Annotated in this window: 55 protein-coding genes, 1 tRNA gene and 5 pseudogenes (2 of these 61 cut by a window edge); 29 read left to right on the top strand and 32 right to left on the bottom strand. The window is 67.2% G+C overall.

Features of this window, described 5'->3' with window-relative positions:
- Both BN118_RS02970 and BN118_RS02975 read right to left on the bottom strand, forming a co-directional pair.
- Positions 1-309, bottom strand: partial view of an N-acetylmuramoyl-L-alanine amidase gene (locus BN118_RS02970; RefSeq protein ID WP_019247543.1) — the 5' end (the start) only. The gene continues 1077 nt to the left of window position 1, outside the view; only the first 309 of its 1386 coding nucleotides appear in the window; it begins with the start codon at positions 307-309; its stop codon lies beyond the left edge, outside the window.
- Positions 240-776 carry a bifunctional alanine racemase/tRNA (adenosine(37)-N6)-threonylcarbamoyltransferase complex ATPase subunit type 1 TsaE gene (locus BN118_RS02975; RefSeq protein ID WP_010929706.1) on the bottom strand — a complete coding sequence of 179 codons (537 nt, stop codon included), beginning with the start codon at positions 774-776 and terminating at the stop codon, positions 240-242. Before BN118_RS02975 ends, BN118_RS02970 begins: the two co-directional genes overlap by 70 nt.
- 151 nt (positions 777-927) lie before the next feature.
- On the opposite strand from BN118_RS02975, the gene fumC reads away from it, so the two are divergent.
- Positions 928-2319, top strand: coding sequence for a class II fumarate hydratase (gene fumC, locus BN118_RS02980; protein WP_010929707.1), 1392 nt, complete (start codon positions 928-930; stop codon positions 2317-2319).
- A 16-nt stretch (positions 2320-2335) separates the two neighbouring features.
- Here fumC and BN118_RS02985 read toward each other — a convergent pair whose 3' ends face one another.
- Entirely contained in the window at positions 2336-3316 is a 981-nt protein-coding gene (locus BN118_RS02985) for an AEC family transporter (protein ID WP_010929708.1), read from the bottom strand.
- A gap of 135 nt (positions 3317-3451) precedes the next feature.
- On the opposite strand from BN118_RS02985, the gene BN118_RS02990 reads away from it, so the two are divergent.
- Positions 3452-4435, top strand: a complete 984-nt coding sequence (locus BN118_RS02990) for a tripartite tricarboxylate transporter substrate binding protein BugE (RefSeq protein ID WP_003814324.1) — start codon at positions 3452-3454, stop codon at positions 4433-4435.
- 64 nt (positions 4436-4499) lie between these two features.
- Here the strand turns inward: BN118_RS02990 and BN118_RS02995 are convergent, their stop codons facing one another.
- Complete coding sequence (locus tag BN118_RS02995; RefSeq protein WP_014905503.1) at positions 4500-5399, bottom strand: LysR family transcriptional regulator; 900 nt, start codon at positions 5397-5399, stop codon at positions 4500-4502.
- 106 nt (positions 5400-5505) lie between these two features.
- Here BN118_RS02995 and ggt point away from each other — a divergent pair, with 106 nt between their 5' ends.
- Positions 5506-7260, top strand: a complete 1755-nt coding sequence (gene ggt / locus BN118_RS03000; protein ID WP_014905504.1) for a gamma-glutamyltransferase — start codon at positions 5506-5508, stop codon at positions 7258-7260.
- A 7-nt stretch (positions 7261-7267) separates the two neighbouring features.
- On the opposite strand, the gene BN118_RS03005 is transcribed toward ggt, so the two are convergent.
- The 3 genes and pseudogenes from BN118_RS03005 to BN118_RS03015 all read right to left on the bottom strand — a co-directional run.
- Complete coding sequence (locus BN118_RS03005) at positions 7268-8392, bottom strand: CaiB/BaiF CoA transferase family protein (RefSeq protein WP_010929710.1); 1125 nt, start codon at positions 8390-8392, stop codon at positions 7268-7270.
- A 13-nt stretch (positions 8393-8405) separates the two neighbouring features.
- Entirely contained in the window at positions 8406-9386 is a 981-nt protein-coding gene (locus tag BN118_RS03010; RefSeq protein ID WP_010929711.1) for a Bug family tripartite tricarboxylate transporter substrate binding protein, read from the bottom strand.
- A 35-nt stretch (positions 9387-9421) separates the two neighbouring features.
- A pseudogene (locus BN118_RS03015) lies at positions 9422-10018 on the bottom strand (acyl-CoA dehydrogenase family protein); the annotation flags it as partial.
- Between the two features lie 98 nt (positions 10019-10116).
- On the opposite strand from BN118_RS03015, the gene BN118_RS03020 reads away from it, so the two are divergent.
- Positions 10117-11067: an IS481-like element IS481 family transposase gene (locus BN118_RS03020; RefSeq protein ID WP_010929956.1), complete on the top strand. Its 951-nt coding sequence runs from the start codon at positions 10117-10119 to the stop codon at positions 11065-11067.
- Here BN118_RS03020 and BN118_RS21010 read toward each other — a convergent pair.
- From BN118_RS21010 to BN118_RS19810, 10 genes and pseudogenes are all read right to left on the bottom strand, one after another.
- Positions 11047-11178, bottom strand: coding sequence for a hypothetical protein (locus BN118_RS21010; protein WP_023853312.1), 132 nt, complete (start codon positions 11176-11178; stop codon positions 11047-11049). The genes BN118_RS03020 and BN118_RS21010 overlap by 21 nt on opposite strands.
- Positions 11179-11471: 293 nt before the next feature.
- Positions 11472-12116, bottom strand: a complete 645-nt coding sequence (ureG, locus tag BN118_RS03025; protein WP_014905505.1) for an urease accessory protein UreG — start codon at positions 12114-12116, stop codon at positions 11472-11474.
- 24 nt (positions 12117-12140) lie between these two features.
- A pseudogene (locus BN118_RS03030) lies at positions 12141-12842 on the bottom strand (urease accessory protein UreF).
- Positions 12826-13443 carry an urease accessory protein UreE gene (gene ureE / locus BN118_RS03035; protein WP_014905506.1) on the bottom strand — a complete coding sequence of 206 codons (618 nt, stop codon included), beginning with the start codon at positions 13441-13443 and terminating at the stop codon, positions 12826-12828. The pseudogene BN118_RS03030 and the gene ureE overlap by 17 nt, the downstream one beginning before the upstream one ends.
- Before the next feature lie 2 nt (positions 13444-13445).
- On the bottom strand, positions 13446-15161 hold the full coding sequence (ureC, locus tag BN118_RS03040) for an urease subunit alpha (RefSeq protein ID WP_014905507.1): 1716 nt from the start codon (positions 15159-15161) through the stop codon (positions 13446-13448).
- The gene (locus BN118_RS03045) at positions 15158-15466 is read right to left on the bottom strand and encodes an urease subunit beta (protein ID WP_010931338.1); all 309 of its coding nucleotides are present in this window, start codon (positions 15464-15466) and stop codon (positions 15158-15160) included. The genes ureC and BN118_RS03045 overlap by 4 nt, the downstream gene beginning before the upstream one ends.
- A 16-nt stretch (positions 15467-15482) precedes the next feature.
- The gene (locus tag BN118_RS03050) at positions 15483-16100 is read right to left on the bottom strand and encodes a HupE/UreJ family protein (protein ID WP_003814828.1); all 618 of its coding nucleotides are present in this window, start codon (positions 16098-16100) and stop codon (positions 15483-15485) included.
- Positions 16101-16144: 44 nt separating this feature from the next.
- Positions 16145-16447, bottom strand: coding sequence for an urease subunit gamma (locus tag BN118_RS03055; protein WP_010931340.1), 303 nt, complete (start codon positions 16445-16447; stop codon positions 16145-16147).
- A gap of 100 nt (positions 16448-16547) precedes the next feature.
- Positions 16548-17402 (bottom strand): urease accessory protein UreD, encoded by an 855-nt coding sequence (locus tag BN118_RS03060; RefSeq protein ID WP_003814832.1) that lies wholly within the window; start codon positions 17400-17402, stop codon positions 16548-16550.
- Between the two features lie 187 nt (positions 17403-17589).
- Positions 17590-17814 (bottom strand): hypothetical protein, encoded by a 225-nt coding sequence (locus BN118_RS19810; RefSeq protein ID WP_124740609.1) that lies wholly within the window; start codon positions 17812-17814, stop codon positions 17590-17592.
- A 169-nt stretch (positions 17815-17983) separates the two neighbouring features.
- On the opposite strand from BN118_RS19810, the gene BN118_RS03065 reads away from it, so the two are divergent.
- The gene (locus BN118_RS03065) at positions 17984-18256 is read left to right on the top strand and encodes a MerR family DNA-binding transcriptional regulator (RefSeq protein ID WP_010929281.1); all 273 of its coding nucleotides are present in this window, start codon (positions 17984-17986) and stop codon (positions 18254-18256) included.
- A 16-nt stretch (positions 18257-18272) separates the two neighbouring features.
- A pseudogene (gene fdx, locus BN118_RS03070) lies at positions 18273-18612 on the top strand (ISC system 2Fe-2S type ferredoxin).
- Between the two features lie 61 nt (positions 18613-18673).
- Here fdx and BN118_RS03075 read toward each other — a convergent pair.
- The 6 genes and pseudogenes from BN118_RS03075 to BN118_RS20660 all read right to left on the bottom strand — a co-directional run.
- A complete protein-coding gene (locus BN118_RS03075; protein ID WP_010929282.1) occupies positions 18674-19081 on the bottom strand; it encodes a GFA family protein in 408 nt (135 codons plus the stop codon).
- Between the two features lie 172 nt (positions 19082-19253).
- Positions 19254-19344, bottom strand: a tRNA-Ser gene (locus BN118_RS03080).
- A gap of 106 nt (positions 19345-19450) precedes the next feature.
- Positions 19451-20245, bottom strand: a complete 795-nt coding sequence (locus BN118_RS03085; RefSeq protein WP_010931341.1) for a GntR family transcriptional regulator — start codon at positions 20243-20245, stop codon at positions 19451-19453.
- Positions 20246-20288: 43 nt separating this feature from the next.
- Positions 20289-21239, bottom strand: coding sequence for an IS481-like element IS481 family transposase (locus BN118_RS03090; protein WP_005013747.1), 951 nt, complete (start codon positions 21237-21239; stop codon positions 20289-20291).
- Between the two features lie 105 nt (positions 21240-21344).
- On the bottom strand, positions 21345-22106 hold the full coding sequence (locus tag BN118_RS03095; RefSeq protein ID WP_227915034.1) for a LysR substrate-binding domain-containing protein: 762 nt from the start codon (positions 22104-22106) through the stop codon (positions 21345-21347).
- Positions 22107-22173: 67 nt separating this feature from the next.
- Positions 22174-22218: pseudogene (locus tag BN118_RS20660) on the bottom strand (hypothetical protein); the annotation flags it as partial.
- Between the two features lie 177 nt (positions 22219-22395).
- Between BN118_RS20660 and BN118_RS03100 the strand changes: the two are divergent.
- Together BN118_RS03100 and BN118_RS03105 are read left to right on the top strand one after the other, a co-directional pair.
- Positions 22396-23442: a TRAP transporter substrate-binding protein gene (locus BN118_RS03100; RefSeq protein ID WP_014905508.1), complete on the top strand. Its 1047-nt coding sequence runs from the start codon at positions 22396-22398 to the stop codon at positions 23440-23442.
- A gap of 98 nt (positions 23443-23540) precedes the next feature.
- Positions 23541-24491 (top strand): IS481-like element IS481 family transposase, encoded by a 951-nt coding sequence (locus BN118_RS03105; protein ID WP_005013747.1) that lies wholly within the window; start codon positions 23541-23543, stop codon positions 24489-24491.
- A gap of 230 nt (positions 24492-24721) precedes the next feature.
- Here the strand turns inward: BN118_RS03105 and yidC are convergent, their stop codons facing one another.
- The 4 genes from yidC to rpmH form a co-directional block, all read right to left on the bottom strand.
- Positions 24722-26443, bottom strand: coding sequence for a membrane protein insertase YidC (gene yidC, locus BN118_RS03110; protein ID WP_014905509.1), 1722 nt, complete (start codon positions 26441-26443; stop codon positions 24722-24724).
- Positions 26444-26491: 48 nt separating this feature from the next.
- Entirely contained in the window at positions 26492-26764 is a 273-nt protein-coding gene (gene yidD / locus BN118_RS03115; RefSeq protein WP_003816027.1) for a membrane protein insertion efficiency factor YidD, read from the bottom strand.
- Complete coding sequence (locus tag BN118_RS03120) at positions 26761-27132, bottom strand: ribonuclease P protein component (RefSeq protein ID WP_003816026.1); 372 nt, start codon at positions 27130-27132, stop codon at positions 26761-26763. Before BN118_RS03120 ends, yidD begins: the two co-directional genes overlap by 4 nt.
- A 95-nt stretch (positions 27133-27227) precedes the next feature.
- A complete protein-coding gene (gene rpmH / locus BN118_RS03125; RefSeq protein ID WP_003816025.1) occupies positions 27228-27362 on the bottom strand; it encodes a 50S ribosomal protein L34 in 135 nt (44 codons plus the stop codon).
- 405 nt (positions 27363-27767) lie between these two features.
- Here rpmH and dnaA point away from each other — a divergent pair, with 405 nt between their 5' ends.
- The 3 genes from dnaA to gyrB all read left to right on the top strand — a co-directional run bounded on the left by dnaA (position 27768) and on the right by gyrB (position 32837).
- Positions 27768-29177 (top strand): chromosomal replication initiator protein DnaA, encoded by a 1410-nt coding sequence (gene dnaA, locus BN118_RS03130; protein WP_010929554.1) that lies wholly within the window; start codon positions 27768-27770, stop codon positions 29175-29177.
- Between the two features lie 2 nt (positions 29178-29179).
- Positions 29180-30289, top strand: coding sequence for a DNA polymerase III subunit beta (dnaN, locus tag BN118_RS03135; RefSeq protein WP_010929839.1), 1110 nt, complete (start codon positions 29180-29182; stop codon positions 30287-30289).
- Positions 30290-30383: 94 nt separating this feature from the next.
- The gene (gene gyrB / locus BN118_RS03140; protein ID WP_010929838.1) at positions 30384-32837 is read left to right on the top strand and encodes a DNA topoisomerase (ATP-hydrolyzing) subunit B; all 2454 of its coding nucleotides are present in this window, start codon (positions 30384-30386) and stop codon (positions 32835-32837) included.
- A gap of 118 nt (positions 32838-32955) precedes the next feature.
- Here the strand turns inward: gyrB and BN118_RS03145 are convergent, their stop codons facing one another.
- Entirely contained in the window at positions 32956-33747 is a 792-nt protein-coding gene (locus tag BN118_RS03145) for an IclR family transcriptional regulator (protein ID WP_015040793.1), read from the bottom strand.
- A 119-nt stretch (positions 33748-33866) separates the two neighbouring features.
- On the opposite strand from BN118_RS03145, the gene BN118_RS03150 reads away from it, so the two are divergent.
- Complete coding sequence (locus BN118_RS03150) at positions 33867-35294, top strand: amidase (RefSeq protein ID WP_010929836.1); 1428 nt, start codon at positions 33867-33869, stop codon at positions 35292-35294.
- Positions 35295-35332: 38 nt separating this feature from the next.
- Positions 35333-36304 (top strand): Bug family tripartite tricarboxylate transporter substrate binding protein, encoded by a 972-nt coding sequence (locus tag BN118_RS03155; RefSeq protein ID WP_010929835.1) that lies wholly within the window; start codon positions 35333-35335, stop codon positions 36302-36304.
- A gap of 18 nt (positions 36305-36322) precedes the next feature.
- On the opposite strand, the pseudogene BN118_RS19385 reads toward BN118_RS03155, so the two are convergent.
- Positions 36323-36568, bottom strand: a pseudogene (locus BN118_RS19385) (acylphosphatase); the annotation flags it as partial.
- A 154-nt stretch (positions 36569-36722) separates the two neighbouring features.
- Here BN118_RS19385 and BN118_RS03165 point away from each other — a divergent pair.
- The 5 genes from BN118_RS03165 to BN118_RS03185 all read left to right on the top strand — a co-directional run bounded on the left by BN118_RS03165 (position 36723) and on the right by BN118_RS03185 (position 42159).
- Complete coding sequence (locus BN118_RS03165; protein ID WP_010929834.1) at positions 36723-37886, top strand: alpha-hydroxy acid oxidase; 1164 nt, start codon at positions 36723-36725, stop codon at positions 37884-37886.
- Positions 37887-37973: 87 nt separating this feature from the next.
- Complete coding sequence (locus BN118_RS03170) at positions 37974-38819, top strand: AraC family transcriptional regulator (RefSeq protein ID WP_014905511.1); 846 nt, start codon at positions 37974-37976, stop codon at positions 38817-38819.
- 33 nt (positions 38820-38852) lie between these two features.
- A complete protein-coding gene (locus BN118_RS03175) occupies positions 38853-40652 on the top strand; it encodes a M14 family metallopeptidase (RefSeq protein ID WP_014905512.1) in 1800 nt (599 codons plus the stop codon).
- Positions 40653-40672: 20 nt separating this feature from the next.
- Positions 40673-41110: an acetyltransferase gene (locus BN118_RS03180; RefSeq protein WP_003816007.1), complete on the top strand. Its 438-nt coding sequence runs from the start codon at positions 40673-40675 to the stop codon at positions 41108-41110.
- A gap of 98 nt (positions 41111-41208) precedes the next feature.
- Entirely contained in the window at positions 41209-42159 is a 951-nt protein-coding gene (locus BN118_RS03185) for an IS481-like element IS481 family transposase (protein WP_005012067.1), read from the top strand.
- Here BN118_RS03185 and BN118_RS03190 read toward each other — a convergent pair.
- The 3 genes from BN118_RS03190 to BN118_RS03200 all read right to left on the bottom strand — a co-directional run bounded on the left by BN118_RS03190 (position 42156) and on the right by BN118_RS03200 (position 45601).
- Positions 42156-43307 carry an aromatic ring-hydroxylating oxygenase subunit alpha gene (locus BN118_RS03190; protein ID WP_010931139.1) on the bottom strand — a complete coding sequence of 384 codons (1152 nt, stop codon included), beginning with the start codon at positions 43305-43307 and terminating at the stop codon, positions 42156-42158. The genes BN118_RS03185 and BN118_RS03190 overlap by 4 nt on opposite strands.
- 147 nt (positions 43308-43454) lie before the next feature.
- The gene (locus tag BN118_RS03195) at positions 43455-44465 is read right to left on the bottom strand and encodes an acyltransferase (protein ID WP_014905513.1); all 1011 of its coding nucleotides are present in this window, start codon (positions 44463-44465) and stop codon (positions 43455-43457) included.
- Positions 44466-44635: 170 nt separating this feature from the next.
- Positions 44636-45601: a Bug family tripartite tricarboxylate transporter substrate binding protein gene (locus BN118_RS03200; protein ID WP_010931138.1), complete on the bottom strand. Its 966-nt coding sequence runs from the start codon at positions 45599-45601 to the stop codon at positions 44636-44638.
- Positions 45602-45775: 174 nt separating this feature from the next.
- Between BN118_RS03200 and BN118_RS03205 the strand changes: the two genes are divergently transcribed.
- The 11 genes from BN118_RS03205 to BN118_RS03255 all read left to right on the top strand — a co-directional run.
- Positions 45776-46606: an IclR family transcriptional regulator gene (locus BN118_RS03205; RefSeq protein WP_033446289.1), complete on the top strand. Its 831-nt coding sequence runs from the start codon at positions 45776-45778 to the stop codon at positions 46604-46606.
- An 86-nt stretch (positions 46607-46692) separates the two neighbouring features.
- Positions 46693-46959 carry an exodeoxyribonuclease VII small subunit gene (locus tag BN118_RS03210; protein ID WP_003813109.1) on the top strand — a complete coding sequence of 89 codons (267 nt, stop codon included), beginning with the start codon at positions 46693-46695 and terminating at the stop codon, positions 46957-46959.
- Between the two features lie 4 nt (positions 46960-46963).
- Positions 46964-47875, top strand: coding sequence for a polyprenyl synthetase family protein (locus BN118_RS03215; protein ID WP_014905514.1), 912 nt, complete (start codon positions 46964-46966; stop codon positions 47873-47875).
- 49 nt (positions 47876-47924) lie between these two features.
- Positions 47925-49787 (top strand): 1-deoxy-D-xylulose-5-phosphate synthase, encoded by a 1863-nt coding sequence (dxs, locus tag BN118_RS03220; RefSeq protein ID WP_010931136.1) that lies wholly within the window; start codon positions 47925-47927, stop codon positions 49785-49787.
- A gap of 156 nt (positions 49788-49943) precedes the next feature.
- A complete protein-coding gene (gene folE2 / locus BN118_RS03225; protein WP_003813103.1) occupies positions 49944-50741 on the top strand; it encodes a GTP cyclohydrolase FolE2 in 798 nt (265 codons plus the stop codon).
- A 219-nt stretch (positions 50742-50960) separates the two neighbouring features.
- Positions 50961-51341, top strand: a complete 381-nt coding sequence (gene rpsF, locus BN118_RS03230) for a 30S ribosomal protein S6 (protein WP_010926331.1) — start codon at positions 50961-50963, stop codon at positions 51339-51341.
- Positions 51342-51388: 47 nt separating this feature from the next.
- Positions 51389-51712: a primosomal replication protein N gene (priB, locus tag BN118_RS03235; RefSeq protein WP_003813095.1), complete on the top strand. Its 324-nt coding sequence runs from the start codon at positions 51389-51391 to the stop codon at positions 51710-51712.
- 92 nt (positions 51713-51804) lie between these two features.
- Positions 51805-52077 (top strand): 30S ribosomal protein S18, encoded by a 273-nt coding sequence (gene rpsR, locus BN118_RS03240; RefSeq protein WP_003813094.1) that lies wholly within the window; start codon positions 51805-51807, stop codon positions 52075-52077.
- Between the two features lie 15 nt (positions 52078-52092).
- Positions 52093-52548 carry a 50S ribosomal protein L9 gene (gene rplI / locus BN118_RS03245; protein ID WP_010931135.1) on the top strand — a complete coding sequence of 152 codons (456 nt, stop codon included), beginning with the start codon at positions 52093-52095 and terminating at the stop codon, positions 52546-52548.
- A gap of 116 nt (positions 52549-52664) precedes the next feature.
- On the top strand, positions 52665-53501 hold the full coding sequence (locus BN118_RS03250; protein WP_003813091.1) for a BUD32 family EKC/KEOPS complex subunit: 837 nt from the start codon (positions 52665-52667) through the stop codon (positions 53499-53501).
- A protein-coding gene (locus tag BN118_RS03255) for a replicative DNA helicase (protein ID WP_003813089.1) crosses the window boundary here: on the top strand, positions 53498-54262 show its 5' portion. The gene runs 609 nt beyond the window's last position; the window shows 765 of its 1374 coding nt (coding positions 1-765); it begins with the start codon at positions 53498-53500; its stop codon lies off the right edge, out of view. The genes BN118_RS03250 and BN118_RS03255 overlap by 4 nt, the downstream gene beginning before the upstream one ends.

The raw sequence follows: 54262 nt of genomic DNA on the forward strand, positions 1-54262 counted from the left end.
GTCGTGCCGCACCTTGGACACGAGGTCGTTGAGGGCGGCATTGACCGACAGGCCTTCGATGTCGACCACCAGGCGGTGGGGGTTCTCCAGCGTGAAGTGTTCCGCCTTGAGCTCGCTGTCGAGCTCGAGCGTGACGCGCGTGTACTCATCGGCCGGCCAGGTGCGCACGGCCAGGATGGTGGCCGCATGCGCCAGGCGGGGAACGACAGGGAGGACGAGCAGGGTCGCGGCGACGCTGATCAGGCGTCGGCGGGCGGCGGCGCGGGGAGAGAGCGCGCCGTGGGCGGGGGGACAATCGCGTTCAACCATGTTTGTCCTCGGGCGGTATGGGCGGTCAGGCTGGCGTCCCGTCCCTGGTCCGCGTAAGCCAGGGAGATCAGCAGGTCCGGAGGGGGCAGCAAGCCTGCCGCGCGCTCCGGCCATTCGATCAAAACTACCGCGTCGTCACGCAGTAAATCTCGGAAACCGGCGTCCAGCCATTCGCGCGAATCGCTAAACCTATAAAAATCAAGGTGATAGAAGTATAAGTTAGAAACTTTATAGGATTCAAGCAGCGCGTAGCTGGGACTCTTGATCCGGCCCTGGATGCCGCATTCACGCAACAGTGCGCGCGTGAAGGCCGTCTTGCCGGCGCCCAGGTCGCCTTGCAGGTGGATCTGTCCCCCCGGCTGGCCGCCGCGCCGCCCGTCGACCAGCGGCGCAAGCTGGCGCGCCAGGTTTTCGGTGGCGGCTTCGTCGGGCAGGTGCAGGCAGAGGGTGGTCGGTGGGGCGGACATGGCGGGTCTCGAGTGGTAAAACGCAAGGCGTGGAGCGGATTATAGGAAGCGTGCTTTCTGCTACGCTTGCCGACAGGATTGATTCTCGTTCACCTGTTGCCGGATGCGTCCGGCAACCCGACCAATTCGCCGCAAACGGAGCTGTACCGCCATGAAAACCCGCACCGAAAAAGACACTTTCGGCCCGATCGAGGTGCCCGAGCAGCACCTGTGGGGCGCGCAGACCCAGCGCTCGCTGCATTTCTTCGCGATCTCGACCGAGAAGATGCCGGTGCCGCTGGTCGCCGCCATGGCACGCCTGAAGCGCGCCGCCGCCAAGGTCAACGCCGAGCTGGGCGAGCTGGATCCGCAGGTCGCAGACGCCATCATGCGGGCCGCCGATGAGGTGATCGCCGGCAAGTGGCCCGACGAGTTTCCGCTGTCGGTCTGGCAGACCGGCTCGGGCACGCAGAGCAACATGAACATGAACGAGGTGCTGGCCAACCGCGCCTCCGAGCTGCTGGGCGGCGAGCGCGGCGAAGGCCGCAAGGTGCACCCCAACGACCACGTGAACCGGGGCCAGTCGTCCAACGATACCTTTCCGACCGCCATGCACGTGGCCGCCGCGGTCGAGGTCGAGCACCGCGTGCTGCCCGCCCTGAAGGCGTTGCGCGGCACGCTGGCCGCCAAGAGCGCGGCGTTCTACGACATCGTCAAGATCGGTCGCACCCATTTGCAGGACGCCACCCCGTTGACGCTGGGCCAGGAGATCTCCGGCTACGTGGCGCAGCTGGACCTGGCCGAGCAGCAGATCCGCGCGACGCTGGCCGGCCTGCACCAGCTGGCCATCGGCGGCACGGCGGTGGGCACCGGCCTGAACGCGCATCCGCAGTTCAGCGCCAAGGTATCGGCCGAACTGGCCCATGACACGGGCAGCGCGTTCGTGTCGGCGCCCAACAAGTTCCAGGCGCTGGCTTCGCACGAGGCGCTGCTGTTCGCGCACGGCGCCTTGAAGACGCTGGCCGCCGGCCTGATGAAGATCGCCAACGATGTGCGCTGGCTGGCCAGCGGCCCGCGCTCGGGGCTGGGCGAAATCAGCATTCCCGAGAACGAGCCGGGCAGCTCCATCATGCCGGGCAAGGTCAACCCGACCCAGTGCGAAGCCGTCACGATGCTGGCCGCGCAGGTCATGGGCAACGACGTGGCCATCAATGTCGGCGGGGCCAGCGGCAACTTCGAGCTGAACGTCTTCAAGCCGCTGGTGATCCACAATTTCCTGCAGTCGGTGCGCCTGCTGGCCGACGGCATGGTCAGCTTCGACAAGCACTGCGCGGCCGGCATCGAGCCCAACCGCGAGCGCATCACCGAGCTGGTCGAGCGTTCGCTGATGCTGGTGACTGCGCTCAACCCGCACATCGGCTACGACAAGGCCGCGCAGATCGCCAAGAAGGCGCACAAGGAAAACCTGTCGCTGAAAGAGGCGGCGCTGGCGCTGGGGCACCTGACCGAGGCGCAGTTCGCCGAGTGGGTGGTGCCGGGCGACATGACCAACGCGCGCCGCTAGAGCGGCGCCGGGCGCGTCAGTTGGGCGCGCCCAGCCCCGCGGCCGCGGTCAGCCAGAGCGGGATGGTCGCGGCCGAGGCCAGCGTGCCCAGCGAGATCAGCACCGCGACCATGCGGCCGTCGCCGCCCATGCGCATGGCCAGCACATACGCCGCCGAGGCGGTGGGCAGGGCGGAAAACAGCACCAGCATGCGCGTCTCCAGCGCCGGCAGCCCCAGCGCCCAGGCGATGCCCAGCGCCGCCGACGGCATGGCGGCCAGCTTGACCGCCAGCATCCAGCCGATCAGCCGGCCATGGCCCTTGCCGCCTTCCCAGGCGAGGCTGGCGCCCACGCACATGATGCCCAGCGCCAGGGCCGCCGCGCCCAGCCGCGCCATCACGGTGTCGATGGGCCCGGGCAGGCTCAGCCCGGCGAGGTTGCAGGCCAGGCTCAGCAGGGTCGAGACCAGCAGCGGGTTGCGCGCCAGCTCGCGCAGCAGGCCGTTGCCGCTGTGGCGCGCCAGGCCGTACACGGCGGCGACATTGGCCATGGGCACGGCAAAGCCCACGATCAGCGCCATGATGGTCTGGCCGGGGCCGCCGGCCAGGCTGGCGGCCAGGGCCAGGCCGATATAGGTATTGAAGCGGTAGCCGCATTGCGCCGCCGAGGCCAGCGCCACCGGCGCGGGCCTGAGCACGGGGCCGGCCAGCCAGGCCAGCGCCACGCCGCAGGCCATCAGGGCCGCGGTGGCCTGCAGCAGCTGCATGGCATGGCCGGCGCTGATGGGGGTGCGCAGGATGGACTGGAACAGCAGCGCGGGGAACAGCACGAAATACACCATGCGCTCGGTGCCGGCGAAGAATTCGCGGGAGAATCCCAGTTTGTGGCGCAGGGCCCAGCCCAGGGCGACGAGCATGAAATCGGGCAAAACCAGCAGGGCAACCGACATGGAACCTGGAAGGAAAATTGACAGGAGCGGCGCTTCCGCGTCGCGGCGCAAGCTGCTATTCTCCGACATTCTGGCAGCGCCTTGGCCATAAGCAATCCTTTGAAGGCGCGCGCCAACACTCAAAAAGGCCGCCGCACACCGGTACGCCCACCGCACAGCCGGCCCGTTACGCACGGCGCCGAAATCCCTGGAGGAAACAAACTCATGAATAAAGTACGCACCCTGGTTCAGGCCATTGCCGTGGCCACCGGCCTTGTCGCCGCCGCTGGCGCGCAGGCCGCCGATGCCTATCCCAGCAAGGCCATTCGCGTGATCGTTCCGTTTGCCCCGGGCGGCTCGACCGACATCATCGCCCGCCTGGTGACGCAGCGCATGAGCCAGGAGCTGGGCCAGCCCATGGTGGTGGAAAACAAGGGCGGCGCCGGCGGCGCCATCGGCGCGTCCGAAGCCGCGCGGGCCGAGCCCGACGGCTACACGCTGTCGATCGCCACCGTGTCGACCATGGCCGTCAACCCGGCCTGCCGACCCAAGGACCTGCCGTACGACCCGATCAAGGATTTCCAGCCGGTCACCAACTTCGCCAACACGGCCAACGTCGTGGCGGTCAATCCCAAGTTTCCCGCCAAGGATTTCAAGGGCTTCCTGGAAGAGCTCAAGAAGAACCCCGGCAAGTACTCGTATGGCAGCTCGGGCACCTGCGGCGTGCTGCACCTGATGGGCGAGTCGTTCAAGATGGCCACGGGCACCGATATCGTGCACGTGCCCTACAAGGGTTCGGGCCCGGCCGTGGCCGATGCCGTGGGCGGCCAGATCGAACTGATCTTCGACAACCTGCCGTCGTCCATGCCGCAGATCCAGGCCGGCAAGCTGCGCGCCATGGCCATCGCGTGGCCGACCCGCATCGACGCCATCAAGGACGTCCCCACGTTCGCCGATGCCGGTTTCCCGGTGCTGAACCAGCCGGTGTGGTACGGCCTGCTGGCGCCCAAGGGCACGCCGATGGATGTCGTGAACAAGCTGCGCGATGCCGCCGTGGTGGCCCTGAAGGACCCGAAGGTCATCAAGGCCCTGGACGACCAGGGCTCGGCGCCGTCGGGCAACACGCCCGAAGAGTTCGCCAAGGAAATCAAGGAGCAGTACGACTGGGCGCAGGACGTGGTCAAGAAGCAGAACATCAAGCTGGACTGATGGCTGCCTGACACCGTGCACGCCGAAAGCGCCCCGCGGGGCGCTTTTTTCTTGCGCGCGTTGTTTATTCCGGTTGCGGCGCGGGCTGCGCCTGCAGCACCGAGCAGGCCTGGCGCAGGCGCTCGATGAAGTCGTGGTGCAGGGTCGAGAGCGCGTCCTGGCTGCGGGTCATGACGCTGATGGGCACGCGCAGCGCCGGCTCCAGGCGCCGCAGCGCCATGCCGGGACGCAGCATGGCGCGCGCGGTGATGGCGTCGACCACGGCGTCGCCGCAACCGGCCTCGGCCAGCGCGCAGGCCACGTAGTGGGTCTGTACCTGGATTGCCACGCGGGGGGCCAGCCCTTGCGCGTCCAGCGCCATTTGCAGCAGCGAGCCCGAGGCATCGCGGGCGTCGAGCACGATGAGGGTTTCGCCGCCGAGTTCCTGCAGGCGCGTCGTGCCGGCGCCGGGGCGGCGGCTCAGGTGCACCAGTTCGGTATGGCCCAGGCTGGTGCGCGTCAGGCCGGGGTGGTTGTTGGCGTCGAAGGTAATGGCCAGGTCGAGCTCGTGCGCCAGCAGGCCCTGCACCAGCTCGGCGCTGTGGTGGGTGTGGATGTCGAAGGTGATGCCGGGCTGGGCGTCGCGGCTGGCGCGCACCACGCCGGGCAGCAGGCCCAGGCCGAGAGCCGGCGCGCAGCCCAGCCGCAGGTGGCCGTGGGGGCGGTCGCGCAGGCTGGCGGCCAGCCTGCGCACGCTGCCGAGGTCCTGGTTCAGGCGCGCCACCTCGGGCGCCAGGATTTCGGCTTCGCGCGTGGCCACCAGGCGCCCCTTGACCCGCTCGAACAGCTTGAACCCGAGCTGGGCCTCGGCGTGCGCCAGCAGCTTGCTGGCCGCGGGCTGAGAAATATGCAGGGCCGCCGCCGCCTCGGTCAGCGACCCGGTACAGCGGATGGCCTCGAAGATCTCGATGTGGCGCAGGCGCATGGCTCAAACCCGGGATGGAAAATGCGATTCTATGCCGAGGCGGGTTCGCCGCTGCCGGACAGCCTGTTTATCATGTGCCGTTGGACCAGCCTGAGGAGGGGAGACCATGCCATTGCGGACGCTGTTGGCGGCGCTGTGCGCCGCCGCCATTTGCCAGGCGCCGGCCTGGGCGCGCGAGGCGCCGGGCGTGGCGCGCGAGGACGTCAATCCGGAGATCGCCAGCGCGCGCAGCGAGCGCGCGCAAGCGCACGCCCAGCGCTACATGATCGCCACCGCCAACCCGCTGGCCAGCGAGGCCGGCTACCGTATCCTGCGGGCCGGCGGCAGCGCCACCGACGCCATCATCGCCGCGCAACTGGTGCTGAACCTGGTCGAGCCGCAATCCTCGGGCATAGGCGGCGGCGCCTTCATGGTGCACTACGACCGCGGCGCCGGCGAGCTGCGCGTCTACGACAGCCGCGAGACCGCGCCCGCGGCTGCGCGGCCCGACCGCTTCCTGCGCGAGGGCAAGCCGCTGTCGTATGCCGAATCGGTCAACAACGGCCGCGCGGTCGGCACGCCGGGCCTGTTGCGCGGCCTGGAGCTGGCGCATCGCCAGCACGGCAAGCTGCCATGGCAGGCCCTGTTCGAGCCGGCCATCGCGATGGCCGAGCAGGGGTTCGCCGTGTCGCCGCGCCTGCACGAGTCCATCGCCGGCGACAAGGCGCTGGCGGCGCAGCCCGCGGCGGCGCGCTACTTCTACGGCCCCGACGGGCAGGCCTGGCCGGTCGGCCACCGGCTGCGGAATCCCGAGTTCGCGGCCACGCTGCGCAGCATCGCGCGCGAGGGGGCCGATGCCTTCTACCGCGGGCCGATCGCGCGCGACATCGTGGCGGCGGTGCGTGCCCATCCCACGCCGGGCGACCTGGCCGAGGCCGACTTGGCCGGCTACCGGGCCGTGGTGCGCGAGCCTGTGTGTGGCCTGTACCGGGGCTACCGCCTGTGCGGCGCGCCGCCGCCGAGCAGCGGCCCGCTGGCGGTGCTGCAGATGCTGGGCGAACTGGAACAGTACCCGCTGGCGCGCATGCGTCCCGGCAGTGTCGAGGCCGTGCATTATTTTTCCGAGGCCGGGCGGCTGGCCTTCGCCGACCGAGACTTCTACGTGGCCGATCCGGCCTTTGTCGATGTTCCGGTGCGGGCGCTGCTCGATCCCGCCTACCTGCGCCAGCGCGGCGCGCTGATCCGCCCCGACCGCAGCATGAAGACGGCCCTGCCGGGCGATCCGCAGGGGCTGCTGGCCGAACGCGCGCGCGACGACGCCATCGAGGTGCCCTCGACCAGCCACCTGGTGGCGGTGGATGCCGCGGGCAACGTGGTTTCCATGACGTCCACCATCGAGGCCGCGTTCGGCAGCAAGATCTTCGTGCGCGGTTTCCTGCTCAACAACGAGATGACGGACTTCTCGTCCTCCTACCGCGATCCGGAAGGGCGGCTGGTCGCCAACCGGGTCGAGCCGGGCAAGCGGCCGCGCAGCTCGATGGCGCCCATGATCGTGTTTCGCGCCGGCAAGCCCGTGCTGGCGCTGGGTTCGCCCGGCGGCAGCGCCATCATCAACTACGTGGCCAAGACGCTGGTCGGCGTGCTCGATTGGAAGCTGGACGTGCAGCAGGCGATCGCGCTGCCCAACCTGGGCAGCCGCAACAAGGAAACCGAGCTCGAGCGCGGCACGGCGCTGGAAGCGCTGGCCCCGGCGCTGCGGCGCATGGGCCATGAGGTGCGCATCACCGATTTTCCCAGCGGAATCCAGGGCATCGTGATCGGGCCGCACGACCTGGCCGGCGGCGCCGATCCGCGCCGCGAAGGCCTGGCGCTGGGCGACTGAGGGCGGTTCAGGCCCCGGCCGGTTCCTGCAAGGCCGGCGGCACGCTGCGCAGGCGCGCGGGGGTGCGCGACAGCTTGATGGGCGAGGCGATGCCCCGGTAGTCGCCGGCTTCCAGCAGCATGCCGCGGTGGCGGGCGTGCGGATGGTCGAGCGCCTGCGCCACGTCCAGCACGGCCGCGGCCGGCACGCCCAGCCGCAGCAGGCGCTCGGCCAGCGAGGCCGCTTCGTGCGGCCGCAGCAGTTCGGTCAGCGCGGCGCACAGGGCGTCGCGATGCGCCAGGCGCTCGGCGTTGCTGGCAAAGCGCGCGTCCTGCGCCAGTTGCGGGGCGCCCAGCGCGTCGGCCAGCGCCGCGAACTGGCGGTTGTTGCCCACCGCCAGGAAGATCGGCCCGGCGCCGGTGGGCAGGGTTTTATACGGCGCGATGTTCGGATGCGCGTTGCCGGTGCGCGTGGGCACCCGGCCGCTGTAGAAGTAGTTCGGCGCGTGCGGATGCAGCAGCGACAGCGCGCAGTCGTACAGCGTGATGTCCAGGAACTGGCCCAGGCCGCTGCGCTGGCGCTCCTGCAGGGCCAGCAGCACGGCGACGGCCGCGTTCAGGCCGGTCACCATGTCCACGACCGGCAGGCCCACCCGCGTGGCCGGGCCGTCGGCCTCGCCGTTGACGCTCATCAGCCCGCACATGGCCTGGGCGCAGGCGTCATAGCCCGGCAGGCCGCCCAGCGGGCCGTCGGCGCCGAAGCCGCTGACGCGGCAATGCACCAGGCGCGGAAAGGCCTGGCTCAGCGTGTCGTAGCCCAGCCCCCACTTCTCCAGCGTGCCGGGCTTGAAATTCTCCACCAGCACGTCGGCGTCGGCCAGCAGGCCGCGCAGCAGCTCCTGGCCGGCAGGCTGCGACAGGTCCAGCGCCATGCCACGCTTGTTGCGGTTGACGCCGATGAAGTAGGAGGCGGTCTGGCCGGAGAACGGCGGCCCCCAGCCGCGCGTCTCGTCGCCGCCGGGCGGTTCGATCTTCAGCACGTCGGCGCCGTGGTCGGCGAGGATCTGGGTGCAGTACGGGCCGCCCAGCACGCGCGACAGGTCGATGACGCGGCAGCCTTGCAGGGCGCCGGGGGGCAATGCGGCAACAGCCATGGTGGATACGCCTTTAGTCCAGGGAAATCTGCGCGGCGCGGATCAGCTCGCCCCACTTGTCGACTTCCTCGTTGATGAAGCCGGCCAGGGCCTGCGGCGTGCGCTCGGGCGCCGGCACGATGCCTTGCTTGCGCAGCGTGTCGCGCACTTCGGGCGCGTCCAGCGCGGCGATGAAGGCGGCGTTCAGTTTCTGCACGATGGCGTCGGGCGTGCCCTTGGGCGCCACGATGCCGAAGAATACGCTGACGTCGTAGCCGGCCAGCCCCTGTTCGGCAATCGTGGGCAGCTCGGGCAGGGCCTGCGAGCGCTGCGCGCTGGCCAGGCCGATGGCCTTCAGCTTGCCGGCCTGTATGTGCGGCAACGCGGTAAGGATGTCGGTGAACGACATCGAAACCTGCCCGCCCAGCAGGTCGTTCAGGGCCGGGCCGGTGCCCTTGTAGGACACGTGCAGGATGCGCGTGCCGGCCATGCGGTTGAACAGCACGCCGGCCAGGTGCGAGGAGGCGCCGTTGCCCGAGGACGCGTAGCTCAGCTTGTCGGGATTGGCCTTGGCGTAGGCGATCAGTTCCTGCACGTTGTTGGCCGGCACCGAGGGATGCACCACCAGGATGTTGGGCAGGTGGCCGATGCGCACGATGGGCGCGAAGCTGGTGCGCGGGTCGTAGTTCTGTTTCTTGTACAGGCTGATGTTGATGGCCAGCGGGCCCGAGGTGCCGAACAGCAGCGTATAGCCGTCGGGCTTGGCGTGGGCCACCAGTTCGGCGCCGATATTGCCGCCCGCGCCGCCGCGGTTTTCCACCACCACGGTCTGGTCGAGTTGCGTTTTCAGGCCTTCGGCCAGCCGGCGCGCCATGGCGTCGGTGGGGCCGCCGGGCGGGAAGGGAACGACCAGGGTGACTGGCCGGTCGGGGTAGTCGGCCAGCGCCGGCGCGGCGGCGCCGCCCAGCAAGGCCAGGCCGGCGGCCAGGACGAGGCTGCGAATCAGCTGTTGCATGGTATGTCTCCGTCGTTGTTATGTGGGAACCGCCGCTATAGCGCGGTCTGCAGCACGGCGCGGCACGCCGCGTCGTCGTCGGCGGGCAGCGCGCAAGGGTCGCGGGGAGCGAGCCGGTGGCGCAGCGCCAGGTCGGCCAGCGCGGCGCGCGAGGCCAGTCGGGGATCGCGCGCCGCTTCCCAGCGCAGCGCGGCGATGGCGACGACGTGGTACAGGGCCGAGGCCGCCTGGCGCGCCAGGTCGTCGCGTTCATGGGCGGCCGCGTGCGCGGCCAGCGCATAGGCGCCGTCGAAGGCGCGCGCCTTCGACGGCGCCAGCTCGGGCGGGCACGGCGCGCCGGCGGCCAGCAAGGCCTGCACATGGCGCTGCAGCGCCGGCAGGGCGTCGGCCTTGCGGATGGCGCGCAGTACGTCCAGCGCCACGATGTTGCTGGTGCCTTCCCAGATCGAGCCGAGATGCGCATCGCGCATCAGGCGCGGCTCGACCCATTCTTCGATATAGCCGCAGCCGCCGCGGACCTCCATCGCGTCGCCGGTCACCTGGCGCGCGTCGCGGCAGGCGCGGAACTTGATCAGCGGCGTGAGGATGCGCGGCAGCGCCGCCTCGCCCTCGCCGCGGTCGGCGGCGGCTAGCTGTGAAGATTCAATAGGTTGTATGCATGGTTCATCCGAACCGGATTTGAGAAACTGGAAATCGCCAACCCCCCAGTTCACTCAAGGAGCCCGGCCGGATGAACACCCATAAGCATGCCCGATTGACCTTCCTACGTCGACTCGAAATGGTCCAGCAATTGATCGCCCATCAAGTTTGTGTGCCTGAAGCGGCCCGCGCCTATGGGGTCACCGCGCCGACTGTGCGCAAATGGCTGGGCCGCTTCCTGGCTCAGGGCCAGGCGGGCTTGGCCGATGCGTCCTCGCGCCCGACGGTCTCGCCCCGAGCGATTGCGCCGGCCAAGGCGCTGGCTATCGTGGAGCTGCGCCGCAAGCGGCTGACCCAAGCGCGCATCGCCCAGGCGCTGGGCGTGTCAGCCAGCACCGTCAGCCGCGTCCTGGCCCGCGCCGGTCTGTCGCACCTGGCCGACCTGGAGCCGGCCGAGCCGGTGGTGCGCTACGAGCATCAGGCCCCCGGCGATCTGCTGCACATCGACATCAAGAAGCTGGGACGTATCCAGCGCCCTGGCCACCGGGTCACGGGCAACCGACGCGATACCGTTGAGGGGGCCGGCTGGGACTTCGTCTTCGTGGCCATCGATGACCACGCCCGCGTGGCCTTCACCGACATCCACCCCGACGAGCGCTTCCCCAGCGCCGTCCAGTTCCTCAAGGACGCAGTGGCCTACTACCAGCGCCTGGGCGTGACCATCCAGCGCTTGCTCACCGACAATGGCTCGGCCTTTCGCAGCCGCGCCTTCGCCGCGCTGTGCCATGAGCTGGGCATCAAGCACCGCTTTACCCGACCTTACCGCCCACAGACCAATGGCAAGGCCGAACGCTTCATCCAGTCGGCCTTGCGTGAGTGGGCTTACGCTCACACCTACCAGAACTCCCAACACCGAGCCGATGCCATGAAATCCTGGCTACACCACTACAACTGGCATCGACCCCACCAAGGCATCGGGCGCGCTGTACCCATCTCCAGACTCAACCTGGACAAATACAACCTATTGACAGTTCACACCTAGCGGCTGCTGCGTCGACGGGTTGACGACGACCTGCGTCCGGCGGCCTTCGACGCCGCGCCACTGGCCGGCGACATAGAGCTCCAGCCGAGCGGGATATCCCAGATTTTCCATGACCCAAAACCCTTGTTAGCGAGCTGCCATGGAGAGAGCTATAGTCCTATATAGAACTAGAGTCAACGCGGGATTTTACGTCGACTTTGAAACCATATATTTCCTTTTAGCCAGTTTCCGGATGAATTTCCGCCGTTTTTCGGCTACGTCCGACGAAAACTATGGTCCTCTATATATAACGGCAGGCGCGCCGGCCCGCACCGAGCAAGCGCGTGCGCGGGAATCTTCGGCAAGCAAGGGCTGGCGCGGCCGGAACGCGCACAGCGGTCCGGCCGGCACGGGACGCGGCAGGCTCAGCCGCGGAACAAGCCTTCCGTCTTCAGGAAGGCAATCACCTGGTCCAATCCATCGCCGGTCTTCAGGTTGCACATCACAAAGGGCTTGTCGCCGCGCATGCGGCGGGTATCGGTCTCCATCACCGCGAGGTCCGCGCCCACGTACGGCGCCAGGTCCGTCTTGTTGATGATGAACAGGTCGGACTTGGTGATGCCAGGCCCGCCCTTGCGCGGAATCTTCTCTCCGCTGGCGACGTCGATGATGTAAAGCGTCAGGTCCGAGAGTTCGGGGCTGAAGGTCGCGGCCAGGTTGTCGCCGCCGGACTCGACGAACACGATATCGGCATCGGGAAACTGCTCCAGCATCTGGTCGATGGCGATCAGGTTGATGGATGCGTCCTCGCGGATCGCCGTGTGCGGACAGCCGCCGGTCTCCACCCCCAGGATGCGCTCGGGCGGCAAGGCCCCCGACAGCGTCAGCAGGCGCTGGTCTTCCTTGGTGTAGATGTCGTTGGTGATCGCGATCAGGTCGAACTGCGGGTACATCGCCTTGCACACCATTTCGAGCAAGGTGGTTTTGCCGGACCCCACCGGGCCGCCCACGCCGACGCGCAGGGGTGGCAGGGCCTTGGTACGGGTGGTCAATGAAGAGATGTCATGCATGGCGTCTACACCAATCAGGCAAGGTCAGGAACGGAAAAGACGGGAGAACTGGGTTTCATGGCGCGCCGAGACCATGGCGTACTGCGGCGCGAACGTATCGAGCCGCGGCGGCGTTGCGCCGGCGCGCGCCCGGGCGTCGGCCAGCACGGCCGGCAGCCCCGCGCGCAGCCGCTCGAGCATGCGCTGGCCCGCCATCTGTCCGAGCGGCACGCCCTTGATGGCCGCGGCCACCTGGTTCTCCAGCCACGAAAATACATAGGCGCCCAGCCCGGCCTCGCGCGGCAGCGCCCACATCGCGCAGGCGCAGGCATGCACGGCGGGCAGCGTGGCCGGCCGCAGCGCCGCCACGGCCGCCCTCGTCGCCGCCGTGCCCCAGCCGAGCTCCTGGGCCAGTCTGGCCAGCGAGCGCCCCATCTGCTCGGTTTCCTGGCGCAGCTCGCGGGTCTCGCGCGAAGCGTGGAACCACTGGTTCCAGCCATGCGCCGCCGCGTCGTCGCCGGCGCGCCAGGCCTCGAACAGCAGGCACCACAGCGGCGCCTCGGCGCGCGCCATCACCGTGACGAGCTGGCTTTCTATCCACGCCAGGGTGCTGGCCTCGTCGTGCACCAATCCCAGCTCGATGGCCGCCTCCAGGCCCTACGAATAGCTGAAGCCGCCGATCGGCAGCGCCGGCGAAGACAGATGCAACAGCGCGGCCAGCTGTCCGGCGTCAAGACTCGGCGTCATGCTCGCCGTGCTTGCCGCCGTGGCCATGACCGGAATGAACGTGGCCGTGTCCGCCGGCATGGAAGTGCGCATGGGGGTGTGCCTCGTGTGCGTGGTAAGCCGCCTGCGCCAGCGCGTAGTCGTCGCCGAAACTCTCGTCGTGGCCATGGCGATGGCCGCCGCCGTAGGCGCCCACGTCCGGCTCGAACACCGCGCGCAGGCGCGTCGCGGTCACGCCGCCCAGCTGGGCCAGCATGTCGATCAGCACGGCGTCGTACTCAAACTGCAGATGCCGCTCGGCGATCTCCAGCAGCACGTGGCGGTTGCCCAGGTGATAGGCCGCCCGCGCCAGCTGCCAGGGCGTGGCGGCCGTCACGCGGGCCACGTCTTCCAGCGCGGCCCGCACCACCACGTATGTACCGTCCTCGGCAACCAGGACATCGCCGTCGCGCAAGGTCTGGCCGCGTTCGATCGCCATGCCGAGCTCGCCGCGGCCCTCGTCCAGGTCCAGGCGCTGGCGGCTGCGGCGGCGTTCGGCCAGGGTCAGCGTCACGCCGGGCGCCTGGCTCAGGTCCAGGCCGCCGGCGGCGCCGCGTTTGATGAAAGTGTTGGCGATTTTCATGATCAGAACAGGAAATAGCGTTGCGCCATGGGCAGCTCGGCAAGCGCCTCGCATCTGAGCAATTGCCCATCGGCATAGACTTGGTAGGTCTGCGGGTCGACCGAGATCGCCGGCAGCCAGTTGTTGCGCACCATGTCGTGCTTGGTCACGCCGCGGCATCCGCGCACCGCCTCCAGGCGCTTGTTCAGCCCCAGTTCGCTGACCGCCGGATTGCTCAGGCTGACCTGCGAGACGAAGGCCACCGAGGTGCGCAGCGCCTTGCCGTGGCTGCCCCACATGGGGCGGATCTGCACCGGCTGCGGCGTCGAGATCGAGGCGCCCATGTCGCCGATGCTGGCGCTGACGGCCATGCCGCTCTTGAGCACCATGTTGACCTTGACGCCGAAAAAGGCGGGCTTCCACAGCACCAGGTCGGCCAGCTTGCCCACTTCCACCGAGCCCACCAGGTGCGCGATGCCATGCGCCACGGCCGGGTTGATGGTGTACTTGGCGATGTAGCGCTTGATGCGCTCATTGTCCGAGCGCTCGCTGTCGCCTTGCAGCGGGCCGCGCTGCAGCTTCATCTTGTGCGCGGTCTGCCAGGTGCGCAGGACGATCTCGCCCACGCGCCCCATGGCCTGCGAGTCCGAGCTCATGATGGAGAACGCCCCCAGGTCGTGCAGGATGTCCTCGGCCGCGATGGTCTCGCGCCGGATCCGGCTTTCGGCGAAAGCCAGGTCCTCGGCGATGGATGGATCCAGGTGATGGCACACCATGACCATGTCCAGGTGCTCGTCGATCGTGTTGCGCGTGAACGGCATGGTCGGGTTGGTCGAGGCCGGCAGCACGTTGGGCATGCCGGCGGCCCGGATGATGTCCGGCGCGTGGCCGCCGCCGGCGCCTTCCGTATGGAAGGAATGGATGGTGCGGCCCTTGAACGCGGCGAACGTGTCCTCCACGAAGCCCGACTCGTTGAGCGTGTCGCTGTGGATCGCGACCTGGATGTCGGTTTCCTCGGCCACGTTCAGGCAGGTATCGATGGAAGCCGGCGTGCTGGCCCAGTCCTCGTGGATCTTCAGGCCCATGGCGCCGGCCCGCACCTGCTCCAGCAGCGCGCCGTGCGAGCTCGAACTGCCCTTGCCGAACAGGCCCACGTTCACCGGAAAGGCGTCCAGCGCCTGCAGCATGGCGGCCATGTGCCAGGGGCCCGAGGTGCTGGTGGTGGCCAGCGATCCGGTGGCCGGCCCGGTGCCGCCGCCTATCATGGTGGTCGTGCCGGTGGCCAGGGCCTCCTCGATCTGCTGCGGACAGATGAAGCGGATATGCGTATCGATGGCGCCGGCCGTCACGATCAGCCCCTCGCCGGCCACCACCTCGGTCGAAGCGCCGATGATGATGGTCACGCCCGGCTGGGTGTCCGGGTTGCCCGCCTTGCCGATGCCGCTGATCAGCCCGTCCTTGATGCCGATGTCGGCCTTGACGATGCCGGTCACCGCGTCGATGATCAGCGCGTTGGTGATCACCGTGTCGACGCAATCGGTGGCCAGGCGCTGGCTCTGCCCCATGCCGTCGCGGATGACCTTGCCGCCGCCGAACTTCACCTCCTCGCCGAAGATGGTGTGGTCCTTCTCGACCTCGGCCAGCAGCAGCGTGTCGGCCAGGCGCACCCGGTCGCCGACGCCGCCGACCACGGTCGGCCCGTAAATCTCGGCATATGCCGAACGCGAAATCCTGGTCATTTCAGCGCCCCCATCACCTTGCCCTGGAAACCGAAGATGCGGCGCTCGCCGCCGACCGCCACCAGCTCGACGGTGCGGCGCATGCCCGGCTCGAAACGCACCGCGTTGCCGGCCGGAATGTTCAGCCGGTAGCCGGTTGCCAGCTCGCGGTCGAAGACCAGGGCGTTGTTCGCCTCGGCGAAGTGATAGTGCGAACCCACCTGGATCGGCCGGTCGTCCTCGTTGACCACGGCGATCGTCAAGGTCGGCCGGCCCACGTTGAGCTCGATCTGGCCCGGTTCGGTCAGTATTTCTCCCGGAATCATGATGACACCTCCCTGGTCAGACCCGAGCGCCGACGAACAGCAGCGCGCCGTAACCGGCGATGCCCACGCCCAGCGCCCGCGACAGCCACAGGTTCCAGTGCTTGAGGCGAAACCCCGCGAACAGGCCGGCCAGGTGCAGCCCCAGGGTGGCGAGCATGAAACCCGCCACGAAGCCCAGCGCGCCTTCGCTGCCGGGCAGCTCCATCCCGTGGGCCAGGCCGTGGAACAGGGCGAATCCCCCCACCAGCGCGAAACCCGCCCAGCCCTGCACGGCCTTGCGGCTGGCCACCAGCAGGCCCAGCACCAGCAGCGAGACCATGATGACCGGCTCGACGGCAGGCAGGCGCACGCCGGCCATGCCCATCATCGCGCCGGCGAACAGCAGCGCGAGAAACATGACCGGCAGCCACACCGCCTGGCGCGCCGTATGGTGCGTCAGCGCGCTCCACATGCCGACCGCCAGCATCGCCAGCAGGTGGTCGAACCCGGTCAGCGGATGCCAGAAGCCCGCCGCGAACATGCTGCCCGGCAGCTCGTGGCCGAGATGGCCCGGATGCGCCAGGGCGGCGCCCGAGAACAGCATCAGGGCGGCCGCACCCGAGCCCAGCATCGCGCGCTTAGACATTGCTTTCATGCGAATCTCCCAATTCATGAATGACGAAAATCCCGACCCGGTGCTCAGACAACCGGGTTGTGGACGGTAATCAGCTTGGTGCCATCGGGAAACGTGACTTCCACCTGGATGTTGGAAATCATCTCCGGCACCCCTTCCATGATCTCATCGCGCCCCAGGATCCGCGTGCCTTCGCTCATGAGCTCGGCGACCGTCTTGCCGTCGCGCGCGCCTTCCATCAACGCGGCCGTGATCAGCGCCACCGTCTCCGGATAGTTCAGCTTCAGGCCGCGCGCGCGCCGGCGCTCGGCCAGCAGGGCCGCGGTGAAAATGAGCAGCTTGTCTTTTTCCCGTGGAGTCAGTTCCATGGCGGTTCTTCCTTTGTGTATGCATACCAGGGGCGGTTCATGCCCGGCCGGCGCGCGAGCGAGCGCCGCATGGCTGGTCCGCGGCCCCTCGCGCGGCGTATCAGGTGGCCCAGAGCCGGGGCACGACGGCGGGCGTATCGAGCACGCGCGGGCGCAAATAGGCCCAGGCATCGGTCATCACGGCCCTGACATCCTCCATGTGCACGCCCAGGCAGCGCACCAGGCACAGCGACTGCGTCGCGTCGTACGGCATCGTGGTGGCCGCGCCGCGCAGCGTGTCGCTCCAGGGCATCAGGCCGGCCAGCTCCTCGTTCTGCTCCGCGTCCAGGCGGGGGCCGAAGGACCACAGCGCGGCATGGACCGGAAAGCCCGCCAGGCCCGAGACCTGGCGCCGGACGTCGTCCTGCGCGCCGACCAGCCCCTGGTCCACCCACAGCAGCCGGCCGTCCACGTACAGCTCGGTGGCGGTATGCAGGCGGCCCTGGCTCCAATGGCCGGACTGGTTCACCCGCCCGAGCTGGATCAGGTCCCAGCCGATGGCGGCCGCGCCCGACTCAAGCTGGATCCGATTGCGCGCCAGGGCATCGGCCTCTTCGAAGAAAATGCTCTCGAGGGGCAGCCAATCGAGCCGGCCTCCCGCTGCCACGCGCAAATGCACGTCCTGCGAGGCCTGGCGGCCGTTCGACTTGTACCAGCGCGTGGCGCCGGGCGTGGTAAGCGCCGCGCGGGCGCCGCCGGCCACGTCGACGCGGATCTCGAGCGCGTCCCCGCCCGCGATGCCCGAAGGGGGATGAAGAATGGCGACGTGGCAGACTTGCGGCCCTTCCGGATACAGCGCCCGCTGCACCAGCATGGGCCCGTAGTGCGCGCGCTCGCGCAGCACGGTGCGGCCCGCGTGGCCGGGCGCGAAGCCCAGCGTCAAGCCCGCGCGCCACTGATCCAGGGTCTCAGACATGGCAGCCGTCCGCGCCAGCCGCGCCCGCAGGCTGTGCCGCCGCGGGCTCGGTCATTAATGCAGAAAACAGGCAAGAACTCATCCAAGGCAAAACCTGAAAAAACAACGGCCCCATAACCTTTGAATATATTCCCGCAAGCATGCAAAATGACGTAACCGTTGCATGGTATCACAATACCCAGGGCATTCATTCCATCACCCGCAGGCCTACCAAGGCCGGCAAAAACTCATTGTTTTCAGTCGGATAGGCGAATCTGCGCAATATATGCCGCCTACTTCCTGCAATGGCGCGCAATACGCCATTATTTGCAATATCGATTATTCGAAATTCCTGCTCCGCCGCTGTTTCTTTATTACCATCCGAATAATAAATCGTGGCCGACGCAACCGCGTGCCGCCCGCCCTGGGTCATGCCACCCTGGGGGATCCGCCGATTGCACCATATGCGCCGAACATGCACGCGATGCGGTCGCACACCACCGCGGCAGACTGCCTCGGGCGTCTCCGGATGACGGCAAGACGTTTGACCTTCCCACAATGGCAAGCCTCAGGCTTCCCTTCCATTGAAAAGGGAAACTGCCATGAACATCGGTGAGGCATCCAAGGCGTCCAAGGTCTCGGCCAAGATGATCCGCTGCTGCGAGCAGATCGGCCTGATCGCCGCGGCGCAACGCACCGCGTCGGACCACCGCGCCTATGGCCATGCCGACATGCACCAGCTGCATTTCATCCGCCGCACCCGCGACCTCGGCTGCTCGGTGGCCGAGAGCGGCGATTTATTGAATCCGTGGAACCCCCAGTCGCGCCAGAGCGCCGACGTCAAGCGCCTGGCCAAGCGCACGCTGTCCTATTGAACACCTGGAACCCGATATGCCAAGGATCACCGTTCTTCCGCACGCCGACCTGGCGCCCGACGGCGCCGTGCTGGAGGTGCCGTCCGGCACCTCGATTTCCGAGGCCTTGCTCGCCCATGGCATCGAGATTGAGCACGCATGCGACATGAGCTGCGCGTGCACGACCTGCCACTGCATCGTGCGCGAGGGCTTCGACTCCCTCGATGAGGCCAGGGAGTGCGAGGACGACCTTGCTGGACCGCGCCTGGGGGCTGGAGGCGCATTCGCGCCTGAGCTGCCAGGCTATCGTGGCTGGCGAGGACCTGACCATCGAAATCCCCAAGTACACGGTCAACCACGCCAAGGAGACACGCTAGGGCGTGGCGCGATGTGACGGCTCGATGCAATAGCGCCCGCCTTCGCTGACGCGTTCTTCAGCTACGGCTGGCCGTCGAACTCCTCGACGTCGCCCAACGAGGACAACCAGGAAAACCGGCGCCTGGCCCAGATCTGCCGCAATGGCCTGCCCAACGCATGGCGCTGCTCGAGCGCGCCGACGCGCAGCGAATAGCTTTGCGGATTCTCCGCCGCGCAGGAATAGATCGGGCCGCCGCAATTGCCGCAAAACGCATGCATGCGCCTGGCGCCGCTTGCGGCAATTTTCAAATACTCTTTGGGCGTTCCCTGCAGAAGCACGAACGTATCCGCCGGCGCGGAAATGTTTGCACGAAAGACAGAGCCCGACTGCATCTGGCAATCGGCACAATGGCAAACCGTAATGGTGCCCGGCTCGACCTCGGCTTCATACGCAATCGCGCCACAGTGGCATCGACCTTCGACTTTCATTTGCTCCTCCGTTGGTAAAAGGCGATGCAGGCATCGGCGTCTTCAGCGGGGCGGCTGCCGCAACGGCGCCATGCGCTCGCGGCCTTCGGGGCGTCCAGATGAGAAAAGCCCGCAAAACCTGAAGTTTATGCGGGCTTTCCGGGGCGCTACCGGCTTCGGTAGAACAAATTTCTGGCGGACAGAGGGGGATTCGAACCCCCGATACGCTTATCACGTATACACGCTTTCCAGGCGTGCGCCTTCAACCACTCGGCCACCTGTCCTGATCTGGATTCGCGACTTGCCCGCGCGGCAAGGCACGCGGGAAAAGCGAATTTGCGATTCTAGCAGGATTCGGGCGGGCTTGTCCCGGCTCGTGTGGCCGCGCCGCTACGCGCGGCCGGCGCCCTTGCGCGGTCGCCCGCCCACGGCTTCGTCGGGCGCTTGCATGGCCGTCAGGACGTAGTTGATCTGGTACTCCTCGCGGTACAGGGTCTCGCCCCACAGCAGCGGCGTGTCGGCCGCGTCCAGGAAGGTATGCGTGCGCACCATGACCGGCCGGCCCTTCTCCAGCTGCAGGTGCCTGGCCACCGCCGCCGGCACCAGCGCGACGCGCACCGCATTGAGAAAGCGCGTGATCGGCATGCCGACCTCCTCGTCCAGCAGCGACTGGACCGAGCGCCGCGCCAGCATCTCGGCGGTCAGCCGCGCGCCCACCAGCGCGGGCAGGTAGCGCAGCTCGAAGGCGATCGGCTTGCCCGAAAGCAGGCACAGGCGCTGCAGCCGGTAGACCGGCTCGCCGCGCCCAAGCCGCAGCGTATCGCGCACGTGGTCTTCGACCACGGCCTTGCCGTAGCCGATCACCTCATAGGTGAGATCGCGCGCGAAGGCATCCTGCTCGAAATAGGCCACCCGGTGCGTGTCCACCGTGGACGACAGCTTGGGCTGCGCGACGAAGCTGCCCACGCCGCGCTTGCGCTCGACCAGGCCTTCGAACACCAGTTGCTGGATCGCGTGCACCACCGTCGCGCGCGTGGTGGCGTAGCGCTTGGCGAGCTCGGTTTCCGACGGCAGCAGGTCGCCCGGCGCGTACGCGGCGTTGCTGATCGCGTCGCGAATGGCGTTGCGGATCTTGAGATAGACAGGCACGGCGGGTCGGCGCCCGGCGCTTGACGCATGTTGCATAGTCAACTAGTCTTTATGCTGAAAACGATTCATAAGCGTATCACTAGGTGTGAACTGTCAATAGGTTGTATTCGTCCAGGTTGAGTCTGGAGATGGGTACAGCGCGCCCGATGCCTTGGTGGGGTCGATGCCAGTTGTAGTGGTGTAGCCAGGATTTCATGGCATCGGCTCGGTGTTGGGAGTTCTGGTAGGTGTGAGCGTAAGCCCACTCACGCAAGGCCGACTGGATGAAGCGTTCGGCCTTGCCATTGGTCTGTGGGCGGTAAGGTCGGGTAAAGCGGTGCTTGATGCCCAGCTCATGGCACAGCGCGGCGAAGGCGCGGCTGCGAAAGGCCGAGCCATTGTCGGTGAGCAAGCGCTGGATGGTCACGCCCAGGCGCTGGTAGTAGGCCACTGCGTCCTTGAGGAACTGGACGGCGCTGGGGAAGCGCTCGTCGGGGTGGATGTCGGTGAAGGCCACGCGGGCGTGGTCATCGATGGCCACGAAGACGAAGTCCCAGCCGGCCCCCTCAACGGTATCGCGTCGGTTGCCCGTGACCCGGTGGCCAGGGCGCTGGATACGTCCCAGCTTCTTGATGTCGATGTGCAGCAGATCGCCGGGGGCCTGATGCTCGTAGCGCACCACCGGCTCGGCCGGCTCCAGGTCGGCCAGGTGCGACAGACCGGCGCGGGCCAGGACGCGGCTGACGGTGCTGGCTGACACGCCCAGCGCCTGGGCGATGCGCGCTTGGGTCAGCCGCTTGCGGCGCAGCTCCACGATAGCCAGCGCCTTGGCCGGCGCAATCGCTCGGGGCGAGACCGTCGGGCGCGAGGACGCATCGGCCAAGCCCGCCTGGCCCTGAGCCAGGAAGCGGCCCAGCCATTTGCGCACAGTCGGCGCGGTGACCCCATAGGCGCGGGCCGCTTCAGGCACACAAACTTGATGGGCGATCAATTGCTGGACCATTTCGAGTCGACGTAGGAAGGTCAATCGGGCATGCTTATGGGTGTTCATCCGGCCGGGCTCCTTGAGTGAACTGGGGGGTTGGCGATTTCCAGTTTCTCAAATCCGGTTCGGATGAACCATGCATACAACCTATTGAATCTTCACACCTAGCGCTCAGCCGGCGCGCGGCTGGAAGCGCCGGATGGATTTCTGCGTTTCCTCGACCAGCAGCAGCGCCAGCCGCGACGGCACGCGGTTCTTGGCCGAGACGGCGAACGCCTCGACCTCGATGGCCGGCTTGAACGGGATGATCTTCAGCCCGTCGCCGCGCCTGGCCTGGGCCATGGCCGAGAACAGATCGACCACGGTCACGCCGACGCCGGCCTGCGCCAGCAGGCAGGCCGTCTCGGAATAGCACACCTCCACCGCGGTACGGTAAGGCGTGCCGGCCTGCTTGAAGGCATTGAGCACCAGCGGACTGAGCCGCGAGCCCAGCTCCAGCCCGATCAACGGATACGGCGAGATGTCCTGCGGCGTGACGGACTTGCGCCGGGCCAGCGGATGGTCGGCCGGCGCCAGGCACACCATCTGGACGCGCGCCACCGGCAGCATGTGCAGCTTCTGCTCCAGCTCGGGCTCCAGCGCGATGGCAAAGCCGATGTCGGCCGCGCGCGACTCGATGATCTCGACCACGTTGTACGAACGGCGCACGTCGAAGAACACCTTCACCTTGGGCCGCTGCTTGAGCAGGTCATTGATGGCCGCCGGCAGCACCGAATGCCCCAGCTGCGGCGTGGCGACGATGCGCAACTGGCCCAGCCGCTCGTTCTTGAGTTCCTCGACCGTGTGGTTGAGGGCCTTGGACAGCAGAAAGATCGACTCCGAGTCGCGGAACAGGATCTTGGCCTCTTCGGTCGCGCTCAGGCGATTGCCCACGCGATCGAACAGCGTGCCCCACTTGCGATTCCAGCTGGCGTATCGCGCTGCTGACCGCCGGCTGCGAAATCTGCAGGGCGCGGGCCGCGCCGACCGTGGTGTGGCTTTGCATCACCGCCCGGAATATCTCGATCAGCCGCAGATTCACTATAAGTCCTGTTTATAGAAATGATCAAAAATTTAATAATTGATTATTTCATCGGACTATTCATAATTCAACTGCAACAAGGAGGCGGCAGGACCTCGGGCCTCCATGACACCTATACAGCCACCCAGGGGGAGATTCATCATGAAGGCAATACTGCAACGGTCCATCGCGCTGCTCGTCTTGGCCGCGGGGATGTCGTCGGTCGCGTGCGCCGACGAGGTCAAGATGCGCGTGCTGGGCTGGTACGGCAACCAGCTGCAATCGCAGCAGGTCGAACGGCCCTTCTGGAAGGACCTGCCCAAGCGCAGCAACGGCGCGTTCTCGGCCAACTTCCGCACCATCGACGAGCTGGGCCTGAAGGGCTTCGAATCGCTGCGCACGCTGCAAAGCGGCGCGTTCGACGTGGTGTCGTTCCAGATCAGCTTCGTGGGCGGCGACGCGCCGGTGCTGATGGGCGCCGACCTGCCCGGCGCGGCGTTCGACTTCGACCAGCTGCAGAAGAACCTGGACGCCTACCGCCCCATCCTCGAAAAGGAACTCAACGACCGCTTCAAGGCCAAGCTGCTGACGGCGTGGTCGTTCCCGTTCCAGATCCTGTACTGCAAGGGCGACATCAAGACGCTGGACGATCTCAAGGGCAAGAAGGTGCGCGTCAGCGGCACCTACACGGCCAAGATGGTCGCCGACCTGAACGCCGCCGGCGCCACCCTGGCCGGCCCCGAGGTCTACCAGGGCCTGATGCAGGGCGTGGTGGACTGCGCCATCACCGGCAGCCAGTATGGCAACAGCAACGACTGGTTCGAGGTCGCGCATTCGCTCAGCCCCATCCCGCTGGGCGGCGCCGGCGTGGTGCTGCAGGTGGCGCGCAACGCCTTCTGGGAAAAGCTGTCGGCCGACCAGCAGGCCGCCCTGTCGGCCGAAATGAAGCAGCTCGAAACCGCGCTGTGGGACATCAGCCGCAAGGGCCACGAGGACGGCATCAACTGCAACGTCGGCAAGCAGCCCTGCACCGGCAAGCCCGGCAAGATGCAGCTGGTCGAGCCCACCGAGGCCGACGTGCGCGAAGTCAAGCAACTGCTCAAGACATCGATCGTGCCGATGTGGATCGAGGATTGCTCGAAGTTCTCCAAGACCTGCGGCGACGACTGGTTCCGCACCATCGGCGCGGCGGCCGGCATCGCGCGCTAGCTGTGAAGATTCAATAGGTTGTATGCATGGTTCATCCGAACCGGATTTGAGAAACTGGAAATCGCCACCCCCCCAGTTCACTCAAGGAGCCCGGCCGGATGAACACCCATAAGCATGCCCGATTGACCTTCCTACGTCGACTCGAAATGGTCCAGCAATTGATCGCCCATCAAGTTTGTGTGCCTGAAGCGGCCCGCGCCTATGGGGTCACCGCGCCGACTGTGCGCAAATGGCTGGGCCGCTTCCTGGCTCAGGGCCAGGCGGGCTTGGCCGATGCGTCCTCGCGCCCGACGGTCTCGCCCCGAGCGATTGCGCCGGCCAAGGCGCTGGCTATCGTGGAGCTGCGCCGCAAGCGGCTGACCCAAGCGCGCATCGCCCAGGCGCTGGGCGTGTCAGCCAGCACCGTCAGCCGCGTCCTGGCCCGCGCCGGTCTGTCGCACCTGGCCGACCTGGAGCCGGCCGAGCCGGTGGTGCGCTACGAGCATCAGGCCCCCGGCGATCTGCTGCACATCGACATCAAGAAGCTGGGACGTATCCAGCGCCCTGGCCACCGGGTCACGGGCAACCGACGCGATACCGTTGAGGGGGCCGGCTGGGACTTCGTCTTCGTGGCCATCGATGACCACGCCCGCGTGGCCTTCACCGACATCCACCCCGACGAGCGCTTCCCCAGCGCCGTCCAGTTCCTCAAGGACGCAGTGGCCTACTACCAGCGCCTGGGCGTGACCATCCAGCGCTTGCTCACCGACAATGGCTCGGCCTTTCGCAGCCGCGCCTTCGCCGCGCTGTGCCATGAGCTGGGCATCAAGCACCGCTTTACCCGACCTTACCGCCCACAGACCAATGGCAAGGCCGAACGCTTCATCCAGTCGGCCTTGCGTGAGTGGGCTTACGCTCACACCTACCAGAACTCCCAACACCGAGCCGATGCCATGAAATCCTGGCTACACCACTACAACTGGCATCGACCCCACCAAGGCATCGGGCGCGCTGTACCCATCTCCAGACTCAACCTGGACGAATACAACCTATTGACAGTTCACACCTAGGCCACGACGCGAACCCGCGGGTTCGCCCTGAAAACGCGCGCCACACGGTGGCGGCACGGCGCTTGCTCATCATAGGTGAGCTGACCGCCGTTAGGAAATTGATTACTTGATCCAGCGCAATAAATAAAAGCTAACTACGAGGGACGGTCCCCCTTCTTGCAACGCAACCGTCACATTCCCAGGACGAAAAAAACGGCGCCCCGCAGGGCGCCGTTTCGTGGCTGGCTCGATCAGCGGTTGGCCGCTGCCGCGGCCTGGCGCTCCAGGTTGCGGGTGATGGTCCATTGCTGGGCGATCGACAGCGTGTTGTTGACACACCAGTACAGCACCAGGCCGGCCGGGAAGAAGAACATCATCCCGCCGAACACCAGCGGCATGATCATCATGACCTTGGCCTGCACGGGATCGGGCGGCGTGGGGTTGAGCTTGATCTGCAGGAACATGGTGGCCATCATGATGGCCGGCAGGATGAAGAACGGATCGCGCACGGAAAGGTCGTGCACCCAGAGGATCCACGGCGCGCCGCGCATCTCGACGCTGGCCAGCAGCACCCAGTACAGCGCGATGAACACCGGAATCTGCACCACCATGGGCAGGCAGCCGCCCAGCGGGTTGATCTTCTCGGTGCGGTACATCTCCATCATCGCCTGGTTCAGCTTCTGGCGATCGTCACCGTACTTCTCTTTCAGGGCCTGCAGGCGCGGGGCGACCTGCTTCATGCGGGCCATCGAGCGATAGCTTGCCGCGGCCAGCGGGAAGAACACCGCCTTGATGATGACCGTCAGGGCGACGATGGTCCAGCCCCAGTTGCCGAGCAGGCCGTGCAGCCAGGTCATGAGGGTGAACAGGGGCTTGGCGATGATGGTCAGCCAGCCGTAGTCGACCACCAGTTCCAGGCCCGGCGCAACCGCGGCCATGGCCTTCTGGTCCTGCGGGCCGACCCACAGGTGCGCGTCGACGTTGGCGCTGGAACCCGGGGCGATCGTGCCCACGGCTTCGATGGTGCGGGCCGCGTACAGGTTCTGCTGCACCTGCAGCAGTTCGTTGGTGCGCTGCTTGCCCTGGGCCGGGATCCAGGCCGTGGCGAAGTAGTGCTGCACGATGCCGATCCAGCCGTTGTCGGCCTGCTTGATGTACGTGCCCTTCTTCTTCTCGATGTCCGAGAAGGTGACCTTTTGGAACTTGTCCTGCTCGGAGTACACCGCGACGCCGGTGAACGTGTGATAGAAGCTGGAGGTGCCGGCCGGGTCGGTGCCGTCGCGCTCGAGCTGCAGATACAGGGCCGGATTGAGCGGCGCGCCGCCGGTATTGGCCATGGCGTGGCGCACGTCCACGTCGTAGCGGCCGCGATGCAGCGTGTATGTCTTGGTGACCTTCAGGCCGCCGGATTCCGCCTCGAACACCACATCCAGCGTGTCGCCGGTCAGCGAGCGCTCGCTGGACACTAGATGGAACGGCGTCTGGTGGGTGGGGAAGGATTCGCCTTGCGGCGCGCCGACCACGCCGGTCTGGGCCACATAGACCAGGTCGGCGGAGCGGTCCATCAGCACCGTGGGCTTGTCGCTCTGGCTGCTCGACGGGTACTTCAGCAGCTCGGCGCGGATCAGTTGCGCGCCGTTGGAGTCGAAAGTCAGGCGCAGCACGTCGGTGGTGATTACCACCTGCTCGGATTTGGCGGCCGCGGGCGCCGCAGCGCCCGGCACCGATGCCGCGGCGGGGGCGGCGGCCGGCACCGATGCCGCGGCGGGGGCGGCGGCCGGCGAACTCGGGATCGACGCGGTGGACGAAGCCGCCGTGCCGTTCGCATCGGCCTTGGGCTGCTGCGTGGCGGCCGCTTCGGGGGCCGGCCCGCCAAAAAGCGACGGCTTGCCGTTATGGATTTGCCAGTTGTTCCAGAGGAGCAACAGCGAAAAAGAGAAAATCATCCAGAGGACGGTTCGTCGGATATCCATGGTGCCTGAGGAGTTGTAAGCGGGCCAGCAAAGCCCACGAGTGTAGCGTCAATCGGGTTCGGTGCGGTGGCGATGCGCGCAGCAGGCCTGCGCGCCGGCGCCGTGGCCGGGTGGTACGGGGTCGTATCCGCCCGGCGACCACGGGTGGCAGCGGCCGATACGGCGCGCCGCCAACCATAGACCGCGCCATGCGCCATGACGTTCAATGGCTTCGATGGCGTAGGCCGAGCAAGTCGGGGTGAAGCGGCACTGCCGGCCCACCCAGGGGCTGAGGAAGTACCGGTAAAACCGGATCGGGGCGATAAGCAGTCTCCTGATCATCGCGCTATCCGTGTGAAGTGAGCATCTACTTCGGCGCGCGCCGAGCGTTTCAGGGCCGTGAGGCTTGCCGGTGTCAGCTTGCTGTGCAGCCGCACCACGTAATCCTGGGCCGGCAGGGCAAGCCGGCGAGCCCGGAACGCTTCGCGGATGACCCGCTTCAAGGTATTGCGCGTCACGGCGCGGGCGGCAAAACGCTTGGCGATCACCAGGCCCAGGCGCGCGCGCGCCGGCTGGTCATCAGCAGGGGCACAGGGCGAGGCGCTGACAATAAAGAAAGCCCCTCGGGCCAGTCGCCGGCCTTTGAGGGCGGCGGCAAACTCGGAGGGGCGATGCAATCGCGCCTCCGCAGGGAGCGTGGCGCGCGGCATGGGTGACGTGACGGAGACTGGCGACGGGGCCGGCGGCGATGCTCCTGTTACAGGCAATCCGCCGATTCCGGGCAATCGTCCGTTGTCCGCCTGGATTAGACGGCCAGACGCTTGCGGCCCTTGGCGCGGCGGGCATTCAGAATGGCGCGGCCGGCACGGGTCTTCATGCGCACGCGAAAGCCGTGGGTGCGTTTGCGGCGGGTAACGGAAGGTTGGTAGGTGCGTTTCATGGACGATCCACAAAAAGAACAAAAGTCAGAAGGGACATGCCCGACGGGGTTCCTGGCCAAGATCCGCGGCGGGTATCTGGATGGCTGCCTGCTGGCGCGCATGCTTGGGCAGCGCGGCAGGCAATCCAACAGACGGGGCCGAGGCGGCCGCACGGTTGGCGCCACTGGCTCGCCCCAGAGCATACACAATGAGGCGGCTTGCAAGTAGCGGCCAAGGCGTGGGCCTGGCTTCTCTTGGCTTCTTCTGGAACCTTCTGACAGACAGAATTCGGAAAAGCCCATCATTTCAGCAAGTTTTCTCTGTCTTGTCAAACAGTTAGGGGGGACCGAGCATTGCCGCGGTTTCCCGGCCTGTGGATAACCTACCCCCAGGCAGGGTAGAATCGAGGTTTGAACAAGAGCGACATGAAAGAATTCTGGCAGACCTGCGTCAGTCGTCTTGAGCAGGAACTCCCCCCCCAACAAATCAGCGCGTGGATCCGACCGCTGGTCCCGCTTGCGTATGACGAAGCGCAAGCGGTTCTGCGCGTGGCCGCGCCCAATCGCTTCAAGCTGGATTGGGTGCGGAAGAACTTTTCCCATCAGATCGAGGCGCTGGCCGCCGAGTGGTACCAGCGCCCGGTGCAGGTGACGTTCGAGCTGCCCGGCACCAGCTCCGCGCCACGCATACCGATGGCCGTGCCGCGCCCGGTGGCGGTCTCGGTGCCGGCCGTCGTTGCTGCGGTGCAGCAAGCATCGGAGCCTGCTCCGCCGGCGCCGGCAAGCGCCGACGCCGCGAACATCGTTTACGAGCGGTCGCGCCTGAACACGGATCTCACCTTCGAGAATTTCGTGACCGGCAAGGCCAACCAGCTGGCGCGCGCCGCGGCGCTGCAGGTGGCGGAGAATCCCGGCACGTCCTACAACCCGCTGTTCCTGTACGGCGGCGTGGGGCTGGGCAAGACCCACCTGATCCACGCCATCGGCAATGCCATGGTGGCCGCGGGGACCGGCGTGCGGGTGCGCTACGTGCATGCGGACCAATACGTCTCTGACGTGGTCAAGGCCTACCAGCGCAAGGCGTTCGACGATTTCAAGCGCTACTACCATTCGCTCGATCTGCTGCTGATCGACGATATCCAGTTCTTTTCCGGCAAGAATCGCACGCAGGAGGAGTTCTTCTATGCGTTCGAGGCGATGGTGGCGCAGCGCAAGCAGATCATCATCACCAGCGATACGTACCCGAAGGAGCTCTCGGGTATCGACAGCCGGTTGATTTCGCGGTTCGACTCCGGGCTGACCGTGGCCATCGAGCCGCCCGAACTCGAGATGCGCGTGGCGATCCTGCTGCGCAAGGCCGAGTCCGAAGGCGTGCCGATGCCCGAGGAAGTGGCGTTCTTCATCGCCAAGCACCTGCGCAGCAACGTACGCGAGCTGGAAGGCGCCTTGCGCAAGGTGCTGGCCTACGCGCGTTTCCATGGCCGCGACGTGCTGACGGTGGATGTCTGCAAGGAGGCCCTGAAGGACCTGCTTTCGGTGTCCAACGGCCAGATCACGGTCGAGAACATCCAGAAGACGGTTGCCGATTTCTACAAGATCAAGGTGGCCGACATGTACTCGAAACGCCGGCCGGCCAATATCGCCCTGCCGCGCCAGGTGGCGATGTACCTGGCCAAGGAGTTGACTCAGAAGAGCTTGCCGGAGATCGGCGACCTGTTCGGTGGACGAGACCACACCACCGTCCTGCACGCTGTGCGCAAGATCTCCGATGCCCGCGCCAAACAAGCCGAGCTTAACCATACCCTGCACGTGTTGGAACAAACTCTAAAAGGATGACCATGCAACTCGTACAAACCACACGCGATGCATTGCTGAAACCGCTGTCGACTGTGGCGGGCATCGTCGAAAGACGCCATACCCTGCCCATCCTGGCGAACATCCTGATGCGCAAAGAGGGCAACAAGGTGGCTTTCATCGCCACCGACCTCGAGGTCCAGATCACCACGCATGCCGACTTCGGCGTCGGCCCGGAGAACGAGTCCACCACGGTGGCGGCGCGCAAGCTGCTCGACATCCTGAAGGCCCTGCCGGACACCGGCGAGGTCAAGCTGGGCCTGGCCAGCAACAAGCTGTCGGTGCAGTCGGCCAAGAGCCGCTTCGCATTGCAGACGCTGGCGGCCAGCGAGTTCCCGACCGTGGCCCAGCCCGAACAGTGGGACGTGTCGTTGAGCATGCCGCAGCGCATGCTGCGCCACCTGTTCAACATGGTGCACTTCGCCATGGCCCAGCAGGATATCCGCTACTACCTCAATGGCATGCTGCTGGTGTTCGAGCCGGGCCGTGTGCGCGCCGTGGCCACCGACGGCCACCGCCTGGCGCACTGCGCCACCGAGGCCGACGGCATCGCCGAGCGCCATGAGGTCATCGTGCCGCGCAAGACGGTGCTGGAAATGCAGCGCCTGCTCGAGGACTCCGACGAGCCGGTGGCGCTGGACGTGGCGCCGGGCCAGATCCGTTTCCGTTTCGGCGACGTCGAGCTGGTGTCCAAGCTGGTCGAAGGCAAGTTTCCGGATTTCACGCGCGTGATTCCCACCAACTACACGCGCCAGTTCTCGGTCAGCCGCGAAGCCCTGCAAGGCAGCCTGCAGCGCGCCGCCATCCTGACCACCGACAAGTTCAAGGGCGTGCGCCTGCAGCTGGCGCAGCACCAGATGAAGATTTCGTCCTCCAACGCCGAGCAGGAAGAGGCGCAGGAAGAAATCGATATCGACTACAGCTTCGAGCCGCTGGATGTGGGCTTCAACGTCAGCTACCTGCTGGACGTGCTGAGCAACATCAAGGCCGAGAACGTGCAGTGGTCCGTCATGCCCGACGCCAACGCGTCGGCGCTCATCACCCTGCCCGACGACGAGCAGTTCAAATACGTCGTCATGCCCATGCGGATCTGATCCGCGACACAGATGGGTTTGTGCCGTTTGTGCGCGCTTGCGCGCGCGAACGGTGTGGCCGTGAGACTGTTTTTTAAGGCGTTAAAGAATCGACATGTCAGATCAACAGAACACCACTCCCGAGAACACCGGCTATGGCGCCGATTCGATCAAGATGCTCAAGGGGCTGGAGGCCGTGCGCAAGCGCCCAGGCATGTACATCGGCGATACCTCCGATGGCACGGGCTTGCACCACATGGTGTTCGAAGTGGTCGACAACGCGATCGACGAGGCGCTGGCGGGCCATTGCGACGACATCGTCGTCACCATCCATACCGACAACTCGATCTCCGTCACCGACAACGGCCGCGGCATCCCGACCGACATCCACAAGGATGACGAGTTCGGCCGCAGCGCCGCCGAAATCGTGATGACCGAGCTGCACGCGGGCGGCAAGTTCGACCAGAACTCGTACAAGGTGTCGGGCGGCCTGCACGGCGTGGGCGTATCCTGCGTGAACGCCCTGTCCGAGTGGCTGCGCCTGACGATCCGCCGCAACGGCCAGGTGCATCAGATGGAATTTCGCCAGGGGCAGCGCGTCGCGCCCCTGACGGCGACCGGCCCGACCGACAAGCGCGGCACGGAAGTGCGTTTCCTGGCCGATCCGGCCATCTTCACCAACATCGAGTACCACTACGAGATTCTCTCGAAGCGCCTGCGCGAGCTGTCGTTCCTGAACAATGGCGTGAAGGTCCGCCTGGTCGACCAGCGCCAGGGCAAGGAGGAGAACTTTGCGTTCTCCGGCGGCGTGAAAGGGTTTGTCGAGTACATCAACCGCAGCAAGTCGGTGCTGCATCTCAACGTGTTCGCGGTCAGCGCCGAATCGTCGGCCGGCGGCGTGCTGGTGGGCGTGGAAGTGGCCATGCAGTGGAACGACAGCTACAGCGAAAGCGTGCTGTGTTTCACCAACAACATTCCGCAGCGCGACGGCGGCACGCACCTGACGGGCCTGCGCGCGGCCATGACGCGCGTGCTCAACAAGTACATCGCCGACAACGAGCTGGCCAAGAAGGCCAAGGTCGAGACCACCGGCGACGACATGCGCGAAGGCCTGGCCTGCGTGCTGTCGGTGAAGGTGCCCGAGCCCAAGTTCAGCAGCCAGACCAAGGACAAGCTGGTCTCCAGCGAAGTGCGTCCGGCCGTCGAGGACGCGGTGGCGCGCACGCTGGAAACCTGGCTGCTGGAGCACCCCAACGACGCCAAGGCGCTGTGCGGCAAGATCGTCGAGGCCGCGCGTGCGCGCGAGGCGGCGCGCAAGGCGCGCGAGATGACGCGCCGCAAGAGCGTGCTGGAAGGCGCCGGCCTACCCGGCAAGCTGGCCGACTGTCAGGAAAAGGACCCGGCGCTGTGCGAGCTGTACATCGTCGAGGGCGATTCGGCAGGCGGTTCGGCCAAGCAGGGCCGCGACCGCAAGTTCCAGGCCATCCTGCCCCTGCGCGGCAAGGTGCTCAACGTCGAGAAGGCGCGTTTTGACCGCCTCATCGCCAGCGAGCAGATCGCCACGCTGATCACGGCCCTGGGCACCAGCATCGGCCCCGATTTCAATATCGACAAGCTGCGCTACCACCGCCTGATCATCATGACCGACGCGGACGTGGACGGCGCGCACATCCGCACGCTGCTGCTGACGCTGCTGTATCGCCAGATGCCCGAGCTGGTGGCGCGCGGCCACGTCTATATCGCGCAGCCGCCGCTGTACAAGGTCAAGGTCGGCCGCGACGAGCGCTACCTGAAGGATGACCAGGAAGAAGCGCAATTCATGCTGCAACTGGCGCTCAAGGACGCCGAGCTGATTCCCAGCCAGGGCGCCGCCCCGATCCGTGGCGAGGCGCTCAACGAACTGGCGCGCCAGTACGTGCTGGCCGACGCGGTCATTTCCCGCCTGTCGCGCGTGTTCGACGTGGCCGCGCTGTCGGCGCTGGCCGAAGGCGTCGAGATCGACCTCGAGGACGCCGAACGCACCAAGGCATCGGCGCAGCGCCTGTCCGACGCGTTGCACGCGGCCAGCCCCGCCAATGGCGTGGAAGTGGTGGCCGAGTACGACGACGTGGCCGAAAAGCACCGCCTGGCGGTGCGCCGCATGCACCACGGCAACGTGCGTGTCAGCGTGCTGGATGCGGACTTCGTGCGCGGCGCCGACTACGCGGTGCTGGCCAAGTCGGCCAAGACGTTCCTGGGCCTGGTCGGCGCCGGCGCCATCGTGGCGCGTGGCGAAGGCGACAAGCGCAAGGAACAGTTCGTGTCCGATTTCCGCGAGGCCATGCAATGGTTGCGCGGCGAAGCCGAGCGCGGCCTGAGCAAGCAGCGCTACAAGGGCCTGGGCGAAATGAACCCGGAGCAGTTGTGGGAAACCACGATGGACCCGAAGGTGCGCCGCCTGCTGCGGGTGCAGATCGAAGATGCCATCGCGGCGGACGAGGTCTTCACCACGCTGATGGGCGACGACGTCGAGCCGCGCCGCGCGTTCATCGAAACGCATGCGCTGTCGGCGGGCAACATCGACGCCTGACGCGCTTGCTGCCGTCGTATGCCGAAAGGGGCTGCCGTGAGGCAGCCTCTTTTGCTTGGGGGCGTGGCAGGTGCGGCCGCAGCGGACGTTGGCCGATACGCGTGCGCGGCCGCGCGCTTCAGGCGCCGCAGATGGCGTAGGCGGCCTTGAGCATCTGCGGCACGATTTCCGCTACCAGGCGCGCGCGCGGATATTCGTCGGCCGCCGCCGTGACGCTGATGGCCGCCAGCGGCTGGCGCCGTTCGTCGCGCAGCAGGGTGGCCACGCCCATCTGGTTGAGCAGCACCTGGTCCTGCGTGATGGCGTAGCCGTCCTCGCGGGCCTGGCGGATCTCGGCCAGCAGCGCCTGGGGGTCGGTCTGCGTGCGCGGCGTGTAGGGCTGCGGCGCGGCGCGTGCCAGCAGGTCGCGCACGCTGGCATCGTCGCGCTGCGACAGCAGCATGCGGCCCGCGCTGTTGCTCCAGGCCGGCATGCGCCGGCCCGGCAACATCTCCACCAGCGTCAACTGGCGGCTCGGCAGCCGCAGCAGGTAGATCATGTCGTCGCCGCTCAGCACGCTCATGTTGACCGCCAGCCCGCAATGCTCGCGCAAGGCGACCAGATGCGGCGCGGCCAGCGATACCAGGTGGTCGCTGCGCAGGAAGTAATAACTCAGTTCCACCACCTTGGGACCGAGGCGATAGCGGCGCGATTGCGGATCCTTGGCCAGGTAGCCCAGCGCTTCCCAGGTGTGGGTAAAGCGCTGCGCGGCGCTTTTGCCCATGCCGGTGAGCTGCACGATGTCGGTGAGGCTGAGCGAGTCGCGCGCGGCATCGAAAGCCTCCAGCACGCGCATGCCTTTTTCCACGGAAGCGACATACAGGGGGTGGTCGGCACGCTCGGCAAGCAAAGCGGCGGTGGCAGCGGGCATGGGCGTCTCCAGAGGCGCGGCTACTTGTTTACCCGCATTGTGCACAGGCAGGCAGCCGCCGTATAAATACGTATATTCAGTACTTTGTATTGTATAGCAATACTTGAGCGGAGCACACCATGGGCTGGGAATCGATTTGCGCAATGACCGCGCTGCAACTGCGGGCCGAACTGGCGGCCGGCCATCTGAGCGCGCGCGAGATCCTGCAGGCGCATCTGGAGGCCATCGAACATTGGAACCCCACGGTCAACGCCATTGTCACGCTGGATGTCGAAGGCGCGCGCCGGCGCGCCGCGGCGGCCGACCAGGCGCAGGCGCGCGGCGAGCCGCTGGGGTTGCTGCACGGCCTGCCCGTGGCGCACAAGGACAGTTTCCTGACCGCCGGCATGCGGACGACCCATGGTTCGCCCGTATTCGCCGATTTCGTGCCCGAGCGCAGCAGCCTGGTGGTGACGCGCCAGCAGGCCGCCGGCGCCATCACGCTGGGCAAGACCAACCTGCCGGAGTTCGGCGCCGGTTCGCAGACCTTCAATGCGGTGTTCGGCCCCACCCGCAATCCCTATGACCCGGCCATGACGGCCGGCGGCAGCAGCGGCGGCGCGGCCGCCGCGCTGGCGTGCCGCATGGTGCTCCTGGCCGATGGCACCGATATGGGCGGGTCGCTGCGCAATCCGGCCAGCTTCTGCAATGTGGTGGGCCTGCGTCCTTCGCCGGGCCGGGTGCCGATGTGGCCGACGGCCGCGCCGTACAACACCCTGAGCGTGGCTGGTCCGATGGCGCGCACCGTGGCCGACGCCGCCCTGATGCTGGCGGCGCTGGCCGGCCCCGACGCGCGCGATCCGCTGACCATCGATGCCGACCCAGGCCTGTTCCTGGGGGCGCTGGAACGCGATTTCGCCGGCACGCGCGTGGCGTACGCACCGGACTGGGGCGGCCTGCCGGTCGATCCGGCCGTCGGCCGCGTGCTGCAGGCGCAACTGCCGCGCTGGGAAGAGCTGGGTTGCCGGGTCGACCAGGCATGTCCGGACTTCGGCCAGGCGGATTCGTCGTTCCATGCCTTGCGCGGCCTGGCCTTTGCCATCAATCAAGGCGAGACCGTGCGGCGGCATCGCGACCGCGTCAAGGACACCGTGATCTGGAACACGGAACTGGGCCTGAACCAGAGCGGCGCCGTGCTGGCGCAGGCCGAGCGCGACCGCGCGCAGCTGTTCGAGCGCATGCACGACTTCATGCAGCAGTACGAATTCCTGATCGGGCCGGTCAGCCAGGTGCCGCCTTTTTCCGCCGACCAGGAGTACATCCAGCGCATCGGCGACGTGGAGATGCGCAACTACATCGATTGGATGCGTTCGGGCTACTACCTGTCGTTGACCGGTCATCCGGCGATTTCGGTGCCCTGCGGATTCACCGAGACGGGCCTGCCGATAGGGATACAGATCGTGGGCCGCTATCGCGACGAACGCGGCGTACTGCAACTGGCGCACGCGTTCGAGCAACTGACCCAGTGCTGGCGCCAGGCGCCGGCGCTGCGCGCGCCGGCCGCCTGAGGCCGCGCAATTTTTTCATTCGGAAAGGGAAGCAGCAGATGTTCAAAGCAAGCCTGAAAGCGCTGGCGCTGTGCGCGCTGGCCGTATTGCCCATGGCCGCGCCGGCGGCGCAAGCGGACTGGCCGGCCAAGCCGGTGACCCTGGTGGTGCCGTTCCCGCCGGGCGGCTCGACCGACGTGATCGGCCGTTACTTCGGCGCACGCCTGGGCGAGCTGCTGGGCCAGTCCATCGTGGTGGAGAACCGGCCGGGCGCCAACACGGGCATCGGCGCGACGGCGGTGGCGCGCGCGCCGGCCGACAGCTATACCTTCATGATCAGCGGCGCGCCGACGTACACGACCAATTCCCTGCTGTACGCCAACCTGAACTACGACCCGATCAAGAGCTACGAGTATGTCGCCATCGCGGCGAGCGCGCCGTTCGTGATCCTGACCAACCCGCAGACCGGCATCGCCACGGTGCAGGACATCGTGCGCAAGTCGGCCAGCCAGCCGCTCAGCTTCGGTTCGTTCGGCACGGCCTCCACGCCGCACCTGGCCGGCGAGTACCTGGCGCAGCACGGCGGCGCCAAGCTGCTGCACGTGCCGTACCGGGGCAGCGCGCCGGCCATGACCGATTTGATCGGCAACCAGATCCCGCTTTCGATCGACACGCTGGTGGCGGCCTTGCCGCAGATCCGCGCCGGCAAGGTGCGCGCGGTGGCGCTGACCAGCAGCGCGCGCTCGCCCTTGCTGCCCGAACTGCCCACCGTCGCCGAAAGCGGCGTGGCGCCTTATGACTTCCAGACCTGGTTCGGCATCGTCGCGCCGCATGGCACGCCGCAGGCGGTGGTGCAGCGCATGGCGCAGGCGCTGCAGACCATGCTGGCCGAGCCGGGCACCCAGGCCAGGATGCGCGAGCTGGGCTTCGAGCCGGAATATGTGGACGCGGCGGGCTTTCGCGCCCGCGTCGAGCAGGAAATGGCCCGCAATGCGGGCGTGATCAAGGCCGCCGGCATTCGCATCGAATAGCCGTGGCGCGGCGCTACAGCTGCGCTCGCTGGCCAGCTCGCGCACTTGCGCGGCCGGCGGCCCGCGACGCAGCCATTCCAGCATGTGGTCGACCTGGTCGGCGGTGCCCTGCACCACGGCCTCGACCGTGCCGTCGGGCAGGTTCTGCACCCATCCGGTCACGCCCAGCATGTGGGCCCGGCGCACGGCGGCGTGGCGGTAGCCCACGCCTTGCACCTTGCCTTTGACGATGACGTGTACGGTTTCCATGTGGGCGTCAGACATGTCGGATCCTTGTGCTTCGTATAACGGCCGCGCCGTGGCGCGATACGTGGATTATCGGATGAATCCTGCAGGCGTGCGCGAGGGGCGGCGTATACTGGCTCTCGCCGCGCGAAGGCCGGCCATCGCCGTGCCGCTTTCCTGACCTTCATCGACCATGACCCAGAACCTTTCTACGATCACCTGCATCGAAGATCTGCGCGTCATCGCGCAAAAGCGCGTGCCGCGCATGTTCTACGACTACGCCGATTCAGGCGCCTGGACGGAAAGCACCTATCGCGCCAACGAAAGCGACTTCCAGCGCATCAAGCTGCGCCAGCGCGTCGCCGTCGATATGGAAGGCCGTTCGCTGCGCACCACCATGGCGGGCAGCGACGCCGTGATGCCGGTGGCCATCGCGCCCACCGGCCTGACCGGCATGCAGCACGCCGACGGCGAGATCCTGGCCGCGCGCGCCGCCGCCGAGTTCGGCGTGCCGTTCACCTTGTCGACCATGAGCATCTGCTCGATCGAGGACGTCGCCCAGGGCAGCGGCAAGCCCTTCTGGTTCCAGCTCTACGTCATGCGCGACCGCGAGTTCGTCGGCAACCTGATCGATCGGGCCAAGGCGGCGGGGTGCTCGGCGCTGGTGCTGACGCTGGACCTGCAGATCCTCGGCCAGCGCCACAAGGACATCAAGAACGGCTTGTCCGCGCCGCCCAGGCCGACGCTGCGCAACCTGATCGACCTGGCGTTCAAGCCGCGCTGGTGCCTGGGCATGCTGGGCACGCGGCGACGCACCTTCGGCAACATCGTCGGCCACGCCAAGGGCGTGACCGACCTGTCGTCGCTGTCGTCCTGGACGGCCGAGCAGTTCGACCCGCGCCTGAGCTGGGACGATGTCGAATGGATCAAGCGGCGCTGGGGCGGCAAGCTGATCCTCAAGGGCATCCTGGATGCCGAGGATGCCCGCCTCGCGGCCGAGAGCGGCGCCGACGCCCTGATCGTCAGCAACCATGGCGGCCGCCAGCTCGATGGCGCGGTTTCCTCCATCAGCGCGCTGCCGGCCATCGCGGAGGCGGTCGGCTCGCGCATCGAAGTGTGGATGGACGGCGGCATCCGCTCAGGCCAGGATGTGCTCAAGGCGGTGGCGCTGGGCGCGCGCGGCACCATGATCGGGCGTGCGTTCCTCTATGGCCTGGGCGCCTACGGCCAGGCCGGCGTGACGCGGGCGCTCGGGATCCTCTACAAGGAAATGGACGTCACCATGGCGCTGTGCGGCCACAAGCACATCAACCAGATAGACCGCGGCATCCTGATGCCGGGCACCTATCCGCAGTAAGCCGGCCGGCGCGGGCGCTTCGCCGTCCGCGCAAAACCGCAAAATCTGCAAAGCGGGCTTGGCTACATTGCGTTCACTGGAGATCGCATGAAGCCCAAGACCCGTCTTTACTACGCCGAGCGCCTCGAGCCCGTGCTGGCCTGGCTGGCGGCGCGGCCCGATGCCGACGCCGACCTGCACCGGCTGGCCAAGCTGGCCTGCCTGTCGCCCTATTACTTCCACCGCGTATACCGCGCCTTGTTGGGCGAGACCGTGCACGCCACGGTCCAACGGATGCGGCTGGCGCGGGCATCGGTGGCGCTGGCACAGGGCAAGGGTTCGCTGCGGCAGGTGGCGGATCGGGCCGGCTATGCATCGGAAGCCGCGTTCAGCCGGGCGTTCAGCGCGCAGTACGGCCTGCCGCCCGGTCGCTATCGTGCGAAACGCTCCAGCCCTTTCAACCCCGAGGAGCTGCGCATGTACCCCCTGACGATGGAAGACTTTCCCGGCCTGTCCCTGGCCATCCTGGCGCACCAGGGCGACTACCAGGAGATAGGCAATACGTTCGACCGCCTGGCGCTGCTGGCTGCCATCCAGGACCTGGTGCGTGACGGCATGCAGCCGCCGCCGCGCTACATCGGTGTGTACTACGATGATCCCGCCCAGGTGGCGCGCGACGCGTTGCGCTCGCGCGCCGGTGTATCGCTGCCGCCAGGCACGGCGGCGCCGGCGCCGTTCGAACCGCTGGATATCCCGGCGATGCGTTGCGCCGTGCTCGAGTACACCGGCCCGTACAGCGAGATCGAGGCGCCCTACAACTGGCTGTTCTCGCAATGGCTGCCGGCCAGCGGCCAGGAGCCGGGCGATTTCCCCATGTTCGAGGAATACCTCAACGATCCCAAGACGACGCCCGCGGCCCAGCTGAAGACGCGCATCTATCTGCCCCTGGCCTAGCGTTGCAGGCCCGCCCGGGCCGGCCCGGTTACTATGGCCGTAGTCCTGACCGGGCGCGATGCGCCCGGTCAGGAAGGCTGTGGGAACCTATTCATGATTCTGCTGGAAAAGACTTTCGACCGCACCCTGGATGCGTGGTTGCACGCCTACCACGACCCGGCCTGGCGCGGTGCGACGGTGCACGGCTGGCTGTTCGAAGGACCGCAGGCGCGCCGTGCCGCCGAAGCGCGGCTGGCGCAGGCCGGCGTGCGGGCGCGGTTTCGCAGCGCGTACAAGCCGCTGCTGCACTATTTCCTGGAAGAGGCGGACCGCGAGGGGCTGGTGGCCGTGCACGTGCGCTACCCGGTGCATCCGCTGGCGCAGCCCAACCGCTTCACGCTGGAGGCCTATCCGCTGGCGGCGCTGCTGGCGGGCGTGGACCTGCGGTTCGAGGCGGGTTCCGATGCCCTGCACTACGATGTGACGCTGCGCTATGCCGATGGACGCGAGCACCACGAATGCGTCCATGCGCCCAACCAGCCGGCGCCCGGCGCCGATGGCGTGGACGGGCTCTCGCCGTGCGGCTGGCTGCGCGTGTGCGATGCCGCGGGCGAGCCGCGGCTGGACGCGGCGCAGAACACCGAGTTCCAGGCTGCGTTCCGCACCATCGTCGACACGGTCCGCGCGCATGCCTGGGGCGTGCGCGAGCCGTACTTCGAGCGCCTGGAGATCCGGGTGGATATTCCGGGCATGGAATTCGACCCGGGTGTCGACGAAGAGCTCCTCAGCACGTACGAGGCCATGCACGAGGATATCTACTTCTCGCTGCTGGAGTTTTTCCAGGGTTACGCCAACCGGCCGCCCGGCGATCGCGGCCTGCAGCCCGGGCAGATCATTCCGCTGGTGCGGCGCACCGATGGCCTGGCGCGCGTGCGCATGTCGATCGAGCCGTTCGAGCCGCTCGAACCGGTCGGGCCGGCCGCGCTGGCCGAGCTGTTGGCGCAGACGACGGCGCCGCTGGACGCGGGCCGGATCGCCGGCCAGATGGCGCAGCTGGGTGGCGTGCCTTTCCAGGCGGTATCGCGCCAGGGCCGCCCCGTGCTGGGCGCCTATGTCGCGGGGCCGGGGCCGGCCGTCTTCATTTCGGGGGCGCAGCATGCCAACGAAAGCTCGGGCGTGGTCGGGGCGCTGCGCGCGGCGCAGGCGCTGGTCGCGGGCGGCCAGGCACATTTCGCCCTGATCGCCGCCGAGAACCCCGACGGCTACGCGCTGCACGCACGCCTGCGCGCCGAGCACCCGCGCCACATGCATCATGCGTCGCGTTACAGCGCGCTGGGCGACGACATTGCCTATCGCGAACGCGCGCCGTTCTTCGAGCGCGAGGGACGCCATCAGGCGCGCGCCATCAGCGGCGCGCAGCTGCACATCAATCTGCACGGCTATCCGGCGCATGAGTGGACTCGGCCGCTGTCGGGCTACCTGCCGCGCCACTTCGAGCTGTGGACCATCCCCAGGGGGCTCTTCCTGGTGCTGCGGCACCACCCCGGCCGCGCCGTGCAGGCCCGCCTGTTGATGGAGGGCGTGACGGCGCGGTTGGCGCAACGCCTGCCGGCGCTGGTCGAATTCAATGCACGCCAGCTGGCGCTGTTTCGCGTTCACGCACAGGACCCGGGCTTTGCGCTCATGAACGGAATCGGGGTGCAGATTGCCGAATCGACCCAGGAAGACCTGCCCCTGACCCTGATCTCCGAGTTTCCGGACCAGACTGTCTACGGCGAGCGCTATGTGTTCGCCCACACGGTGCAGATGGAAACCGTGCTGGCCGCTACCGAACTGTACCGGGCCGGCGTATAGCCGCGTCCAAGGATCGCTTGATGAACATACGCGAACGCAATTACGGCGACGATTTCGTGCTCGCCGACATATGGCTGCGCTCGGTGCGCGCCACCCATACGTTCCTGAGCGAGGCGCAGATCCAGGCCATGTATCCGCAGGTGCTCAAGAGCTACCTGCCGTCGGTGCGGGTGTGGGTGTGCGAGGATGGCCAGGGCGGCATCGCCGGCTTCATGGGCATGAGCGGCAACAAGATCGAGATGCTGTTCGTCGACGCCGACAAGCGCGGGCGCGGCGCCGGCCGCCGCCTGCTGAACTTCGCGCGGTCGCTGCACGACAGCCTGCGCGTCGATGTGAACGAGCAGAACGCGCAGGCCGTGGGGTTTTACCTGCACTCCGGTTTCGTGGAAACCGGCCGCTCGGACACCGATGACGCCGGGCGGCCCTTTCCCATCATCCATATGCGGCTGGACGGCTAGATGTGAAGATTCAATAGGTTGTATGCATGGTTCATCCGAACCGGATTTGAGAAACTGGAAATCGCCAACTCCCCAGTTCACTCAAGGAGCCCGGCCGGATGAACACCCATAAGCATGCCCGATTGACCTTCCTACGTCGACTCGAAATGGTCCAGCAATTGATCGCCCATCAAGTTTGTGTGCCTGAAGCGGCCCGCGCCTATGGGGTCACCGCGCCGACTGTGCGCAAATGGCTGGGCCGCTTCCTGGCTCAGGGCCAGGCGGGCTTGGCCGATGCGTCCTCGCGCCCGACGGTCTCGCCCCGAGCGATTGCGCCGGCCAAGGCGCTGGCTATCGTGGAGCTGCGCCGCAAGCGGCTGACCCAAGCGCGCATCGCCCAGGCGCTGGGCGTGTCAGCCAGCACCGTCAGCCGCGTCCTGGCCCGCGCCGGTCTGTCGCACCTGGCCGACCTGGAGCCGGCCGAGCCGGTGGTGCGCTACGAGCATCAGGCCCCCGGCGATCTGCTGCACATCGACATCAAGAAGCTGGGACGTATCCAGCGCCCTGGCCACCGGGTCACGGGCAACCGACGCGATACCGTTGAGGGGGCCGGCTGGGACTTCGTCTTCGTGGCCATCGATGACCACGCCCGCGTGGCCTTCACCGACATCCACCCCGACGAGCGCTTCCCCAGCGCCGTCCAGTTCCTCAAGGACGCAGTGGCCTACTACCAGCGCCTGGGCGTGACCATCCAGCGCTTGCTCACCGACAATGGCTCGGCCTTTCGCAGCCGCGCCTTCGCCGCGCTGTGCCATGAGCTGGGCATCAAGCACCGCTTTACCCGACCTTACCGCCCACAGACCAATGGCAAGGCCGAACGCTTCATCCAGTCGGCCTTGCGTGAGTGGGCTTACGCTCACACCTACCAGAACTCCCAACACCGAGCCGATGCCATGAAATCCTGGCTACACCACTACAACTGGCATCGACCCCACCAAGGCATCGGGCGCGCTGTACCCATCTCCAGACTCAACCTGGACGAATACAACCTATTGACAGTTCACAGCTAGTCCTCGGTCTCGCCCATCACGCGGCGATACCACTCGTGGAAGTGCTGCATGCCGTCTTCCATGGGCGACTGGTACGGGCCGGTCTCGTTGGCGCCGCGCAGCATCAAGGCCTTGCGGCCGGCATCCATGCGCTCGGCGATCTCGTCGTCCTCGATGGCCGTTTCCATGTAGGCGGCCCGCTGCGCCTCGACGAACTCGCGCTCGAAGGCGACGATTTCCTCGGGGTAGTAGAACTCCACCACGTTGAGCGTTTCCTGCGGGCTCTTGGGGTAGAGCGTGGACAGCACCAGCACGTGCGGATAGAGCTCGATCATGTGGGTGGGGAAGTAGGTCACCCACATCGCGCCGAAATCGGGCGCCTGGCCGGCGCGGAAGTCCAGCAGGCGGTCGTGCCACTGCTTGTACACGGCCGATCCGGGCTGGGCCAGCGCCTGGTGCACGCCCACGCGCTGCAGGCTGTACCAGTCGTTGAATTCCCAGGCCAGGTCGTCGCAGGTGACGAAGCGCCCCAGCCCCGGGTGGAACGGGCCGACGTGGTAGTCCTCGAGATAGACCTCGATGAAGGTCTTCCAGTTGTAGTTGCACTGGTGGACCTCGACGTGGTCGAGCACATAGTCGCCGAAATCGAACTCCGGACGCGCGAACAGCGGCGCCATGTCGGCGGCCGGGTCGCGCGGGCCTTCGAACAGCAGGCCGTGACAGTCGCGCAGCCGGAAGCGCTGCAGGTTCATGCAGGGCGTGGCGTCGAACTGGGGCGCGCCCAGCAGTTTGCCGCGGTCGTTGTACGTCCAGCGATGCAACGGGCAAACGATATTGCCGCCGGTGTCCTTCAGGCTGCCGCGCGTATTGGCGTTGCCGCTGACGTTGCCGGCCTCGCCTCCCAGCATCAGGGCCTGGCGGTGGCGGCAGACATTGGAGACCAGCTCCACGCCCTGCTGGTTGCGCACCAGCGCGCGGCCGCCGTCCTCCTGGACCAGGGTACGCCAATCCCCCAGCTCGGGCACCAGTTTCTGATGGCCGACGTAAAGCGAGGATTGCTTGAAAATGAGTTCTTGCTCGCGCGCAAAGCGGGCTTCGTCAAAATAGGCGCTGACGGGAAGCTGGGTGCGAGCTGGCACCACGTGTGCCATCCGACCAATGTCGGTCATGATTCCCTCCGCACGGATGAAAAAGCCAGGACGGCTGAGGTCGTGTCGCTCATGCCGTTCTGGCGCGAAGAAAAATCGGTCTGGCCGATCCCAAACCGGGAATTGTACCCCATCCGGGTTAACCAGGGTGGTAATTCTCAATACGCTTTAGACCAGCCGGCGGGTCAACCGATGCCGGCGCAACATCCAGCTGGCGAGCGCCGACAGCGCGAACACGGCGGCCGTGATTGCCGGCACGCCCCAGGCGTCCGGCCGCCAGGCGCGCGCCGCGCCGATGCGGTGGGCCAGGTCCAGGAACAGCGGATGGATCAGGTAGATGCCGAACGTGAGCGGCGCCAGGGCGGGCAGGGCGGGCAGCCTGGGCGAGCCGACGATCAGCTGGAACGCCGCCAGCGACATCAAGGGCACGGTGACGCTGAAGTAATCATAGAAGTACAGATCCAGCGCGCGCGAATCGGACAGGGCGCTGACTCCCCAGGCCGTGGCGGCCACGCTGGCGGCCAGCACCAGGCCGGGACGTGGCATGCGCAACTCGCCATCGAAGATCAGCCGGCCGGCCACGAAATAACCCAGGTAGGGCAGGAACCAGGTCAGGAACAGCCCATTGCCGCCGCCCAGCGCGCGCCGGTACAGCGCATCGAGCACCGCCACGCCCAGGATCCCCACCACCCACAGCGCGCGGGCGCGCGGCTGGCTGCGGGCGTACAGCAGCCGCACCAGCGGCGCGAACAGGTACAGGCCCACGATCATGTACAGGTACCACAGGTGGTAGTAGGGCGCGCCTTCGGCCACCTTGCGGGGCCAGAACGAGAAGCCCAGGCGGCCGTCGTCCCACCAGTCCAGCGCGGTGCGCCAGGCCAGGTAGAAGAGGGTCCAGAACAGCAGCGGCGCGCACACGCGGGCCATGCGGCGGCTGTAGAAGCGCCGCGCGTCGTGCGGCTGGTCCGGGTCCAGCAGCAGCGCGCCGCTGACCATCACGAACACGGGCACGCACCAGCGCGCCGCGGAGTCGTAGAGGTTGGCCGCCAGCCAGGCGTGGCTGCCGTAGGCGGCGGGGTCGGATACGGTCTGGGCGGCGCTGTGCAGCAATACCACGGCAAGCGCGGCCAGCCAGCGGGCCGCGTCCAGCCGGGCGTATCGATCTTCGATCGTCGGCATGGCGCTCCTGCGCGGTCGGACTACTAGCCTATACCGTAGCAGCGCCGGCGGCGGCAGGGCTGTATCGAGGCGTTAGCAAGCGTGGCCGATGGCAGCGCCGGGCCCGGGCAAGGGCGGCCGCCCGGCAACATCTCGAGCGAGTGTCGTGCCGGACGGCGCCGCCGCGCGGCTTATTGCAGAACGATGTTGGCCTGCTTGATGAGCTGGCTCACCACAGGCTGCTCGTTCTTCATCTGCGTGGAGAGTTCCTGCGCGGTGCCGGAGCGCGGGTCGATGCCCATGGCCAGCATCTTGGTGCGCACGGTCTCGTCCTTCAGCGTGGCCTGCAGCGCCTGCTCCAGGCGCGCCCGCACCGCTTCCGGCGTGCCGTGGGGCGCGACGAACGTGAACCAGGCCGTCATCTCGTTGGGATAGCCTTGTTCGGTCAGAGTGGCCAGCTTGGGCAGCGTGGCCAGGCGGGTGGGGCTGGTGATGGCGAACACGTCGATCTTGCCGGCCTCGGCCTGCGGCATGCCGGTGGCGACCATGTCGAAGAACAGGTCCACGTCGCCGCTGATCAGCGCCGGCAGCGCCTGCGTGGCGCCCTTGAACGGCACGTGCAGGATGTCGATGCCGGCCTGCTTCTTGAACAGCTCGGCGGCCAGGTGCGAGGACGTGCCGGCGCCGAAGGTGGCGAAGGTCAGCTTGCCCGGATGCTGCTTGGCATAGGCCACGATGTCCTGGGTGCTCTTGAAGCCGTGCTTGGGGCTGGCCAGCAGTACCAGCGGGCCGATGCCGACCATGCCGATGGGAACGAAGCTGTCCGGGTCATAGGGCAGTTCCTTGTAGAGATAGCGGTTGGTCACCAGCGTGGAGTTGGTCGCCATGAGCAGGGTGTAGCCGTCCGGATTCTCGCGCGCCACGTATGCCGCGCCGATCGAGGTGCCGGCGCCGGCCTTGTTCTCGACGATCATGGGTTGGCCCAGGTCCTTGGCCATGCGTTCGGTCAGCAGGCGGGTCAGGACATCGGTGGCGCCGCCGGCCGGGAAGGGCGAGACGACCTTGATCGGCCGGGCTGGAAAGGACTGGGCCGAGACACTGGCTGCGGCCAGCGACAGGCTCAGGGCGGCGAGCAGTTGCAAACCTTTGCGTAGCATGAACTTCCCCTTGTGCGTATGGGTTGGGATGCAGGTGTGAGTCGAAGCGGGGAGGCACGCGGGCCGCGATGGCCCGCAAATTCGCTTTCCAAGCCGCAGGATGCGTGCTTAAATTCCGTTTATCGGAATTTTATTTTGCTATCCGAAATCAACTATAAAAACGACGCCATCCCAATGCAACCTTTTTCGACGCGGCCCCCCGATCCGGACGGCCTGCCGGCCAGCCAGCCGGCGCGGCGCAAGCGCGCCGCCAGCGCCGCCGGCGCGGCCTCGCCCGATTTCATTACCGCGCTGGCGCGCGGACTGGACGTGTTGCGCTGTTTCCGGCCCGGCGTGCGGGCCCTGGGCAATCTGGACCTGGCGCGCCTGACCGGTCTGCCCAAGCCCACCATCAGCCGCATTACTTACACGCTGACCGAGCTGGGCTATCTGCGCTACCACGCCGACACGGGCAAGTATTCGCCCGGCTACGCGGTGCTGGCGCTGGGGTTCGGCGTGCTCGCCAGCCTGGAGGTGCGCGAATTGGCCAAGGCCGGCATGTCCGAGCTGGCCGTGCAGACGGGCGGCGCGGTGGCGCTGGGCGCCTTCGACAACGATGCAATGGTGTACGTCGAGGCCATGCATGGCTCGCCGGCGCTGTACCTGCGCCTGCCGGTCGGTTACCGGGCCAGCCTGGACACGGCCATGGGCCGGGCCTACCTGGCCGCGCTGCCCGAGGCCGCGCGCCAGGCCCTGCTTGGGCGCCTGGGCCAGGCCGCGCCGCCGCCCGCCGTGGTGGCGCGGGCGGTCGAGGAGCTGAGCGCCGAAGGGTGCTGCTATGCCCTGGGCGAGTGGCAGTCGGGCATCAACGCCGTGGCGGTGCCGTTCGCCTCGGTCACCGGAGAGGGCGTGTTCGTCATGAGCTGCGGCGGGCCGCTCGGGCTGCTGCCCGAGCGCACCTTGCGCGAGCAGGTGGCGCCGGCGCTGCGCCAGGCGGCGGCGCGCCTTGCGGGCGGGGCCGGTTGAGCGGCGCGGTGCGCGAACGGGGCTATCTCGTACAATTCGGTTATTGATTCCGATCAACCCCACTTCGCGCCTTACCGGAGACCCGCGTGGCCTCATCCAAGCAAGCCGATCCACAGACCGACGCCCGTCCCCTGCCGCAGGATTTCGAAACCGCGCTCGCCGAACTCGAGTCGCTGGTGTCCGCCATGGAGAACGGGACGCTGCCGCTGGAGCAGTCGCTGTCCGCCTACCGGCGCGGCGTCGAGCTCGCGCGCGTCTGCCAGGACCGCCTTGCGCAGGCCGAGCAGCAGGTGAAAGTCCTGGAGGGCGATTTGCTGCGCCCGCTCGATCCCGCGGCGCTGGACGACGAATAAACGCATGAAGCAAAGTCATCTCGCCTGCGCCGACTGGCTGCGGGAACGCGCGCAGCATGTCGAGCACGTGCTCGACGAATTGCTGCCTGGCGCCGATATCGTTCCCACGCGGCTGCACGAAGCCATGCGCTATGCGGTGCTGGGCGGCGGCAAGCGGGTGCGCGCGGCCCTGGTCTACGCGGCCGGGCAGGCCTGCCCCGTCAACGGCAGCACGCTGGCCGTCGGGGCGTCGATGGACCGCGCCGCCGCGGCCGTCGAGCTGATCCACGCCTATTCGCTGGTGCACGACGACCTGCCGTGCATGGACGACGACACGCTGCGCCGCGGCCGGCCCACGGTGCATGTGCAATTCGACGAGGCCACGGCCATGCTGGCCGGCGATGCCCTGCAGCCGCTGGCCTTCGAACTGCTGGCCGGCATGCCGATCGCGCCCGCGCTGGTGGTGCAGGCCGCCCAGGTCCTGGCGCGCGCCGCCGGCAGCCAGGGCATGGCCGGCGGGCAGGCCATCGACCTGCACAGCGTGGGCCGCATGCTCACGCGCGACGAACTGCAGACCATGCACAGCATGAAGACCGGCGCCATGCTGGCGTGCAGCGTGACGCTGGGAGGCATCGTGGCCGGCGCCAGCTCGACCGCGCGCCAGGCGCTCGACAGCTACGCGCAGGCGATCGGCCTGGCGTTCCAGGTCGTCGACGATATCCTCGATGTGACGGCCGACACCGCCAGCCTGGGCAAGACGGCCGGCAAGGATGCGGCCGACAACAAGCCGACCTATGTATCCTTGCTGGGCCTGGAGCAGGCCCGCGCGCTGGCGCAGGAGTTGCGCCAGGCGGCCCACCAGGCTCTGGCGCCGCTGGGCGAGTCCGGCGCGCGGCTGGGCCAACTGGCAGATTTCATCGTACTCAGAGACCGCTGAACCCGGGCGGCCGGCGCCGCGCGCCGGACACCAAGACCATCTACCGAGCATGACGACAGAACTACTGGACCGTATCCTATCCCCGGCCGACCTCCGGCAACTGGACCGCCGCGAACTCAAGCGGCTGGCCGACGAGTTGCGCGGCTTCGTGCTCGAGTCGGTGTCGCGCACGGGCGGCCACCTGTCGTCGAACCTGGGCACGGTCGAGCTGTCGCTGGCGCTGCATTATGTCTTCGACACGCCGCATGACCGCATCGTCTGGGACGTGGGCCATCAGTCGTATCCGCACAAGATCCTGACCGGCCGCCGCGAAGGCATGGCGCACCTGCGCCAGCAGGGCGGCATCTCGGGTTTTCCCAAGCGCAGCGAGTCCGAGTACGACGCCTTCGGCACCGCGCATTCGTCCACCTCGATTTCCGCGGCGCTGGGCATGGCCGTGGCCTCGCGCAACGCCGGTGTGCAGCGCCAGCACATCGCCGTCATCGGCGACGGCGCCATGTCCGCGGGCATGGCCTTCGAGGCCATGAACAACGCGGGGGTCACGCCCAACATCAACCTGCTGGTCGTGCTGAACGACAACGACATGTCGATTTCGCCGCCGGTGGGCGCGCTCAATCGCTATCTGGCGCGGCTGATGTCCGGGCAGTTCTACGCCGCGGCCAAGAATGTCGGGCGGGCGGTGCTGCAGCATGTGCCGCCGGTGCTGGAGCTGGCGCGCCGGCTCGAAGAGCACGCCAAGGGCATGGTGACGCCGGCGACGCTGTTCGAGGAGTTCGGATTCAACTACGTCGGCCCGATCGACGGCCACGACCTCGACGCCCTGGTGCCCACCCTGCAGAACCTGCGGGCGCTGCCGGGCTTGCAATTCCTGCACGTGGTCACCCGCAAAGGCCAGGGCTACAAGCTGGCCGAGGCCGATCCCGTGCTCTACCACGGCCCGGGCAAGTTCGACCCCGCCGTCGGCATCCAGCAGGCCAAGGCGCCTGCCCGCAAGACCTTCACGCAAGTGTTCGGCCAGTGGCTGTGCGACATGGCCGAGCGCGACGAGCGGCTGGTGGGCATCACGCCGGCCATGCGCGAGGGCAGCGGGCTGGTCGAGTTCGAGCAGCGCTTCCCGCAACGCTATTTCGACGTGGGCATCGCCGAGCAGCACGCCGTGACGTTCGCCGCCGGGCTGGCCTGTGAGGGGCAAAAGCCCGTGGTGGCCATCTATTCCACCTTCCTGCAGCGCGGCTACGATCAGCTGGTGCACGACGTGGCGCTGCAGAACCTGGATGTCACCTTCGCGCTGGACCGCGCCGGCCTGGTGGGCGCCGACGGCGCGACCCACGCCGGCAACTACGACATCGCCTTCCTGCGCTGCGTGCCCAACATGGTGGTGGCCGCGCCGTCGGACGAGAGCGAGGCGCGCCTGCTGCTGTCGACGTGCTACGAGCATCCGGGGCCCGCTTCGGTGCGCTACCCGCGCGGCGCGGGATGCGGCGCCGCGGTCGGCGAAGGCCTCGCCACGGTGCCGCTGGGCAAGGGGCTGGTCCGCCGCGAAGGCCGCCGGATCGCCATCCTGGGTTTTGGTACCCTGGTGCAGGCGGCGCTGGGCGCGGCCGGCCAGATCGACGCCATGGTGGCCGACATGCGCTTTGTCAAGCCGCTGGACCGCGAACTCGTGCTGGAGCTGGCCGCGCGCCACGACGCGCTGGTCACCGTCGAAGAGGCGGCAATCATGGGCGGGGCGGGCAGCGCCGTGCTGGAGACGCTGGCCGAGGCCGGCGTGACCCTGCCGGTGCTGCAGTTGGGGCTTCCCGACGCGTTCATCGATCATGGCGACCAGGCCGCGTTGCTGGCCGGCCTGGGGCTGGACGCCGCGGGCATCGAGCGCGCGATCCGGGCGCGTTTCGGCGCATTGCTGGCTTGAGGCCGGGCGCGGCGGGAACGGACTGTTCCATCCCGGCATCCTACAGATGGAAGGGTTTTCCCTGCGTGCTCGGTGACTTTGCGCGATAATGGGCGCCCTCCGCTTCAAAATTTCTGGGTTACGCGCGACAGGCGGGCCCGTGACAGGTAAGGCGAAATGAATTCTCCTATTGATCCCGCGATCGTGATGCCCGATGTGCAAAGCTCGACGGATACGCGGCACATCCCGATCCAGCGGGTCGGCATCCGTGGCGTGCGCCACCCCATGCTGGTGCTGGCCGGCGATGGCGCGGCCCAGCCGACGGTGGCCAATTGGACGCTGACGGTAGCGCTGCCGGCGGAAGAGAAGGGCACGCACATGTCCCGCTTCGTGGCGCTGCTGGAAAAGTACCGCGCCACCCCCATGACGCCGGCGCTGTTTGCCGCCATGGCGCGCGAGATGCTGCCGCTGCTGCATGCCGAGCGCGGCGACATCACGGCCTCGTTCCCGTACTTCATCAACAAGTCGGCCCCGGTCTCCGGCGTGCAGAGCCTGCTCGACTACGAAATGCAGTGGATCGCGCGCGCGGTGGGCGAGCAGGTCGAGTTCGAGCTGGTGGCGCAGGTGCCGGTCACCAGCCTGTGCCCGTGTTCGAAGGCCATCTCCGAATACGGGGCGCACAACCAGCGTTCGCACGTGACGGTGTCGGCGATCGTGGATGGCGACTTCCGCATGGACGAGCTGATCCGCCTGGTCGAGGACGAGGCGTCGTGTGAGCTGTGGGGCCTGCTCAAGCGGCCTGACGAGAAGTACGTCACCGAGCGCGCCTATGACAACCCCAAGTTCGTCGAGGACCTGGTGCGCGACGTCGCCGCCCGCCTGAAGGCGCACCCGGGCATCGGCCGCTTCCGCGTCGAGGCCGAGAACTTCGAATCCATCCACAACCACTCCGCCTACGCCGTCGTGGAAGGCTGAGTGGCGCCTGCCGGTCCGGCCGCGACGGCCGTGGCCCGGGGCCTGGAGGGGCAATGCGTCCCTCAAATGCCCGATTCCGCTCGATCTTGCATCGGGAGGCGCAATCGGCGATAATCGAGAGCTTTCTTGCTCGACTGCCTGGTTTTGGGTGGCGGGCTATCCCTTGCCGGGGCCAGCATTGCATGGCTTGCCGGCGAGACATCCTCAAGGAGTCCATACATGCGTCACTACGAAGTAGTGTTCATCGTTCACCCCGACCAAAGCGAGCAGGTGCCCGCCATGGTCGAGCGCTATCAAGCGCTTGTCACCGGCCAGAGCGGCACGGTGCATCGCCTGGAAGACTGGGGTCGCCGTCAACTGGCCTATCCCATCCAGAAGCTGGTCAAGGCCCACTATGTCTGCATGAACATCGAGTGCGGCCAGGCCACGCTGGATGAGCTCGAGCATTCGTTCCGCTACAACGATGCGGTGCTGCGCCACCTCGTCATCAAGACCAAGAAGGCGCCCGCCGCTCCTTCGATCATGATGAAGTCGGTCGAGCGCGAAGAAGCCCGCAAGGCGTCGGCTGAAGCCGCCGCGACCGCGACCGCGGCCGAGTAACAGGGCTCAGACAGAGCCTGGTTGGCAGACCCAGCGGCGACGGCAGGATGAACACTCTGGAGCTCAGCGCCCGCGTTCTCGAATGCGGTGCCATGCGCCACACTCCCGCCGGATTGCCTGCGTTGGAATTGCTGTTGGTCCACGAGTCCGAGGTCGTCGAAGCGGGGCATCCGCGCCGCGTCGAACTCACGATCTCCGCCGTGGCCCTGGGCGATCTGGCGTTGCTGTTGGCCGATACCCCGTTGGGGACCGAGATGCAGGTGCAAGGTTTTCTGGCACCAGCCCGCAAGGACTCGGTAAAGGTCAAGCTGCATTTGCAGCAGGCACGCAGAATCGCCGGCAGCATGGGACGCGATCCGCTGGTGGGTTGATGCCAGTCAGGCTTTGACGGACAGATAACGGGCGAACCGGCAACAGGCGCAAGGCGCCGGGCCGGCCCAAACCAAACAAAGAGGCACATATCATGGCTTTCTTCGGAAAACGCAAGGAAAAACGCAAATTCACGCAGCAGAACCCGCTGTTCAAGCGCCGCAAGTTCTGCCGCTTCACCGCTGCCGGCGTTGAAGAGATCGACTACAAGGATCTCGACACGCTGCGTGACTTCGTGCAAGAAAACGGCAAGATCATCCCGGCCCGCCTGACCGGCACCCGTGCGATCTATCAACGCCAGCTGGACACCGCCATCAAGCGCGCGCGCTTCCTGGCCCTGCTGCCGTACACCGACAACCACAAATAATCCAGGGGCACTGACATGCAAATCATCCTGCTCGAAAAAGTCGCCAACCTGGGCAATCTGGGCGAAGTCGTGCGCGTGCGCGACGGCTATGCCCGCAACTTCCTGATTCCCCAGAAGAAGGCCCGTCGCGCGACCGACGCCGCCCTGAAGGAATTCGAAGCCCGCCGCGCCGAGCTCGAAAAGGTCCAGGCCGAGAAGCTGGCCGCCGCCCAGGCCCTGGCCGAGCGTCTGAACGGCTTCCAGCTGAAGATCTCGCAGAAGGCTGGCGTGGACGGCCGTCTGTTCGGCTCGGTCACCAACGCCGACGTCGCCGAAGGCCTGCGCAAGGCCGGCTTCGAAGCCGTCGAGAAGTCGCAGGTGCGCATGCCCAATGGCCAGATCAAGGCCGTGGGCGAGTACCTTGTGCAAGCGGTGCTGCACGCCGACGTCGTTGCCGACGTGGTGGTGCTGGTCGAAGGCGAAATGGCCTGATTGTCCGGCATGCCTGAAAAAAGCCGGCCTGGTGCCGGCTTTTTTTTCGAGGGCGGCGCGGGCCGCGGGAGGCGCGCTACCATCAGCGCCATTGTTTCTGCTCAGGGGATGCCGGTTTGAACGAGCCGCCACTACACCACAACGCGCCGCCCGGCCTGCGGGCATGGCTCGATGGCGAACAGGCCGCGGCCATCCGTTCGGTCAAGGAGGTGACGGTCGATGGCGTGCCGTGCGTGGTGAAGCGCCGGCGCCCGGGCGTGCGCCGCGGCATCAGCTATGTGCTGCGCTACCTGCGCGCCTTTTTCCTGGCCTTGCTGTGCCGCATCCTGCTGGGCGAATTCCCGCGTCCCTCGGTGCTGCTGCGCAACGGCCTGGACTACGAGGCCGAACGCCTGCGCCGCCTGCTGCAGGCCGGCTGCCGGGTGCCCGAGGTCTGGTGGCAGGAGCCCGGCCTGCTGGTGCTCGAGCACGTGGGCGACGATCTGCCGTTTCGTCTGCGCCAGGCCGACGAGGCGGGGCGGATTGCGCTGGCCCAGGCCCTGGCGCGCGACCTGGCGGAATTCCACGGCCGCGGCATGTGGCACGGGGGCGCCCAGGTGCGCAACGTCACGCTGCGCGATGGCAGGCTGTGGCGCATCGATTTCGAGGAAAACATCGGCGGCGCGCTGTCGCTGCCCCTGGCGCAGGCCTATGATCTCTACCAGACGCTGGCGTCGCTGGTGAGCCTGCGCAAATTGCCGCCCGAGCAGGCGTCCCATCTGGGTAAACTCGTCCTGGACACCTATTTCGCGGCCCATCCCGATTCCGAAGTGCGCGCGCGCATGCGGCGCATCGCGCGCCTGATCTGCGGCGCCGCCCGCTTGCTGCGGCCGCTGGGCGGCCGCCTGCCATGGCGCGACGTACGGGCGTTTTTCCGGGTGGCCGAAACCCTGAGGTTACTATTGCATCCATGAATACCCCTGCCGATCCCCAGCTCGAATACCTGCGCGTGCCGCCGCACTCGATCGAGGCCGAGCAGTCGGTGCTGGGCGGCCTGTTGCTGGACAACGCCGCCTGGGACCGCATCGCCGACGTCCTGGTCGAGGAAGACTTCTATCGCCACGACCACCGCCTCATCTGGCACCATATCGCCCGGCTGATCGGCCTGGCCCGCCCGGCCGACGTCATCACCGTCAATGAATCGCTGGCCAGCGCCGGCAAGTCCGAGGAGGTGGGCGGGCTGGCCTATCTCAACGCGCTGGCGCACAACACCCCGTCGGCGGCCAACATCCGCCGCTATGCCGAGATCGTGCGCGAGCGCGCCATGCTGCGCAAGCTGGTGTCGATCGCCGACGAGATCTCGGCGGCCGCGCTCAATCCGCAAGGCAAGGAGGCCCGCCAGTTGCTGGACGAGGCCGAATCCAAGGTGTTCAAGATCGCCCAGGAAGGCGAACGCGGCTCGGCGGGTTTCCAGGAAATCCAGCCGCTGCTGACCCAGGTGGTAGAACGGATCGACGAGCTGTATCACCGCGAAAGCGAGTCCGATGTCACCGGCGTGCCGACCGGCTTCGCTGATCTGGACAAGATGACTTCCGGGCTGCAGGCCGGCGACCTGGTCATCGTGGCCGGCCGTCCGTCCATGGGCAAGACCTCGTTCTCGATGAACATCGGCGAGCACGTCGCCATCGAGCAGGGGCTGCCGGTGGCGGTCTTCTCGATGGAAATGGGCGCGGTG

Source organism: Bordetella pertussis 18323, assembly GCF_000306945.1.
In the GTDB taxonomy this organism is placed as follows: Bacteria; Pseudomonadota; Gammaproteobacteria; order Burkholderiales; family Burkholderiaceae_B; genus Bordetella; species Bordetella pertussis.

What these genes read in the sequence shown, in the direction of transcription:
- BN118_RS03085 (WP_010931341.1), bottom strand. Translation starts at nt 20,245, where the DNA reads ATGCAACATGCGTCAAGCGCCGGGCGCCGACCCGCCGTGCCTGTCTAT.
- BN118_RS03150 (WP_010929836.1), top strand. Translation starts at nt 33,867, where the DNA reads ATGGGCTGGGAATCGATTTGCGCAATGACCGCGCTGCAACTGCGGGCC.
- BN118_RS03005 (WP_010929710.1), bottom strand. Translation starts at nt 8,392, where the DNA reads ATGGCTGTTGCCGCATTGCCCCCCGGCGCCCTGCAAGGCTGCCGCGTC.
- BN118_RS03055 (WP_010931340.1), bottom strand. Translation starts at nt 16,447, where the DNA reads ATGGAACTGACTCCACGGGAAAAAGACAAGCTGCTCATTTTCACCGCG.
- BN118_RS03200 (WP_010931138.1), bottom strand. Translation starts at nt 45,601, where the DNA reads ATGCTACGCAAAGGTTTGCAACTGCTCGCCGCCCTGAGCCTGTCGCTG.
- BN118_RS03180 (WP_003816007.1), top strand. Translation starts at nt 40,673, where the DNA reads ATGAACATACGCGAACGCAATTACGGCGACGATTTCGTGCTCGCCGAC.
- ureG (WP_014905505.1), bottom strand. Translation starts at nt 12,116, where the DNA reads ATGCATGACATCTCTTCATTGACCACCCGTACCAAGGCCCTGCCACCC.
- BN118_RS03185 (WP_005012067.1), top strand. Translation starts at nt 41,209, where the DNA reads ATGAACACCCATAAGCATGCCCGATTGACCTTCCTACGTCGACTCGAA.
- BN118_RS03065 (WP_010929281.1), top strand. Translation starts at nt 17,984, where the DNA reads ATGAACATCGGTGAGGCATCCAAGGCGTCCAAGGTCTCGGCCAAGATG.
- BN118_RS03090 (WP_005013747.1), bottom strand. Translation starts at nt 21,239, where the DNA reads ATGAACACCCATAAGCATGCCCGATTGACCTTCCTACGTCGACTCGAA.
- ggt (WP_014905504.1), top strand. Translation starts at nt 5,506, where the DNA reads ATGCCATTGCGGACGCTGTTGGCGGCGCTGTGCGCCGCCGCCATTTGC.
- dnaN (WP_010929839.1), top strand. Translation starts at nt 29,180, where the DNA reads ATGCAACTCGTACAAACCACACGCGATGCATTGCTGAAACCGCTGTCG.
- fumC (WP_010929707.1), top strand. Translation starts at nt 928, where the DNA reads ATGAAAACCCGCACCGAAAAAGACACTTTCGGCCCGATCGAGGTGCCC.
- BN118_RS03145 (WP_015040793.1), bottom strand. Translation starts at nt 33,747, where the DNA reads ATGCCCGCTGCCACCGCCGCTTTGCTTGCCGAGCGTGCCGACCACCCC.
- BN118_RS03155 (WP_010929835.1), top strand. Translation starts at nt 35,333, where the DNA reads ATGTTCAAAGCAAGCCTGAAAGCGCTGGCGCTGTGCGCGCTGGCCGTA.
- ureC (WP_014905507.1), bottom strand. Translation starts at nt 15,161, where the DNA reads ATGACCAGGATTTCGCGTTCGGCATATGCCGAGATTTACGGGCCGACC.
- BN118_RS03100 (WP_014905508.1), top strand. Translation starts at nt 22,396, where the DNA reads ATGAAGGCAATACTGCAACGGTCCATCGCGCTGCTCGTCTTGGCCGCG.
- dxs (WP_010931136.1), top strand. Translation starts at nt 47,925, where the DNA reads ATGACGACAGAACTACTGGACCGTATCCTATCCCCGGCCGACCTCCGG.
- BN118_RS02995 (WP_014905503.1), bottom strand. Translation starts at nt 5,399, where the DNA reads ATGCGCCTGCGCCACATCGAGATCTTCGAGGCCATCCGCTGTACCGGG.
- BN118_RS02990 (WP_003814324.1), top strand. Translation starts at nt 3,452, where the DNA reads ATGAATAAAGTACGCACCCTGGTTCAGGCCATTGCCGTGGCCACCGGC.
- rpsF (WP_010926331.1), top strand. Translation starts at nt 50,961, where the DNA reads ATGCGTCACTACGAAGTAGTGTTCATCGTTCACCCCGACCAAAGCGAG.
- priB (WP_003813095.1), top strand. Translation starts at nt 51,389, where the DNA reads ATGAACACTCTGGAGCTCAGCGCCCGCGTTCTCGAATGCGGTGCCATG.
- rplI (WP_010931135.1), top strand. Translation starts at nt 52,093, where the DNA reads ATGCAAATCATCCTGCTCGAAAAAGTCGCCAACCTGGGCAATCTGGGC.
- BN118_RS03195 (WP_014905513.1), bottom strand. Translation starts at nt 44,465, where the DNA reads ATGCCGACGATCGAAGATCGATACGCCCGGCTGGACGCGGCCCGCTGG.
- BN118_RS03175 (WP_014905512.1), top strand. Translation starts at nt 38,853, where the DNA reads ATGGCCGTAGTCCTGACCGGGCGCGATGCGCCCGGTCAGGAAGGCTGT.
- BN118_RS03120 (WP_003816026.1), bottom strand. Translation starts at nt 27,132, where the DNA reads ATGCCGCGCGCCACGCTCCCTGCGGAGGCGCGATTGCATCGCCCCTCC.
- BN118_RS03165 (WP_010929834.1), top strand. Translation starts at nt 36,723, where the DNA reads ATGACCCAGAACCTTTCTACGATCACCTGCATCGAAGATCTGCGCGTC.
- BN118_RS19810 (WP_124740609.1), bottom strand. Translation starts at nt 17,814, where the DNA reads ATGACCCAGGGCGGGCGGCACGCGGTTGCGTCGGCCACGATTTATTAT.
- BN118_RS02975 (WP_010929706.1), bottom strand. Translation starts at nt 776, where the DNA reads ATGTCCGCCCCACCGACCACCCTCTGCCTGCACCTGCCCGACGAAGCC.
- dnaA (WP_010929554.1), top strand. Translation starts at nt 27,768, where the DNA reads ATGAAAGAATTCTGGCAGACCTGCGTCAGTCGTCTTGAGCAGGAACTC.
- rpsR (WP_003813094.1), top strand. Translation starts at nt 51,805, where the DNA reads ATGGCTTTCTTCGGAAAACGCAAGGAAAAACGCAAATTCACGCAGCAG.
- ureE (WP_014905506.1), bottom strand. Translation starts at nt 13,443, where the DNA reads ATGAAAATCGCCAACACTTTCATCAAACGCGGCGCCGCCGGCGGCCTG.
- BN118_RS21010 (WP_023853312.1), bottom strand. Translation starts at nt 11,178, where the DNA reads ATGGAAAATCTGGGATATCCCGCTCGGCTGGAGCTCTATGTCGCCGGC.
- BN118_RS03105 (WP_005013747.1), top strand. Translation starts at nt 23,541, where the DNA reads ATGAACACCCATAAGCATGCCCGATTGACCTTCCTACGTCGACTCGAA.
- BN118_RS03045 (WP_010931338.1), bottom strand. Translation starts at nt 15,466, where the DNA reads ATGATTCCGGGAGAAATACTGACCGAACCGGGCCAGATCGAGCTCAAC.
- BN118_RS03190 (WP_010931139.1), bottom strand. Translation starts at nt 43,307, where the DNA reads ATGACCGACATTGGTCGGATGGCACACGTGGTGCCAGCTCGCACCCAG.
- BN118_RS02985 (WP_010929708.1), bottom strand. Translation starts at nt 3,316, where the DNA reads ATGTCGGAGAATAGCAGCTTGCGCCGCGACGCGGAAGCGCCGCTCCTG.
- gyrB (WP_010929838.1), top strand. Translation starts at nt 30,384, where the DNA reads ATGTCAGATCAACAGAACACCACTCCCGAGAACACCGGCTATGGCGCC.
- BN118_RS03205 (WP_033446289.1), top strand. Translation starts at nt 45,776, where the DNA reads ATGCAACCTTTTTCGACGCGGCCCCCCGATCCGGACGGCCTGCCGGCC.
- BN118_RS03050 (WP_003814828.1), bottom strand. Translation starts at nt 16,100, where the DNA reads ATGAAAGCAATGTCTAAGCGCGCGATGCTGGGCTCGGGTGCGGCCGCC.
- BN118_RS03075 (WP_010929282.1), bottom strand. Translation starts at nt 19,081, where the DNA reads ATGAAAGTCGAAGGTCGATGCCACTGTGGCGCGATTGCGTATGAAGCC.
- rpmH (WP_003816025.1), bottom strand. Translation starts at nt 27,362, where the DNA reads ATGAAACGCACCTACCAACCTTCCGTTACCCGCCGCAAACGCACCCAC.
- BN118_RS03215 (WP_014905514.1), top strand. Translation starts at nt 46,964, where the DNA reads ATGAAGCAAAGTCATCTCGCCTGCGCCGACTGGCTGCGGGAACGCGCG.
- yidC (WP_014905509.1), bottom strand. Translation starts at nt 26,443, where the DNA reads ATGGATATCCGACGAACCGTCCTCTGGATGATTTTCTCTTTTTCGCTG.
- BN118_RS03170 (WP_014905511.1), top strand. Translation starts at nt 37,974, where the DNA reads ATGAAGCCCAAGACCCGTCTTTACTACGCCGAGCGCCTCGAGCCCGTG.
- BN118_RS03010 (WP_010929711.1), bottom strand. Translation starts at nt 9,386, where the DNA reads ATGCAACAGCTGATTCGCAGCCTCGTCCTGGCCGCCGGCCTGGCCTTG.
- BN118_RS03020 (WP_010929956.1), top strand. Translation starts at nt 10,117, where the DNA reads ATGAACACCCATAAGCATGCCCGATTGACCTTCCTACGTCGACTCGAA.
- folE2 (WP_003813103.1), top strand. Translation starts at nt 49,944, where the DNA reads ATGAATTCTCCTATTGATCCCGCGATCGTGATGCCCGATGTGCAAAGC.
- yidD (WP_003816027.1), bottom strand. Translation starts at nt 26,764, where the DNA reads ATGATCAGGAGACTGCTTATCGCCCCGATCCGGTTTTACCGGTACTTC.
- BN118_RS03060 (WP_003814832.1), bottom strand. Translation starts at nt 17,402, where the DNA reads ATGTCTGAGACCCTGGATCAGTGGCGCGCGGGCTTGACGCTGGGCTTC.